A 56,429-nucleotide genomic window follows, 5' to 3' on the forward strand; every position below is an offset into this window, starting at 1 on the left:
CCACGCCCTCGCCCGCGGGCCGGCCCTGCGGCCCGACGTGGCCGTGCTGGACGTGCGGCTGCCCGACGGCGACGGCATCACGGTCTGCCGTGAGCTGCGCTCGCGGATGCCCTCCCTGGCCTGTCTGATGCTCACCTCCTTCGATGACGACGACGCCCTCCTCGACGCGATCATGGCCGGGGCGGCGGGCTACGTCCTGAAGCAGATCAAGGGGTCGGATCTGGTCGCCGCCATCCGCACGGTCGCCTCCGGCCAGTCGATGCTCGACCCGGCCACCACCACCCGCCTGATGAACAGCCTGCGCGGCGAGAGCACGGAGGAGTCGGCCCCCGCCGGGCCGGAGGACGAGCGGCTGGCCACCCTCTCGCCGCGCGAACACGACGTGCTGGCCCTCATCGGCGAAGGCCTCACCAACCGTCAGATCGCCCAGCGGCTCTTCCTGTCCGAGAAGACGGTCAAGAACCACATCTCGCGCATGCTCGCCAAGCTCGGCGTGGAGCGCCGCATCCAGGCGGCCGTCCTCGCCTCGAACGTCGCCCCGAAGCCGGCGGGCTGATTTCTCACCACAACCCGTCTGACGTGCACGGATTGCCCGCCTGTGGGCAATCGAATGGTTACCCTCTGACACGTGGCGACCAGCTCTGCAGACGACGGACATCCTCCCCGCCCCGGCCTTCCGAGCCGGCGGCTCTCCCTGGACGGCGACCTCGACCGGATCGGCGAGCAACTGGCCGAGGTGGCCCACGCCCAGCGGCGGATGCGGTCGCTGCTGGGCGCCATCCTCGACGTCAGCGGGGAGCTCGAACTGCCCGTGGTGCTGCGGCGCATCGTCACCACCGCCATGGAACTGGTCGGGGCCCGCTACGGCGCCCTGGGGGTGCTGGACGACGAGGGCACCCACCTCGCGGAGTTCATTCCGGTGGGCCTGGACGAGAAGGAGCACGCGCGGCTGGCGGGGGTGGCCCTCCCGCGCGGCCGGGGCCTGCTGGGGCTGCTGATCAGCGACCCCGAGCCGCTGCGCGTCGACTGCATCGCCGCTCACCCCCAGGCCGCGGGACTGCCGCCGGGGCATCCGCCGATGCGCACCCTGCTCGGGGTGGCCATCACCGTGCGGAACCGGGTCTACGGCAACCTCTATCTGACGGACCGCCGGGACGGCAAGCCGTTCGACGCCGACGACGAGGCCGTGGTGGTGGCCCTGGCCGGTGCCGCGGGCATCGCCATCGAGAACGCCCGGCTGTACGAGCAGGTGCGCGCGGGCGCCGAACAGTTCCAGCGGCTGCTGCTGCCGAAACTGCCCGACCTGGCGCCGTTCGACTCCTGGTCGCTGTACCAGCCTGCCACCGAACCGGCCCTGCTCGGCGGCGACTGGTACGACGCGCTGGCGCTGCCCGGCGGCGTCCGGGCGATGATCGTGGGCGATGTCGTCGGGCACGACGTGCGGGCCGCCGCCGGCATGGCGCAGATCCGCAACATGCTGCGCGCCCTGGCCTACGACGCCGCCGTGCCGCCCAGCGAGTTGCTCGGCCGCCTCGACCGCGCCCAGGCCGCCGCCGCGGAGCCCACCATGGCGACGGTGTGCCTGGCCCGCATTGAGCCCGACGGCGAGGGATGGTCGCTGCTGTGGAGCAGCGCCGGCCATCCTCCGCCGCTGGTGGTGACGGCGAACGGGACGGCGCGCTTCCTCCAGGGCGAGCCGGATCTGCCGATGGGGGTCGACACGGGCCTCGCCCGCCGGGACCACCGGGCGGCGCTGCCGCCGGGGGCGACGGTGCTGATGTTCACCGACGGTCTGGTCGAGCACCCGCGCCGCGACCTCGCCGAGACGCTGGCGGTGGTCGCCGGCGCGGCGGCGGCGCACGCCGCCGAGCCGCTGGAGCGGCTGGGCCGGGCGGTGGCCGAGGCCCGGCCCAGTGACGGTCACGACGACATGGCGATACTCGCCCTGCGGGCGCCGATCGGGGGCCGCTGACGGGCGGTCGGGCGCCCCCCGGCGCGTCGTCGTCGGCATCGCCGTCCGGCGGCGTGCGGCGCGTCGGACGGCGGCTTGCGGCGGCGTGCGGTGGCGCCCTGGGGCTGCGGCGGCGTCCTGGGGTGTACCGCTACCGGGCGGCCGCCGCCAGTGGTATCCGCCACGTCAGCGTCGTACCGCCCGTCCGGGGCCTGGTCAGCCGCAGCCGGCCGCCGTGTCTCTCCGCGCGTTCGGCGAGGTTGCGCAGGCCGCTGCGGCGGCCCGCGGGGCCGTCGGGCATGCCGACGCCGTTGTCGGTGACGGTCAGCAGCAGGTTCCGGCCGTCGTTGACCACGGCGACGTCGGCGGACTTGGCGTGGGCGTGGCGGGCCACATTGGCCAGGGCCTCGCCGAGGACGGCGACCACGTCGTCGACGGCCGCGCGGGGGACCTGGGTGTCCAGCAGGCCCTCCATGCGCAGGCTCGGGGCGAAGCCGAGGAGCGTGCCGGCCTCTCCGACGGCCCGGACGACGCGGGTGCGCAGGCCGTGCCGGTCCGCGGTCTCGCGGGACCGCAGGCCGAAGATCGTCGACCTGATGATCTTTATGGTCTCGTCGAGGTCGTCGACGGCGCGCTGGACGCGCTCGGCGGCCTCGGGGTGGTCGATGAAGCGGTCGGCGCTCTGCAGCGTCATGCCGGTGGCGAAGAGCCGCTGGATGGCCAGGTCGTGCAGGTCGCGGGCGATGCGGTCGCGGTCCTCCAGCAGGGCGATCTGCTCGGCGTCCGCGCGGCGTTCGGCCAGTTCCATGGCCAGCGCGGCCTGTCCGGCGAAGGCGACCAGGTGTTCGGTCTCCTCCCGGGAGAACTCCGCCTGTCCCGTCGCGCGGGCCAGCAGCAGCACGCCGCGCACGGCCTCGCCCGACTTCACCGGCACGGCCACCGCGGGTCCCGGCAGCTCGGGCAGGGCCGGCGGCCCCGCCGCCTCCGGCTGCCGGGCGCTGCGGGCGTGGACCGGGCCGCCCGTGGCGTAGGCGGCGCCGGCCAGCGAGCCGTCCACCGGCAGCACCCTGCCGCGCACCTCCTCGGCCCGTTCGCCGACGGCGACCTCCACCGACAGGGCGGTGGCCTCGGCGACCGGCAGCGACACCGTGGCGAGCCCGGCCCGGGTGATCTCCTGGGCGAGTTCGGCGATCAGGCCGATCACCTCGGCGGGCGGGCTGCCGGACATCAGCCGGTTGGTGACGTCGGCGCTGGCCCGCAGCCAGCGTTCGCGGCGCGTGGCCTCCTCGTACAGCCGGGCGTTGTCGATGGCGACACCGGCGGCGACGGCGAGCGTGGACAGGACGGCCTCGTCCTCGTCCTCGAAGCCGGCGCCGCCGCGCTTCTCGGTCAGGTACAGGTTGCCGAACACCTGGTCGCGCACCCGGATCGGTACGCCGACGAAGCTGTGCATCGGCGGGTGGTCCGCCGGGAAGCCGTACGAGGCGGCGTGCCCGGAGATCCTGGACAGCCGCAGGGGGGCGGGGTGGCGGATCAGCTCCCCGAGGATGCCGTGGCCGGAGGGGTACGGTCCGATGGCGGCGATGCGCTCGTCGCTCAGCCCGACGGTGAGGAACTGCGACAGCGTCCGCCCGTCGGTCCCGATCACCCCCAGCGCCCCGTACTCGGCGTCCACCAGCACCACCGCCGCCTCGACGATGCGGCGCAGCACATGTTCCAGATCCAGCTCGCGGCCCACGGACAGCACTGCTTCCAGCAGGCTGTGCACCCGGTCGCGGGTGCCGCGGGCCGCGTCCAGCCGGGACTGGAGCTGCTCCAGCAGCTCGTCGAGTCTCAGGTGCGGTAAGCGCACCGCTCCGTCCCCGGTGTTCTCCACAGTTCCTCTCCTCAGCAGACGCCGGGTCCGAATCTATCTTGATCATCCGGCTCGCGGCGTCCGCCCTCAGGTGCCGGGTTTGCGCCCGTGGACGTGGACGTCGTCGCCGTTCCTCAGCAGCGACCAGTACGCCTTGGCGTCGCCCCGGCGCATGTTGACGCAGCCGTGCGAGCCCGGCGGCGACCAGACGCTGCCGTCGATGGCGTGGAAGGCCTGTCCGCCGTCGAAGAACTGGCTGTAGGGCATGCGGACGTTGTAGAGGGTGGACCAGTGGTCGATGCTGCGCCAGTAGACCTTCTTGAGGCCGGTGCGGGTCTCGTAGCCGTCGCGGCCGGAGCGGATGGGGACCGGGCCGAATTTCAGCTTCCGGCCGTCCTGGATCCAGCTGAGCTGGCGGGTCAGGTCGACGCAGGCGATGCGGCCCTTGTCCACCGGGCACTTCCCGGCGGCGTTCGGGTTGGTCCCGGCGGCCTTCTGGCGGGTGACGAGGTCCATGACGCCCCAGGTCACGGCGCCCGCGTAGCCGATGGCCGGGGTGATGCCGTGGGCGCGCTGGAAGTCGCGTATCGCCCGGCAGTCGGCGGCGGACTGGCGACCGTCGGGGGTTCTTCCGAGGAATCGTTCCGCCTTGGCCTGGTAGGGGCCCGTCCCGGCGGTGCACGCGGGGGTCGCGGCGTGCGCGGTGCCGGATCCCACGGCGACGGTCAGGGGCACGGTGAGTGCAGCCGCGCCGATCAGCACGCCAAGTCGGCGTCGGATGGTCCTACTTGGTGAACTTGTCATGAACGATATGACAGCTCGGCCCGCCGATTGGTTGCGCGGGCCGGCGGGGGCCCCGGCGCCCCCGGATGCCGGCCATCGGGTGCGGCGGGGCGGGCCGCCGCCCCGGCCCCGTCCCGCCCCACCGCGAAACGGGAGGTTTCGTCTCGGCGTCCGGGGGTTACCCGTTGCGTCTGAGCCCACCGAGCGCCCGGCCCGGGGCGGCCCAGGAGGATCCGACGGCGATGACCGAGTACGGCTACTTCCTCTCCTGTGAGGAGCACTCCCCCAAGGACCTGGTCGAGCAGGCCCGGATGGCGGAACAGGCGGGGTTCACCTCGCTGTGGATCTCCGACCACTTCCACCCGTGGACGGGCGAGCAGGGGCAGAGCCCGCTGGTGTGGTCGGTGATCGGGGCGGTCTCGCAGGTCACCTCGCTGCCGGTGGAGACCGCGGTCACCTGCCCGACCATGCGGCTCAACCCGGTGATCACCGCGCAGGCGGCGGCCACCAGCGCGGTGCTGCTGGAGGGCCGGTTCCGGCTCGGGGTGGGCAGCGGGGAGGCCCTCAACGAGCACATCCTGGGCGACGCGTGGCCCCAGGCGTCGGTACGGCTGGAGATGCTGGAAGAGGCCGTTCAGGTGATGCGGCTGCTCTTCGGGGGCGGCCAGGTCAGCCATCACGGCAAGCACTACACCGTCGAGAACGCCCGTCTGTACACGCTGCCGGACGAGCCGGTGGCCATCGACGTGTCGGCGTTCGGCCCAGCGGCGACCGAGGTGGCCGGGCGGATCGGCGACGGGCTGGTGACGATGACGCCCGACGCGGACGCGGTGGCCCGCTTCCGGCGCAGCGGCGGCGGCCAGAAGCCGGTGCAGGGCGGGGTGAAGGTGTGCTGGGGTCCGGACCGCGAGGAGGCGCTGGAGACCGCGCACCGGCTGTGGGCGGTGGAGCAGCTGCCCGGCGAGCTGAACCAGGTGCTGCCCACGCCCGCCCACTTCGAGCAGGCCACCGAGCTGGTGACGCGCGAGCGGGTGGCCGGGGCGGTGACGTGCGGGGACGACGTGGACGCCCACGTGGGCGCGTTGCGCGCGTACGCGGAGGCCGGCTTCGACCGGGTGCACGTCAGTCAGATCGGCCCCCTGCAGCAGGGCTTTTTCGATTTCTATCGCACGCGGGTGCTGCCGGAGCTGGCCGGGTGACCGGTGGGTGCGGCCGCCCGCGGCGTCGAGCGGCAGGTGGAGAGGAACAGCATGGGTGAGCAGGTTTCCGACTACATCCTGGCGCGACTGCGCGAGTGGGGTGTGGAGCGGGTCTTCGGCTATCCGGGTGACGGGATCAACGGGCTGCTGGCGGCCTGGGAGCGGGCCGGGGACCAGCCGCGGTTCATCCAGTCGCGGCACGAGGAGATGTCGGCGTTCGAGGCGGTGGGCTACGCCAAGTTCAGCGGGCGGCTGGGGGTGTGCGCGGCGACGTCGGGGCCGGGGGCGATCCATCTGCTCAACGGGCTCTACGACGCCAAGCTCGACCATGTGCCGGTGCTGGCGATCGTCGGCCAGACGGCGCGCACGGCGATGGGCGGCTCGTACCAGCAGGAGGTGGACCTGCACACCCTCTTCAAGGACGTGGCGTCGGAGTTCGTGGAGACGGTGACGGTTCCCGAGCAGTTGCCGAACGTCCTGGACCGGGCGGTGCGCACGGCCTACGCACGCCGGGCGCCGACGGCGGTCATCGTCCACGCGGACGTGCAGGAGCTGGACTACTCGCCGCCGACGCACGACTTCAAGATGGTGCCCTCCAGCCTGGACCGCAGCGGCTGGCAGGCGGTGCCCTCGCAGGACTCCCTCGAGCGCGCGGCGGAGATCCTCAACTCCGGGCGGAAGGTGGCGATCCTGGCTGGCCAGGGCGCGGCCGGGGCGCGGGTCGAGGTCGAGCAGGTCGCCGAGATCCTGGGGGCGGGGGTGGCGAAGGCGCTGCTGGGCCTGGACGTGCTCAGCGACGAGCTGCCGTACGTCACCGGCTCGATCGGGCTGCTGGGCACCCGGCCCTCGTACGAGCTGATGCGGGACTGCGACACGCTGCTGACGGTCGGCTCCAACTTCCCCTATTCGCAGTTCCTGCCGGAGTTCGGCAAGGCGCGGGCCGTGCAGATCGAGATCGATCCGCATCTGGCGGGGCTGCGCTATCCGTACGAGGTCAATCTGATCGGTGACGCGCGGGCGACGCTGCTGCGGCTGATCCCGCTGCTGGAGCGGCACGACCAGCGCGGCTGGCAGAGCCAGGTGATCTCCAACGTGCAGCGCTGGAAGCAGGTGATGGCGCGGCGGGCGGCGGTGAGCGCGGAGCCGGTGAACCCCGAGCACGTGGCACGGGCGCTGTCGCCGCTGCTGCCGGAGAACACGATCCTGACCTCGGACTCGGGTTCGGTGGCCAACTGGTACGCCCGGCACATCACCATGCGGGGCACGATGCGGGGCTCGTTGTCGGGGACGCTGGCGACGATGGGCTGCGGTGTGCCGTACGCGATCGGGGCGAAGTTCGCGCATCCCAACCGGCCGGTGGTGGCGCTGGTCGGGGACGGGGCGATGCAGATGAACGGCATGGCCGAGCTGATCACGGTGGCGAAGTACCAGCACCAGTGGGAGGACCCCCGGCTGGTGGTGGGGGTGTGGAACAACCGGGACCTCAACCAGGTGACGTGGGAGCTGCGGGCGATGGGCGGCTCGCCGCAGTTCCTGCCCTCGCAGGAACTGCCCGACGTCTCCTACGCGAAGTTCGCCGAGCTGCTGGGGCTGACCGGGATCCGGGTGGAGAAGCCGGGCGAGGTGGAGGACGCCTGGCGGGCGGCCCTGGACGCGAAGGGGCCGGCGGTGGTGGAGTTCGTGACCGACCCGGCGGTGCCGCCGATCCCGCCGCACGCGGAGTGGGGGCAGATCGAGGCGACGGCGGCGGCGATCCTCAAGGGCGACACGGACCGCAAGGGCATGCTGCGGCAGGGCATCAAGGCCAAGATCCAGGAGTTCCTGCCGGGCGGCCACGGAAAGGGCGGGTCCGGCTCCGGGTCGGAGTCCGGGTCCAGGTCCGGCTCCGGTTCCGCCTCCGGTTCCGGGTCGGCCGGGGAGAAGGGGTCGTGATCCCCCGGCGCGCCCGGCGGACCCGGCTGCGCGCGGAGTACGACGTGCGGCACGGGCGGCTGCAGCGGTCGCTGTCGCTGCTGATGGCCGCCGGGTCGGCGGTGACGGCCGCGGAGATCTTCCTCGAGCACGACCGGGCCGGCTTCGGCAACCGCGTGATGTGGTGGCCGGTGCTGCTGGGCCCGGTGGGACTGGCGGCGGGGGTGGCCGGTTACGCGCGCGAGGAGGCGGCGCGCACCGCGTTGCCGCTCGCGTCGGCCGCGATCGTCGCCAACGGCCTGCAGGGCACGTACCTGCACGTGCGCGGGATCGCCCAGAAGCCCGGCGGCTGGCGCATGGCCCGCTACAACGTCGAGCTGGGCCCTCCGCTGTTCGCCCCGCTCCTGCTGAGCATGGTGGGCGGCATGGGGCTGCTGGCGAGCATCCTGCGCAGGGAACGGTAGGGGATGGTCGGGAAGGATGAGGCGGTTGCGGAGGGCGGAGCGATGACGGGCGTACGGCTCGGCGACGGCTCCGGCGCGGTGGGCCGGGCGGGGACCTGGGACGCGGTCACGGCCGGTGTGGTGCTGGCCCGCATCGCGCCGGGGCCGCAGCCGCCGCTGCGCTTCTTCACCCCGGCCGAGGAGGCCGTGGCCGAGGCACTGCTGGACCATCTCCTGGCCCGTTCCGCGCAGGACTCGGACGTTCCGGTGCTGACCGTCATCGACGCCCGGCTCGCCACCGGTGAGGGCGACGGCTGGCGGTACGCGGATCTGCCCGAGGACGCCGAGACGTGGCGGCGCTCGCTGGCCGCCCTCGACGAGGACGCGCGGGTCCGCTGCGGCGGGCGGGGGTTCGCCGAGGCCGGGTACGGCGACCGCGACCGGCTGCTGCACCACGTCGTGCAGTTGGGCGGCCGCGACTGGCACGGCATGCCCGCCGCGCATGTGTGGTCGCTGTGGACGCGCTACGCCTGCGAGGCCTACTACGCCCATCCCCGTGCCTGGGACGAGACCGGCTTCGGCGGTCCGGCCTACCCGCGCGGCTACCTGCGGCTGGGGCGGGGGCTGCGGGAGCCGTGGGAGGAGCCGCGATGAGCGTCGCACGCGCGGCCGCCGGGCCGCGGACGACGGCGAAGCCCGCACCGCTGCGCCGCGCGGGCGGAGAAGCGACAAAGGAGACACCGTGAGCGGCCACGCCTGGTGGCGGACCCTGTGGGAGTCCGCCCGGCCGCAGGGGGACGTGCGGCGCCGCAACGCCTCCGCGTGGCTGCCGCATGTCACCGAGCTGAAGGGGACGATGCGGCGCTTCGACGACAACGACGAGGTCGACATGGCCGTGGTGGGCTGCGGGGCGGGCGGCGCCACGTTCACCCAGCGCCTCGCGCACGCCGGGTGGCGTGTGGTGTGCCTGGAGGCGGGCCCGTTCTGGGATCCGCGGAAGGACTGGGTCAGCGACGAGTGGGGCTCGCACCACCTGTACTGGAACGAGCCCAGGGTCGTCGGCGGCAGCCACCCGGTCCCGCTGGGCTCGAACAACTCCGGGCGCGGCGTGGGCGGCTCCATGGTGCACTTCGCGGGGTTCGCGCCCCGGCTGCACCCCTCCGACTTCCGTACGTACTCGCTCGACGGCGTGGGCGTCGACTGGCCCCTGTCGTACGAGCAGCTGCGGCCGTTCTACGAGCGGCTGGAGCGCGAGCTGCCGGTGGCCGGGCAGTTCTGGCCCTGGGGCGACCCCCACCCCCACCCGCACCCCCCGCACCCGGTGGGCGGCAACGGCCAGGTGATGCTCGAGGGCTGCGCGGCGCTCGGCATCGAGGCGCGGGTGGGGCCCGTCGCCATCACCAACGGGCGCTTCGGCAACCGCCCGCACTGCATCTACCGGGGCTTCTGCCTGCAGGGCTGCAAGGTCGACGCCAAGGCCTCCCCGCTGATCACCCATGTGCCCGACGCCATCGCGCACGGCGCCGAGATCCGGGCCGACGCGATGGTCACGCGGGTGGAGACCGACCGCGAGGGGCGGCGGGTGACGGGGGTGCGGTACGTAAGCGGCGGCCGTGAGCGCCTCCAGCGGGCCGCGGCGGTCGCCGTGGCGGGCTACTCCCTGGAGACGCCCAGGCTGCTGCTGAACTCGGCGACCTCCCGCTTCCCGCGGGGGCTGTGCAACGACCACGACCTGGTGGGCCGTCATGTCATGGTGCAGGGCGCGCCGCAGACCGCCGGCCGCTTCCCCGACGAGATCCGCATGTACAAGGGGCCGCCGCCCGAGGTGAGCTGCGAGGAGTTCTACGAGACCGATCCGGCCCGGCCCTACCGGCGCGGCTTCTCGGTGCAGACCGTCTCCCCGCTGCCCATCACCTGGGCCGAGCACGTGACCGCGCAGGGGCACTGGGGCGCCGATCTGCGGCGGCGGATGGCGGACTATGTGCACTGGGCGACGCTGGGCGCCCTGTGCGAGTTCCTGCCGCAGGCCCGCAACCGGGTCACGCTGGCGGAGGCGACCGACCGGCACGGGCTGCCCGTCGCCCGCTTCGACCACAGCCGCTGCGCCAACGACGACCTGCTGATGGAGGCGGCGCGCGAGGTGATGGAGCGGATCCTGAGGGCGGCGGGCGCGACCGAGCTGATGACGGTGGAGCGTTACGCGCACCTGGTGGGCGGCTGCCGGATGGGACATACGCCCGAGGAGGGCGTGGTGGACGCCGACCTGCGGTCGTTCGCGATCCCCAACCTCTTCGTCACCGACGGCAGCGTGCTGCCGACCCAGGGCAGCGCCAACCCGGCGCTGACCATCATGGCCCTCGCCGACCGGGCCGCCACACGACTGATCGAAGGGCGCGCACGATGAGCAGCGGCGGGCGGATCGAGGCGCTGGACGTCTCGGCGTACACCTTTCCCACCGAGGGGCCGGAGGCCGACGGCACCCTCGCCTGGGACTCCACGACCGTCGTGGTGGTCGAGGCGCGCTGCGGCGGTGAGACCGGCCTCGGCTGGACGTACGCGCCCGCCGGCGCGGCGGACGCCGCCGGCGGTCTGCTCGCGGGGCTGGTCACCGGGCGCGACGCGATGGACGTGGCGGGCGCCAACGAGGCGATGGTCCGAGCCGTGCGCAACGCGGGCCGCCCGGGGCTGGTGGGGTGCGCGGTGTCGGCGGTGGACATCGCGCTGTGGGACCTCAAGGCCCGGCTGCTGCGGGTGCCGCTGCCGCGCCTGATCGGCGCGGTCACGGACGCCGTCCCGGTGTACGGCTCCGGCGGGTTCACCACGTACCACGACACGCATCTGGCGGCGCAGCTGAACAACTGGGTGCGCGGGCACGGCATCGACCGCGTCAAGATCAAGATCGGTGAGTCCTGGGGCCGGGCCGTCGAGCGCGACCTGGACCGGGTGCGGCACGCCCGCGAGACCATCGGGCCGGAGGCCGCCCTGTACGTGGACGCCAACGGGGCGTACACCCGCAAGCAGGCGGTGCGGGTGGGGCGGGCGCTGGACGGGCTGGGGGTGGTCTGGTTCGAGGAGCCCGTCTCCTCCGACGACCTCGAGGGGCTGCGGGTGGTGCGCGATCTGTGCGCGTGCGACGTGACGGCCGGCGAATACGGCTACGACCTGTCCTACTTCGCCCGGCTGGCACCCGTCGTCGACTGCCTGCAGGCCGACGCCACCCGCTGCGGGGGCCTGACGGGCTGGCTGCGGGCCGCGGCCGTGGCCCAGGCGCACGGCCTGGAGATCTCGGCGCACTGCGCGCCGCACGTGCACGCCCACGTGGCGGCGTGCGTGCCCAACCTGCGGCACGTGGAGTGGTTCCACGACCACGCGCGGATCGAGTCGGCCTTCTTCACCGGCGCCCTCGACCCGACAGGCGGGGTGCTGCGGCCGGGCGCGAACGGCGAGGCCGGCCACGGGATGGGCTTCCGGCACGAGGAGGCGAGCGCCTGCCGCGTCCGCTGACCGCCCCGTCCGCCTGATCCCGAGGAGCACAGACCGCATGCCCGACGTCGAGGCCGCCACCACCCGCTACCTGATGTACGGACTCCTGCCCGGCTGGTTCGTGCCCGGCGTCGCCGACTGGGTCATGCACCGGCGCACCCGCATCGAGGACACCTCCGGCACCCGGGAGTCGGCCATCCACGCCCTGATGATGACCGAGGTGGGCATCCCCATCGCGCTCACGCTGCTGTACGAGGTCAACCCGCTGCTGCTGACCGTGCAGCTGGGCGCGACGGCCGCGCACGAGGCCACCGCGCTGTGGGACGTGCGGACGGCCCTGCGCGGCGACCGCGAGGTCAAGCCGCTCGAACAGCACATCCACAGTTTTCTGGAGACCCTGCCGTTCGCCGCCCTGGGCTCGCTGATGTGTCTGCATCCCGAGCAGGTGCGCGCCCTGCTGCGCGGCGGCCGGGGCCGGCGGCGGGCCTGGCGGCTGGTGCCGCGCCGCCGGCCGCTGCCGCGCGGGTATCTCGCCGGGATCGGGCTGGGGATCGGCGTGTTCGTCGTGCTGCCGTACGCCGAAGAGCTCACGCGCTGCCTGCGCGCCGCCAAGCACCGGGACCGGAAGGACCGGAAGGACCGGAAGGACCGGCAATCGGATGAAGGGAAGTCACCATGAAGGTCGCGTTCCTCGTGGCGCCGCAGGGCGTCGAACAGGTCGAGCTCACCACCCCCTGGAAGGCCGTCGAGGAGGCGGGCGGCACGCCACAGCTGGTGTCGACCAAGCCGGGGACGGTCCAGGCGTTCCACCACCTCGACAAGGCCGACACGTTCCCCGTCGACCGGACAGTGGCCGAGGTGGGCGTCGCCGAGTACGACGGCCTGGTGCTGCCGGGCGGGGTGGCCAACCCGGACTTCCTGCGCATGGACGAGCGGGCGGTGGCGTTCGTCCGGGACTTCTTCGGGGCGGGCAAGCCGGTGGCGGCGATCTGTCACGCCCCGTGGACGCTCGTGGAGGCCGATGTGCTGCGCGGGCGCACGCTGACCTCGTGGCCGAGCCTGCGCACCGACATCGGCAACGCGGGCGGCTCATGGGTCGACGAGCAGGTCAAGGTGTGCACGCACGGCCCCAATACGCTCATCACCAGCCGTAAGCCCGACGACCTCGAGGCGTTCTGCCGGACGTTCACCGCCGAGTTCCGCGCGGCGCGGGGCGACGGCTAGGGCTGCCGGCCGAGCCGGGCGAGGAGCCGCTGCCAGGAGTCGGCGCCGGGCGGCGGCTGGACGGGGGCCGCGAACAGGCCCGAGGCGGAGAGGTCGTCGGCGTACGGTTCGACCTCGTGGCGGGTGAAGTCGACGAGCGCCTTCGAGGGGTGCTCGTCGGCGCCGATCGCGCGGGAGAGGTCCCAGGCGTGCACCACCAGGTCGGAGATCATCTGGGCGCAGTAGGAGTGGGCGGTGCTGGGGCCGTAGGACAGGTTGACGGTCCGGTCCAGGGCGCCGCGGGCGTGGAAGGCCTCGCGGGCGGCGTCGGCCGCCCGGTCCCAGGTGTCGACGGGGTCGTCGCCGAGCCGGTCGCCCTCGAAGCCGTCGCCCACCTCCTCGATGGTCGCGCCCTCGAGCATGGGCGGCACCCACAGCTGCTCCACGGCCAGGTGGTTGACCAGGTCGCGCACGGTCCATTCGGTGCAGGGCGTGGGGTCGTCCCACTGCCCGGGGCGGATGGCGTGCACCCGGTCGGTGAACAGGTCGAGCGCCTCGCCGTGCCGGGCGAGCAGCGTGCGCCGCCGGGAGTCGGTCAGGTTCTTGTCACCGGTCATGGTGCCCATGGTCCGCCCGCATCCGGGCCGCGGCGAGTGCGGCCGCGGCGAACGCCGCGCCGCCGGCCAGGGCGCCGCGGTGCTCGCTCAGCCACAGCTGGGGACCGTGCACCCGGGCCCCCATGCCGAAGTCGCCGTGCGCGCCGTAGTCGTGGCCGCCGTCGCCGTCAACGGGATGCCACAGGTTCACCGGCGGCATCTCCTGCGCGCTCTCGGTGCGCTGCTGTGCCGCATAGGCCGTGCGGGCGAGGTAGCGGTCGAGAAGGCCGGGGGCGACGGCGTTGGCGAGGAGGGTGGCGACGGTGCTGGCGCCGACCCAGTACTCGCGGCGGCGGGGGTGGGCGGCGGCGTGCACGATGGCGCGGGCGGCGAGTTCGGGCTCGTAGACGGGCGCCACGGGCCTGGGGCGGCGCGGCAGGCGCGAGAGCACCCAGCCGAACTGCGGCGTGTTCAGGGCCGGCAGCTGGACCATGGTCGTGCGGACCTTGCTGCCCTGGTGGAGCAGTTCGCAGCGCAGGGACTCGTTCCAGCCCTGGATGGCGTGCTTGGCCCCGCAGTACGCGGACTGCAGGGGCAGACCGCGGTAGGCGAGGGCGGAGCCGACCTGGACGATGGTGCCGTGGTCGCGCGGGAGCATGCGGGAGAGGGCGGCGCGGGTGCCGTAGACGTAGCCGAGGTAGGTGACTTCGGTGACGCGCCGGAACTCGTCGGGTTCGATCTCGACGAAGGGCGCGAAGACGCCGGTGAAGGCGTTGTTGACCCACACGTCGACCGGGCCGAACACCTCTTCGACGCGGTTCGCCGCGTCGGTGACCTCGTGGTGGTCGGCCACGTCCACGGGCACCACCAGCGCCTGGCCACCGCGCCCGCGCACCTCGGCGGCCGCGGCCTCCAGCCCCTTGCGCCCCCGGGCCAGCAGCGCGACGCTGGCGCCCCGCTCGGCGAAGGCACGGGCCGTGGCCCGGCCCACGCCGCCGCTGGCACCGGTCACGACCACGACGGAGCTCTTCGTTCTCTTCATCATCGGCGCCGGGTACCCGGGGCGGCGACCGTCAAACAGGGAGGGCCGGTACGCCCGCAGATCCCCCGTCCGGGTGATGGAACGCGCCGGGCATGCCGGATTCGACACAACACTGCTTGACTTATCACACGATCACCCGAATCAAGTGCGGGAGGCACCCCATGCTCACCGGTGACGCCTTCAACAGCAGCACCTTCGCCATCGAACTCGGCAGGTTCCAGGTGGAAACGGTCCAGGAGGTGTCGGGGCTGACCCTGGAACAGGACGTCGTCGAGGTCCGGCAAGTGTCCCCGACCGGCGAGCTGATCGTGCGCAAACAGCCGGGTTCGCGAAGGGCCGGCGAGATCACGATCACCCGGGGCATGGACAAGAGCACCGCGTTCACCGACTGGATCAAGTCCACACTGGTCAACGCCGACCTCGACAGCGCCCGGCAGAACATCACCATCGCCGTCAAGGACGCGCACGAACAGACGGTCCGGCGCATCCACCTGACCAACGCCTGGGCCTCCCGATGGGAAGGCCCGCAGCTGGGCGCCACCGGTTCCGACGGCGCCACGGAACAGGTCACGATCACCTACGAGGACATCACCGTCGAATAGCCGGGCCCGATCCCCGTTCACCCGTTCCAGCGATTGCGGGAGCAAGCGGGCATTGCCGACCCTGGAGAACGGGGATGAGCGCGGTCCCCGGCCCCCGTGCCACCGGCATCCGCAGAACTCGAGGGAGAACGTCCATGACGACCGCCGCTGCCACCACCGGCCCGCTCCCGGCCGTCATGGACCGCTCCCCCGGCGAGGACGCCGACGGCCCCGCGCGGGCCGCGTGGATTCCGCCCGACTTCACCGACGTCGAGCTCGGGGCCGAGGTCACCGCGTACGCCGGCCGGTGGTGACGGCGGCCGGCCCGGAGGCGGAATCCGGGCAGACGGACGCCGGGCACAACGGGTCTCTCACCCGTTCGGCCTTCACCACCGCGCTGCACGCGCACGCCGACCAGTACTGGTCCCGGCACCCGCTCCATCTGCGGCTCCACCAGGGCGGCCTGAGCCGGGAGGAGTTGCGCCGGTGGATCGCCAACCGGTGGTACTACCAGAAGCTGCTGCCCCAGAAGGACGCGGCCATCATCGCCAACTGCCCCGTCCCCGAGGTGCGCAGGCGCTGGACGCAGCGGATCACCTATCAGGACGGCACCGCCGAGGGCCGGGGCGGCAACGCCCAGTGGCTGGCCCTCGCCGAGGCCGCCGGCCTCACCCGTGCCGAGATGCTGGACGAGCGGCACGTCCTGCCCGGAGTCCGCTTCGCCGCGGACGCCTATGTGACCTTCGCCCGTACCCGGCCCTGGATCGAGGCCGTCGCCGCCTGCCTCACCGAGCTGTTCTCACCGGGCCTGCTGCGCGACCGGCTCACCGCCCTGCGCACGCACTACCCCTGGGTCGACGCCTCCGGCCACGACTACTTCACCACCCGCCCGGCCGCCGCCACCGACGACGCCCGCCACGCCCTGGACCTGGTCGTCTCCCACTGCACCACCCGACAGCAGCAGGACGCCGCGCTCGCCGCGCTGACCTTCAAGTGCGACGTGCTGTGGAGCATGCTCGACGCCCTCGAGCACGCGAGCCGGACGGGCTGACGCCGTGCCCGGCGCGGACGGGATCCGGTGGCGGCTGTGCCGCGGCGCACGGCTGGCCCACGACCCGGTGCGCGGCGCCGAGGTGCTGCTCCACCCCGAGGGCGTGCTCCTGCTCAACGGGACCGGCGCGGCCGTCCTCGCCCTCTGCGACGGCGAGCGGGACGTGACCGCCATCCTCGGTGCCCTCTCCGGGACGTACGAGCCGGTGGTGGCGCAGGACGTGCGCTCCTTCCTGACCCGCCTGGCCCGACGGCGGCTGATCGAACCCTCCGGCGTGCCCCGGGAGCGGCCCGGTGGATAGGCCGCTGGGCATGCTCGCCGAGCTGACGTACCGCTGCCCGCTGCGCTGCGCGTACTGCTCCAACCCGCTGGACCTCGCCGCGTACGACGCGGAGCTCACCCTCGCCGAATGGTGCCGGGTCCTGGACGAGGCCCGCGCACTCGGGGTGCTGCAGGCGCACCTGTCCGGAGGGGAGCCGCTGCTGCGCCGGGACCTGCCCCGCATCGTCGCCCACGCGCATGGCCTCGGGCTGTACACGAGCCTCGTCACCGGCGGGCAGGCCCTGTCCGTCGGGCGGCTGGCCGCGCTGACGGCGGCGGGCCTGGACCATGTGCAGATCAGCCTGCAGGACGCCGAGGCGGCCGGGGCGGACGCGCTCGCGGGCGCCCCGGCGCACCGGCGCAAACTCGCGGCCGCCGGGCGGGTGAAGGAGGCCGGTCTGCCGCTGACGCTCAACGTCGTGCTGCACCGCGCCAACATCGGGCGCACCGGGGCGCTCGTCGATCTCGCCGTGGCTCTGGGGGCCGACCGGCTGGAGCTGGCCAACACCCAGTACTACGGCTGGGCGCTGCTCAACCGCCGGGCGCTGCTGCCCACGCGGGAGCAGCTCGAGGCCGCCGAGGCGGTGGTGCGCCGGGAGCGCGAGCGCCTGGCGGGCCGGCTGGAGATCGTCTATGTGACCTCCGATCACCACGAGGGGGTCCCGAAGCCGTGCATGCACGGCTGGGGCAGCCGCCAGCTGACCGTCGCGCCGAACGGTGACGTCCTGCCGTGCCCGGCGGCCGCGAGCATCCCGGACCTGGACGTGCCGAACGTCCGGGCGGCCGCGCTGGCCGACATCTGGTTCCGCTCCCCGGCGTTCAACCGGTTCCGTGGCACGGACTGGATGCGGGAGCCGTGCCGGAGCTGCCCGCGCAAGGAGATCGATCACGGCGGCTGCCGCTGCCAGGCGTTCCAGCTCACCGGTGACGCCGCCGCGACGGATCCGGTGTGCCGGCTCTCGCCGCATCACGGCCTGGTGGCCGCGATCGTCCGGGACGCCCGGGGCGCGCCCGCCGTGCCTCAGGCCCGGGGCTCGGTGCCGGACGGCTGAACACCGCCGGCGGTCCCGACGGGCCCGGCGGACGCCTTGGGCAGTACGCCCGCACCTGCTCCGGCGGCCTGGCGCAGGGCGCCGGCCAGCAGCAGGAACCACAGGCCCACCAGCACCAGATGGGCCCGTTGGGGGACGCCGTGCCAGCCCGGCCGTCCGACCAGCGGCCCCACCGTGGCCAGCGCGGTCAGCAGGGCGCTGCCCAGCACCCACGGTCCCCGGGTCCGGATCGACGGGCGGGGGAAGGAGTCGGTGCCCGACGCCATGACCAGCAGGGCCATCGAGGCGAACAGCGCGGTGTGGACCAGCGCGCTGGTCGTGGTGTGCCAGGGGTTGACGGCCTCGCAGGCGCTCTCCACCGACGGCGCGCAGCGCATCGGCACGACCACATCGGCCACGGAGAACACGCCGAAGGCCACCAGCGACCACCAGCCGGCCGCCGACCACCGGTTGCCCTCCGGTCCGCGGGCCAGGTACGCGCCCGTCACCACCAGGACGGCGGCCGTCACTTCGACGAGGCCGAAGAGCGTATGGAAGCGCTGGTCGGCGGCGTAGAGCTCGCTGACGTAGGAGTGCCGGGGGTCGAGACCGGTGGGCAGGAAGAGCTCCAGCAGCCAGTCGTTGTAGACGACGGCGGCCGTGGCCAGCAGCAGCGGCGCCCACCCGTGACGCGGGCCCGCCGCCGACCGCCCCCCACGGGGCCGGCCGGCGGCGGCTCCGCGGAGGGCGGCGGACGCATCACGCTTCAAAGGGGTCTCAGTTCCCGCTCAGCGGCGGCGGCCGGTAGGCCGGCGGGGGCGTCGGCGGCGAGTCCACGGGCGGGGGCGGGGGCGGCGACATCGGAGTAGTGTACGTCCGCGTCGGTGCCGGCGGCGTGGTTCTCTGGGGTGTCGGCGCCGGGGCCGGACGGGTCGGGGTGGCGGGCACGCCGCCCTTGGGCGCGCCCACCGCGCGGTCGTCCTCGCCGTCGGTGCCGACCGGGCGTTCGAACCATTCCTTGGTGGCGGGGTCGTAGACGACGAAGCTCTCCATGACGGCGTCGGCCGGCTGGACCACCACCACGTCCGAGGAGCGGTAGTCCGGCCAGGTGTCGCCCTTGGCCTTGGGGTTGCCCTTGACGGCGACCGGTGGCTTCAGCGGGTTGCCGCAGGCGCACCGCACCCTGGGCACGCCCCGGTCGTCGACCAGGACGGCCGTGCCGGTCTGCAGCACGGACTGGAAGCTGCTGACCTCCCCGTCCTTGAAGCCGTGGTTGGTGACGCGGGTGTCGTAGCGCAGGTTCAGGGAGGTCAGGCCCCGCAGGTAGGAGGCCAGTTGACCGGTCTCGACGCCGGCCGTGGCCGCGAAGGCGCGGGCCTTGGCCTGGTCCTGGTTCAGCAGGCCGATCTGGCGCTCCACGTCGCAGCTGGCCTTGTTGCGGGTACCGGCGTAGAGGCCGGGCTTGGAGCCCGGGATGCTGCGGTTGGCGCTGCTGCCGCCCTCGACGGGGGCGGGAGTCGTGGATCCGCCGCCCTTGGCCGACGACTGGGTGAAGGGATCCCTTCCGTCGGCCGCCGCCGACTGCAGGACGACCTCGCCGTTCCCGCCGTTGCCCTGCCGGAAGAAGACGATCGCGAGCACGGCGACGACCACCACGGCCGCGGCCGCGATCGCGGCCTTCGACCGCCACCAGGGCGGGCGGCCGCCGGGCCGCTCGCCGGGGGTTCCGCGTTCGCCCGAGGGCGGGGCGGGCGGGCCGGGGGGCTGCTGCGGCCCGGACGGGCCGGACGGCTGCGCCGTCCAGTCCTGCCGGGTGGCCTCCTGCTCCTCGGACGGGCGGCCGGGCGGCTGGGAACCGCGACCGGACAGCGGGCCCGACGGGGGGCCGGAGGGGCGATTTCCTGACGGCGGTTCGGACGACACGGGCCCTACTCCTACGCTGGAGGTTCTCTGGTTCCTGCTCACCGCCCCCGCGCACATTGTGTGTCGCAAACCGGGGCGAGCCGCAAGCGGGCATGCGGGGCGTGTATGCCGGGCGGGCCCGTGATTCCCCCGGGCGCCCGCGCGGACGGGTGGCAGGACGGCGACTGGCTTACGTTGGGCACCGTGAGCAGGCCGACGACATCCCCGCCCCCCGGTGGGGCATCCCGCCAACTGCGTGCCTGGTGGGACGCGCTGGCGGCGGTTGCCGCCGGGGTCGCCGCCATGTTCGCCGTCGCCGCCCTGGGGTTGTGGGCCGCGGGAGCGGCCGGGCTGCCCGGCGGCGCGTTCGCCGCGGTCCTCGCGGCCACGGTCGTCACCGCGGTCGGCGGCACGGTCGAGATGTCGGGCGGCGCGGGCTTCCTGGGCCGTACGGGTGGCGATCTGGCGCTGGTGCCGCTGTCGGTGACGCTGGCCGGTGCGCTGGTGATCGCGGTGCTCTTCCTGCTGCCGCTGCGGCACCACGCGGTGGCGAGCGGCGGCGAACTCCTCGCCCGGGTCGCCCGGACGGCCGTCCTGTGGCTGCTGGCCCTGCTGCTGATCGCGCTCGCGGCCCGGCACACGTTCCGCATCCAGGTGGGCGAGGACTTCATCGACGAGCTCGGCGAGGCGCTGGGCGCCACGCCCACCGTGGGCTTCCGCGCGGCCGTCGGCCCCACGCTGGGCTTCGGCCTGCTGTGGCTGCTGGTGCTGCTGGCCGTGGCCATGGCCGTCTCCCGCAAGACGCCGCTGCCCTCGCGGGCGCTGCGCTTCCAGGACTCGGTGCGCCCGGCCGCCTTCGCGATGCTGGTGGTGCTGCTGACCTATGTGGTGCTGGGGGCGCTGACCGGCGTCGTGGCGGCCTTCACCCGCGAGAACACCGCGCAGACCTTCGCCGTCATGCTGCTGGGCCTGCCCAACCTGGTGTGGATGGCGTTCGGCATCGGTCTGGGCGGGGCCTGGGAGGGGCGGGTACCGGGTGACATCGGGCTCCCGGTGCCCAGACCGCTGGCGGCGGTGCTCCGCGAGACCGACGGCGGCACCGCGACGGTCGACCTCGCCTCGCTCGCCGAGTACGACGGCCGTGCCTGGCTGCTGGTGCCGCTGGCGGCGCTGGCCCTGCTCGCGGCCGGCTTCGTCCTGGCCGTCCGCTCGCCCGCCGGCACCCGCCCCTGGCAGCACGCGGTGCGGCTCGCGCTGGCGGTGGCCGTGACGCTGCTGGTCGTCGGGCTACTCACCCGGGTCTCGGCCCGGTTCGGCCTGTCGCTGCTGGGCCTGGGCGACCTCGAGGACTTCGGCGGCGAGGTCTCCCTGCACGCACGGCTGCTGCGGCTGCTGGGATTCGGGCTGCTGTGGGGCCTGGTGGCGGGGTTCGTGGGCGGCCTGGCGGCGGGGCGGGTGCACCGCCGCGGCGAGGTGGAGCCGCCGGACGCGCCGGGGGGGGGCGGCTGGTGACCGACGGGTCTCGTGACGAACGGCCGCCGAGAACAGGAGACCGAAAGCCGCCGCTGTAACTCCGGCCAATGGCACGTCGTTTCACTCGATATGCATTGGCGTTGGATAGTGACCTGGGCACTGTGTGCCGTGGTCTTGTGCGGGCTGTTGTCGCTGTGGCCACTGCGGGGTCCTGATCAGCTCTCCGCCGTCACCGCGATATTGAGTACTGTCATCGCCCTGTTCGGAGTACTGTCCATGTGGGCCTGGCGTTCCGGCAGTGGCCGTCGTCCGCATTCCAGCAGCGGACAGGTCGCGGATGCCGCAGAGGTACTGGCCCTTACGGTCCGCCGGCAGTGGGAGGAAGAGGCGGCTCTCCGGCAACTCTACGACCCGGCGCCCCTGCCGGTGGTCTGGTCGGACTGTTCCCACCCAGGCGTGTCCGACCACCGTCAGCTGGTGGGCACCGCGGTGGTCTGCCAGGTCGGTGACCCGCGGGAACTGACCGCCGCCTTCAGGTCCCTCGCGCGTCGGCGCCTTGTGGTGCTGGGGCCGGGAGGCTCGGGGAAGACGACCTTCACCATCCTGCTGCTGCTCGCCCTGCTGCGCACGCGCGCCACCGGTGACCCGGTGCCGGTGCTCTTCTCACTGTCCTCCTTCGATCCCGCGCGCGAGAGTGCCGGCCACTGGCTGCGCCGCCGCATCGCCGCCGACTACCCGGCGATAGCCGACACCGAGACCTACGGTGCCGGTGCCATCGAGGACCTCCTCACCGAACACCGCCTGATACCGATACTCGACGGTCTCGACGAGCTTCCCGAACGAAGCCGGGCAGCAGCCCTGGCCTCTCTCAACGACACCCTGCCGTCCGACACCCCTCTCGTCCTCACCTGCCGCACCGCCCCCTACCTGCGAGCGGTGGCAAGAAGCGGCGTCCTGACCGGAGCAGCGGTCCTCGAGCCCTCGCCGGTACGCACCGACGACGCCCTCGCCCTCCTGAGGCTGGCCACACCACCGGGATCCCGTCAACACGGCTGGGACGCCCTGGCCGAACACCTCGATCACCGGCCGCACTCCCCTGCCGCCCAGGCCCTGACGAGCCCTCTGATGGTGGCCTTGGCCCGGTCCCTCTACGCCGACGAAGGCAACGACCCCGCCGAACTCACCGACGCACGGCGCTTCCCCACATCCACCGACATCGAGCACCACCTCCTCGACGCGCTGGTCCCCACTCTCTACCACCGCGCCCGGCGACAGCACCCCGACCGAAGCTGGGATCCCCGGCAGGCCCAGCGCTACCTCACCTATCTTGCGGCGGGGATGCAGGCCCAGGGCACCTACGACCTGATGTGGTGGCAGCTGTACCGGTGGACTCCGGCCCTCGCCAGGCCATGGCGGCGCGCGTGGACGTGGGCCCTGCTCACCTGCGTCACGCTTTTGCTGACCACGTCGGTCCTGGTGGTTGTGCTGGATGTGCCTTCGTGGCCGGAGGCCCTGCGGTGGTATCCCCTGTCGGCGCTCGAGGCCCTGATCAACGTCCCTCTGCTGGGCCTCAGCGGTCTGGTCATCATGCGGGAACGCAGCCTGACTCGTTCGTCCGCCCTGGCTGCTGTGATTGCTTTGTCCGGGGGTCTCGCGGCTCTGCCGGCGGCGCTGTACTACTACCACGGCGTTTTCGGGCCGGTGCTCGTGGCCGCCATCGGCTTCGGCTGCTTCAGCCTGTGGCTGTGCCTGCTGGGCGTCGGCGGCCTGCCGTCCCCTCCCCACATGCCCAGCCGAAGCCGGCCCGCTCGACGCAACCGGCGCAGGAAGCTGGCCCGCGCGCTCATACTCGTCTCCGGCGTCGCCGTCATCAGCGAGACCGTCTTCGCCGGTTACACGTTTGTCGGGTACGAAACCGTCCTGCCGTCCGGGACCGTGCCATGGGGCCTGGTGATCGGCACCGTGGTGGGCATCAGCCTGGCCGCACTGGACTGGGTCCGGGGCCCGTCCGGTGCCGACGAGGTCGCGACGGCCACATCCTCCATTCAGGCCGATCGCCTGATTTCGCTGATCAGCGGGGCAGCCTGCGGGGTGATCTTCGACATTCCCGACGGTGTCATGCGGGCCGTCGTGTCCTGGTCCCCCTACCACCCGCTGCGCACCACCGTGTTCGCGGCCGTCATCGGCCTCTTCCACGGCGGCATCCTCGGCGCCGGCGTCGCCCTGCCCGCCCACTCCTGGCCCCACTACTCCATCGCCCGCCTGCTCCTCGCCGCACGCGGCCGGCTCCCCTGGCGGCTGCAGACGTTCCTCACCGACGCGCACCGGCTCGGCGTCCTGCGCCGGATCGGCCCCGTCTACCAGTTCCGCCACGCCCGCCTCCAGCAGCACCTCGGGCACTGCCCAGGTCGTCAGCGGCCCCCGGGGACGAGTCCGTCGGCCACCAGGCCGGCGAACACCGCCTCGCCCAGGGCCTGAACGGCCGACTGCGGGCGGACCATCACGGTGAACTCCTTGATGCGGCCCGCCTCGTCGAACTGCAGCAGGTCGATGCCGTGGATCTGTTTGCCGTTCGCGACGGCGCGGAAGAGCAGGATCTCCGACGCTGCCCGGTCACCGTCGGTGCCGGTCTCGGCCGTGCCTTCCAGGTGGCCGATGTAGCGGAAGTCCTCGAAGGTGCGCAGCAGCACCTTGAGGAGGCCCAGCACCATGGGTTTGCCCTCGAAGGGGGTGAACTTCACCGGGCTGTAGAAGCGGACGTCGTCGGTGAACAGGGCGTCGAACGCGGACAGATCGCGCGATTCGACGGCGGCGCGGAAACGGGCGGCGGCGGTCTCCAATGGACCCTCCTCGATATCTCGATACGCTCGATACTCAAGAATATGAGTAGTCAGTTTCTTGAGTATGCTGCACGGGAGGACACGAAAAGGGAAGGGGGCGGCTGCGATGGCCCTGCGACACGCGGTACTCGCGGCGCTGCTGGACGGCGAGTACAGCGGTTACCAGCTGGCCAAGGCGTTCGACGTCGGCGTCGCGAACTTCTGGCACGCGCTGCCCCAGCAGCTGTACGCCGAACTGACCGGGCTGGAGAGGGAAGGGCTGGTCGAGGGCCGGCAGGTGGTGCAGGAGAGCCGGCCCAACAAGCGCCTGTTCCGGGTGACCGACGCCGGTCTCGCCGAGCTCGAGCGGTTCACGGCCACCGTCTCGAAGCCCTCGTTCATCCGCGACGACCTGCTGGTCAAGGTCCAGGCCGCCGATCGTGTGGACACGGGGCCGCTGATCGAGCAGCTGGAGGAGCGTGCGGCCGCGGCCGCCGCCAAGGTCCGGCTCTTCGAGGAGCTGCTGCGGCGGATGCGCGGCGAGGTGGACGAGGAGGAGTTCCTGCGCGACGGCGAGCGGATCGGCCCGTACCTGACCTGCCTGCGCGGACTGACCTTCGAGCAGGACAACCGGGACTGGTGCCTGCGCATCGCGGCCGTCCTGCGGCAGCGGCAGGCGGCCCGCGCCGGGCGGTGACGCGGCCCCGGGGCCGTACGGCCCCGGGGCTCCGGCGGGCGGCTACTTCTCGTACGCGCCCATCGGCTGCCAGGTCTCGTCATTGCTTCCCGGCTTGTCGGGGTGATGGGCCGGGATCTTCCACGCCGCCGAGTACAGCTGGCCGTCGACGGTGACGTAGTCCCCCGTGTCGTAGCCGACCGAGCCGTTCCAGGGCCTGGCGCCCTCGGGGAGCTTGACGTGGATGGGCATCATGCACGCCTTGAGCTTCCGCCAGGGGAACTGGCCGTCGCCGTTGGCGGTGCCGGGGGCCGTGCCCTTGCTCCAGAACGTGCCCTGCCACAGCTCGCCCTTGTACGTGACCCTGTTCTTGCTGGTGTAGACGTACTTCTTGTTCCACTCGGGGGCGTCGCAGGCGTTCTTGGGCAGCGGGGGCCTGGTGGGAGGCTGCTCGCCCTTCAGGCCGGCCTGGATGTGGCGGGTGAGGGTTCCGCTCACCTGGTCGTCGCCGTCGAGCGAGTAGGCCATGGCCCCCGCCAGGCCCTTGTCCTTGGCGAACTTCGCCTTCAGGTAGACCGCCATGGGGTCGTCGAAGGTCCAGAAGATCTTGTCCGACGGGCTGTACAGCCAGGCGACGCCGTTGGTGTCGTCGCGGTGGACCGTGTAGCCCGCCTTGGCGAGCCCGGCGAGGTCCCGGTACTCGTTGACGCCCGGCTCGTACTTGGCCTTGGGCTTGGCGACCGGATCGGGTGCCTTCTGGAACAGCCCGCCGTTGGTGTCGCTCTCCACGCCCTGCCAGCCCCGCCCGTAGAACGGGATGCCCAGCACGAGCTTGCTCGCGGGCGCCCCGGCCTTGACCCAGGCGTCGACGGCCGTCTCCACGGAGAGCTTCCTGGGGTGCGGATCGTCCTTGGGCACGTGCAGCGCGGACTGGTGGTTGGTCACCTTGTCGTCCGGGCGGCCGAACGGGCCGCGCAGGTCGTAGCCCTGCAGATTGCCGTAGTCGAGGTACTTCATCACCTCCTTCACGTCCCAGCCCGCCTCGATGACCTTGGGGTCCGCCGGCAGGAACGCGGTGAGCAGGTACTTGCCGCCGCCGGGCCGGGCCGGCAGCGCGTCGAGCTGCTCGCGGAACTCCTTCAGCAGCAGCGGGAGGTTCTTCTTGTCGTCGGGGCTGTGGATATTGCCCGGCAGACCGTCGTCGCACCCCGGCCATTCCCAGTCGATGTCGATGCCGTCGAAGATCCCGGCGGCCGTCCCCGGGCCTCCGTAGGTCTTCACCCTCTGCTTGGGGTAGCGCTCGGTGTCCGTCCAGACCTCGACGGGCAGGTCGCCCTTGATGTAGAGGTCGATGAAGGACTTCACGAACGCCTTGCGGTTCTCGGGCTTGGCCGCTTCCGAGAAGTTCCGGGAGTACGTCCAGCCGCCGATCGAGATCAGCACCTTCAGCTTCTTGTGCCTGGCCTTGAGCTTCCGCAGCTGGTTGAAGTTGCCCTTGAGGTACTTGGCATCGCCCCAGAACCCCGGGTCGGCCTTGCCGTCCACCGACTGCTCGGCCGTGAACGGCCGTCCCCAGTCGGCCTCGGCGTCACCGACGTCCTTGCCGCCGTCCGCGTGACCGGGGTTCTTGTTCGGCGCGGTCGCAGCGAACGCCTTGTAGCCGGGGTGGATCCCGGTGTTGGAGGAGATGTTCGCGAAGGCGTAGTTGAGGATGGTCAGCCGCTCGGCAGTGCCGTTGGCGTCGAGATCCTTCAGAAAGAATTTCCGGTCGTAGATCGCCCACTGCGGGTAGTAGCCGTGGTACCGAACCGTGCTCACTGGTGACCCTCCGGTCGCTCGCCCCCCAGGTGGCGCCGACGGTCGCACCGGCGCCTTGGCCAACGCATCACTACCCACTGCGACGGGCCGCCGAGGTCCTCCGTTCGGGTGAGCGACGGCACGGCGGGGCCGGGCACCCGAGCGAGGGATCGTTCACTCCCTCACGTACGGGTGACGCCGGGCATGCCGGACACGGGCGGGGGATGCACTCCCCCGCCCCCAAAGCCCCGACAAGCAAAGGAACTTCATGCGCCGCATCGCCGCCGTAGCCATCGGCACCCTCGCGTTCTTCGGCATGCTCGCCGCACCGGCAGGCGCCGTGCCGGACCCGGTCGCGATCACGGGGAGGTCAAGTACGGGCGGCGGTCGGCGGGCGGCGGCTTCAGGGTGCGCCCTGGGGTCCGCCCAGTTCCGGGAAGACCGGGGCCGCCCACGGCGGCGGCAGGGGTGGCGGGGCCGCCTCCACCCGGGTGCCGGGGTGCTCGCCCGCCGGTTCGGGAGCGGTCGGGGCCTGCGGCCGTTCGCGGCCCGCCCGCCGCAGGGCCGTCACGAACGACAGGCAGCTGTCGTAGCGGTCGTCCGGTGCCTTGGCCAGCGCGGTGGTCATCACCTCGTCCACCCGGCCGGGCAGGCCCCGCACGCGCTCGGACAGCAGCGGCGGCGGATCGTTCTGGTGGGCCCACAGCAGGGACATGTCGTTGTCGCGCTGGAAGGGCGGCGCCCCCGTCAGGATCTCGAACACCACGCAGGCCAGGCTGTAGACGTCGCAGCGGCCGTCCACCGGCTTGCCGGAGATCTGTTCCGGAGCCACGTAGTCCAGTGTTCCGACGAACTGGCCGACGCGCGTGTACCCGGTCAGGGACAGCGACTTCTTCGTCAGGCCGAAGTCGGTGAGGTAGACGTGCTCGGGGTGGTCGCTGTCGGTGCCCTCCGCGACGAGGATGTTGCCGGGCTTGACGTCCCGGTGCACCAGGTCGTGCGCGTGGGCGGCGTCCAGGGCGGAGGCGACCTGCCCGGCGATGCGGACGGCGGTGGGCAGCGGCAGCGGGCCCTCCCGGTCCAGCAGGGCCCGCAGGTCCTGGCCGGCCACGTAGCGCATGGCGATGTAGAGGACGCCCTCGACCTCGCCGGCCTCGAAGACCGGCACGATGTGCGGGTGGTCGATGGCCGCGGCCACCCGGGACTCGTGCGCGAAGCGGTCGCGGAAGGTGTCGTTGCGGGCCAGTTCGGGCGCGAGGAGCTTGAGGGCGACGGTACGGCCGAGCCGCAGGTCGGTGGCGCGGTAGACGACCGCCATGCCGCCGCGCCCGATCTCGCTCTCCACGCGGTAGCCGGCGATCCGGCGGCCGATCAGGCCGGACGGCCCGGGGGCCAGGGTGTCGTCCGGGCGGGCCCGGCGGTGCTCGTCGGACGCCATCAGCTGTCACCGAGCCGGGTGGGCGGAGGGGCCGGGGCCGGGCTGGGCGGAGGGCCCGAGGCGGGGCTGTCGAGGCGGGTGGCCTCGGGCGGGACGGACTGGGGTGCGGGTTCGCGGGCGGCGATGGTCGTCATGGCGGTGCCGTCGCAGTAGCACCAGCGGTCGTGCTCGGAGTCGTAGAGCCACAGCGCGTCGCCGTGCACCACGGCGCCGATCCGCAGCCCGTGGGTGTCCCGGTGGAAGGTCTCGCCGTCCGTGCGGCCGGCCGCCAGTTCCTCCACCGCCCGCCGGTAGCGGGCCAGGGCCTCCTCGACCTTGGCCAGCAGCCTGCGGGCGTCGGCGGTACGCACCAGCGGCGCGCCCGCCGGGGGCGGGCTCTGCGGGAGCGCCACCAGCAGCCGTGCGTCGACCCAGGCCGCCCAGCCGTTGTCGCACAGCACCTGCCCCCAGTCGCCGCGCCGGGTCAGCAACTGGACGGGCAGCAGCGGGTCCAGGGGCTCGGTCGGCACGGACGCGTCGGGGGCGGCCCAGGTGGACAGCCCGTCCTTGGGCACCACATGGGTCGGCTCGAAGCCGGGGACGCCGGGGGCGGAGTCGTAGGCGTAGGGGACGGCGTTCATGCCCCGTCCTCACTTCCGCATGACAGCCGGCTCGTGGCGGCGCAGCAGGCGCACGACCAGGAGGCCGAGGACGACGGAGAGCACCACCATCATGCTCATGTTCAGCATCCAGGTGCCGACGGCGTGTTCGAAGAGCGGGTCGGTGCCCTGGGCGCCGGGCGGCGGGGCGGGGGTGCCGGGCTCGGGCGGGATGCGGGTGACGTCGATGGTGCCGCTCATGGCCGCCAGCGCCCAGCGCGAGGGGACCAGCCAGGCGAGTTGCTCCAGGACCAGCCGGTTGTGGAGCTCGATCATCCCTCCGCAGAAGACGACCTGGACGAGGGTGATGATCACCAGCAGCGGCATGGTGACCTCCTCGCGGCGGACCAGTGCCGACACCACCAGGCCCATCATCATGGAGGTGAACGCCAGCAGGGCCTCGGCCAGCGTCATCTCCACCAGGGGCGGCATGAGCACGCCCTGCCCGCCGGGGGCGCGGGTGTCCACTCCGGCGAGCGCCACCAGGGAGAGCACGACCGCCTGGACGACCGTGATCACGCCCAGTACGAGGATCTTCGACATCACGTAGGCGGATCTGGACAGGCCGACGGCGCGTTCCCGCCGGTAGATGACGCGTTCCTTGACCAGCTCGCGCACGGCGTTGGCGGCGCCCGTCAGCACACCGCCGACGCACAGGATGAGCATGACGGTGTTGGCCTTGTCCGCCGAGGCGAAGCGGGTGCCCGCGGACAGCCTCGCCATGCCGCCGGTCAGGAACGGCAGCGCGATCATGATGGCGAGGAAGGTCCGGTCGGCGCTCAGCGCCATCACGTACCGGCGCATCAGCGTCCACAGCTGGCTGCCCCAGCTCTGCGCCTTCGGCGGCCCCTCGGCGGCGGGCGCGGGGGCCACGGCCCCGAGCCGCGGCTGATCGGTGGCCGCGGCGATGTACTTGCGGTGCTCGGGCGAGATCCGGTAGCGCCCGGCCCAGTCCCGGTCCCGCTCGTTCTCGAACGCCTCGAAGGCCTCGGGCCACTGGGCGTAGCCGAAGAAGCCGAGCGACTCCGCGGGCGGCCCGTAGTAGGCGATGCGCCCGCCGGGGGCGAGGACCAGCAGCCGGTCGCACACGTCGAGGCTGAGCACGCTGTGGGTGACGACGATGACGGTCCGGCCGTCGTCGGCGAGGCCGCGCAGCATGGTCATCACGGAGCGGTCCATGCCCGGGTCGAGGCCGGAGGTGGGCTCGTCGAGGAAGAGCAGGGACGGTTTGGTCAGCAGCTCGAGCGCCACGCTGACGCGCTTGCGCTGGCCGCCGGAGAGGCTGTGGATGGGCTGGTCGGCGCGCTGTCCGAGACCGAGTTCGGCGATGACCTCGTCGACGCGGGCGTCCCGCTCGGCCTTGGCCGTGTCGCCGGGGAAGCGCAGTTCGGCGGCGTAGCGCAGGGCGCGCCGCACGGTGAGCTGGGCGTGCAGGATGTCGTCCTGCGGTACGAGCCCGATGCGGGCGCGCAGCTCGGCGTAGTCGCGGTAGAGGTCGCGCCCGTCGTAGAGCACGGTGCCGCGGTCGGCCGGGCGCAGCCCGGTGAGGGCGTTGAGCAGGGTGGACTTGCCGGCGCCGCTGGGCCCGACGACGGCGAGCAGGCTCCGGGCCCCGACGGGGAAGGAGACGTCGTCCAGCAGGGTCTTGCGGCCCTCGTCGACGTGGACGGACAGGTCCTGGACGTCGAGGGAGACCTCGCCGGTGTCGACGAATTCCTGGAGCTGGTCGCCGACCAGGCAGAACGCGGAGTGCCCGATGCCGACGATGTCGCCGGGGCCGAGGGGGCCGCGGACGATGCGGGCGCCGTTGAGGTAGGTGCCGTTGTGGCTGCCGAGGTCGACGATCTCGTGGCCGCCGCCGGGCAGGGCGCGCAGTTCGGCGTGGTGCCGGGAGACGACGAGGTCGTCGACGATCAGGTCGTTGTCGGCGGCGCGGCCGATGCGCACGCTGCGGGCAGGCAGCTGCCGCACGGTGGTGGGTTGCCGGAAGGTGCCGGTGGCCGAGGGGTGGGAGACGGACGAGGGGCGGTCCGCCGGGCGCCGGTGGACGCCGGTGACGACGGCGGCGGGGCCGTCGGAGGGGTTGCCGAAGCGGACGACGGTGCCGGGGCCCACGTCCAGGGTCTGGATGCGGTGGCCCTCGGTGTAGGTGCCGTTGGTGCTGCCGGTGTCCTCGAGGGTCCAGTGGTCCTCGACCGGGCGCAGCACCGCGTGGTGCCACGAGACGCGCGCGTCCTGTAGCACGATGTCGCTCGACGGGTCGCGCCCCACGTGGTAGATCCGGCTCGGACTCATCACCTGCGAGCCGCCATCGGCTTCGACGACGAGTTCGGGGGCGGAGGGGGCGGAGGGCACGACCGACCGCTCTCCCATATCCCTCATGGTACGGCCGGGGGCACAGGGGCGCCTTTCGGCGGCGGTGGCGGAGAGGGGATCGCGGTGGAGGGCGGTAGCGCCGGGCGGCTGCCCGTGTTCGTCTACGGGACGCTGCGGCCGGGGCGGCGCAATCACGACCGTTTCCTGGCCGGCCGGACGGTGGCCGAGACGCCGGCGCGGTTGCGGGGCGCGGTGCTGTACGAGGGGCCGGGGTTCCCGTACGCGGTCGCCGACCCGGCGGGCGAGGTGCGGGGCGAGCTGATCACGGTGGCGGCGGGCGCGTACGACGCGGTGCTGGCCGCGCTCGACGTGCTGGAGGACCACCGGCCGGGCGATCCGCGCAACGTCTACGAGCGCGTGATGCGCGAGGTGTCGGTGGAGGACGGCGGCACGGTGCGGGCGTGGGTGTATCTCGCGTCGGACGCGGTGGCGCGGCGGCTGCGGGCGGTGGGGACGCCGGTGCCGGGCGGCGACTGGGCGGGGTGAGCCGCGTGGTCGTGGAGTGAGCCGGGCCACACCTCTCCCGTCGTGGTCTCACATGGTGAGCAGTGGGGCAACGACGACAACCCCGGGGGCAGTTGCACCGTCTTCACCTGCGAGTTGACGGGGTGTCACGCAAGCGTCGCCGAGTGTCGATCTTTTGTTAACAAATGGTCAATTGTTCGACTCTCGCACGATTTCTGCTTTTCATGCGCATGCCAATACATGCAAAGTCATCCACGGACCACAGGTCCCCGTGGTGCGGCTGGTGAACGCACCGCGTGCGAGCGAGCGGCCGGGCACGCCCGGACCGCCCTGATGACAAAAGGCGCTGAGAAGTGCGTACTTCCCCCACATCCTCCATATCCGCCTCGCCCCGCAGACGACTGCTGACCGTCGCCGTGGCGGTGGCCGCCGCCGCGACCATGGCCGGCACGGCCGTCGCCGTCCCCTCGGGCTCCTCCCAGGGCTCCGGCACCGCCGCGAACTCCGCCCGGAACGCGGCCTCGGCCGCAAAGCAGGGAGAGATCGTCAAGGCCGCCCGGACGGCGGCGGCGGCCAACGCCAAGGCGACCGGCGTCGGCACGGACGACACCCTGAAGGCCAAGGACACCCTCGTCGACCCGGAGGGCAAGCGGCACGTCCGCTTCGAGCGGGTCCACCGCGGCGTCACCGTCATCGGCGCCGACATGGTCGTCCACCTGGACGCCAAGAACCAGTACCTGGGCGTGACCCGGGCCAACGGCCGCAAGGTCTCCCTGCCGAGCGTCACCCCGAAGCTCGCCGCCCGCGAGGCGGCGGCCAAGGCCGCCAAGGCCGCCGGCGGCACGGCCGGCCGGACCGAACTGGTCGTGGACGCCCGTGGCGGCGGATCGGTCCTCGCCTACCAGGTGACCGTCAGGAGCGACGACGCCGCGACCGGCGTCACCAAGTCCGTCGTCGTCGACGCCGCCTCCGGCAAGGTCATCAGCAACACCCCGCTCAGCGACGGCTTCATCTCCCCCCGGCTGAAGTCCACCCTGCGCGACAAGGGCCGGCAGGCGACCCCGCGCGTCGCCGCCAAGCCCTCCGCGCCGAGCGCCGCCAAGCCTGCGGCCGGGGCCTTCCCCGCCCCGGCGAACGGCACCGGCGCCTCGATCTTCGCCGGCGGCGTGCCGCTGCTCACCACGCAGACCGCGAAGAACTCCTTCACTCTCAAGGACCCCAGCCGCGGCGACGGCGAGACGCGCGACGCGGGCGGCAAGGAGCCGGAGTCCTTCTCGGCCGGCAAGGCCCTCACCGACGCGGACAACAAGTGGGGCAACGGCACGGCCGGTGATCGCATGAGCGCCGCGGTCGACGCCCAGTACGGCATCACCAGCACCTTCGACTACTTCAAGAAGTCCTTCGGCCGCAACGGCATCAAGAACGACGGCGCCGGCCCGCGCGCCCTCGTCCACTTCGGCGACAAGGTGGGCAACGCCTTCTGGTCGCCCGACTGCGGCTGCATGCTCTACGGAGACGGCGACGGAGAAACGTTCAAGCAGCCGCTGGTGGCCCTGGACGTCACCGGCCATGAGCTCAGCCACGGCGTCATCGAGGCGACGGCCGACTTCCAGCCCACGCGCGTGGACCAGGCCGGCAACCAGTTCGGCGAGGCCGGGGCGCTCAACGAGTCGCTCGCGGACATCTTCGGCGCCGGGATGGAGTTCCGGACGAACAACGCCGCCAACAAGCCGAACTACCTGCTCGGCGAGAAGCTCGGCCTGGAGCAGACGTTCCTGCGCCGCCTGGACAAGCCCTCCCTCGACACGCTCGAGGGCACCGTCGACTACTGGGACGAGGGCTCCTACGACCGCGAGGTCCACGCCGGCTCCGGCGTCTCCTCGCACGCCTTCTACCTGCTGGCCGAGGGCAGCGGCAAGAAGACCATCGGCGGCGTCGACTACGACTCCCCCACCGTCGACGGCTCACAGGTGACCGGCATCGGCCGCGAGAAGGCCGAGCAGATCTTCTACCGGGCCCTGACCCGCTACATGGTCTCCACGACCGACTTCCACGAGGCCCGCGTCGCCACCCTGCAGGCCGCCGCCGACATGCACGGCAAGGACAGCACGGAGTACCGGACGGTGGACAGGGCGTGGGCCGCGGTGAACGTCACCGAGGCGAACACGCCCAAGTCCGGGCCCGCCGCCAAGCGCTGACGCCAAGAGCCCCTTGGGTGTGGCGGCTGCCACGCCCAAGGGGCTCTTTCGGTCCGGCCTCAGTTCCCCCAACCTGCCGGGCGGATGGTGAAGGGCAGGTCCTTGGAGAAGAACGACATGTCCCCGTTGGCGACCGTCACCCCCGCGTCGGCGGCAGTGACGTCGCGGGGGGCGGAGGCCGCGACGCCGACCTTCAGCCGGTAGACCGCACTCGCGCCGGGCGCGAGCGGGCCCTTGGCGGCCGGGTGCAGCTTGGCGCTCATGCCCGGGTCGCAGCCGCCCGCGACCAGCGGCACGCGCACCCAGCCCTGGCCCTGCCGGTACTGCTGCAGCACCAGGTCCTTGGGGGCCAGGGCGTGGTTCCTGCCCGCCCCGTAGGCGAAGTAGGAGGCGGTGAGGGCGGGGTAGGCGCGGTTGGTGGTGTTCTTCACCGTGACCGTCACCGAGCGGGGCGCGCCGCCGCGCTCCAGGACGGTCCCGCGCTGCCAGCCGCTGACGCCGACCTCGGGGCGGGTGGCGGTGGCCGTGCGGGCGGGGGCGCGGTAGGTGTGACCGCGGCCGTCGTCGACGGAGGCGTTGACGGTCAGGGTGCCGGGGCGGTCCAGGTCCTGCAGCCGCAGGGCCACGGTGTGCGGGTGCTTGGCGCTCGCGTCCTTCGCCGTCACGGGGAAGGTGAAGACGCCGCGGGTGGGCCAGCTGCCGCCGCCCGGGGAGGTGTCCAGGTCGAGCCAGCGCTTGGTGCGCGTGTCGAAGCGCTGCACCACCAGGGAGTCGGTGCTGAAGCCCTTGCTGCTGACGTCGAGGCGGACCTTGCCCTTGTTGACAGGGGTGCGCAGCGTGACGCGGGAGGACGACCACAGGCCGATGGGCAGCTGGGAGGCCAGGCTGTAGGAGAGCTTCTGGGTGACGTTCCCGGTGGCGGCGGGCGACGGGGCCTCGGCGGACTCCGTGGCCGCCGTGCGCGCGGCCGCGGCGCTGCTCGCGCCGGGGATGTCGCAGCCGACCCGCGCCTGCGCGGCGCCGGTGCCGGCCGTGTGGCCCGTGCCGGCCGCTCCCATGACCAGCGCCAGCCCGGCCGCCAGCGTCGCCGCGGTTCTCACGGCGGCCTTCCGAGCCACCGACGACCGCTGCTGTCCGACATTTCGCGTCATTTACCGCCCCCGCATGTGGGTTGTCCCGTACATCCGTACGCCTCTGGCCTCAGAGAGCGCCTTCCACAGCTGATGGTTCCCCACAGGGAACGGAAATCCCAAGAATTTCGTCGGCCCCCTCGGACCGGTGACGGCCCGTCACCCGCCCGCGCGGCGAACGGGCATGACGACGCGGCACCACGGGAGGGGACCGACCCCCGTGGCGCCGCGCCGGACGTGGTGTCTCAGCCCGTGGTGGCCCCGCGCTTCCCGCGCAGGTAGACCGCCCAGGTGACCGCCAGACACAGCACGTAGTAGGCGAGGAAGGCCGCGTAGGCGGCCTCGCCCGTGCCGCTCTCCTGGAAGGCCTGACGGTAGGCCACGTTGATCAGGACGCCGCCGAGGGCGCCGACCGCGCCCGCGATGCCCATCAGCGCGTTGGCCCGCTGGTGGGAGCGGTCCTCGGCGACGAGCGGGTCCAGCCCCCCGGCGATCCAGCGGCGGGCGGCGGCGCGGTGGATCGCGGGGATCATCTTGTACGTCGAGCCGTTGCCGACGCCGCTGAGGAGGAACAGCAGCACGAAGCCCGTCAGGAACAGGGGCAGCGAGCCCTGGTGGGACGCCAGCAGGACGACGCCGGTGCTCAGGGCCATGGCGATGAAGGTCCAGAAGGTGACGCGGGCGCCGTTCCACCGGTCGGCCAGCATCCCGCCCACGGGCCGCACCAGCGACCCCAGCAGCGGCCCGAGGAACGTCAGGTACGCGGCCCGCACCGGCGTCGGGAAGTCGCCGGGGAACTGCACCAGCAGGACCTGCCCGAACGCGAAGCCGAAGCCGATGAACGAGCCGAACGTGCCGATGTAGAGCAGGGAGATCACCCAGGTGTGGCGGTCGCGGCTCACCTCGCGCAGCGGGCGGCCGGCGGGGTGGGCGCCGCGGGGCAGGTTGTCCATGCGCAGCACCGCGGCGAGGGCCGCCAGCACGATCAGCGGGATGTACACCAGCGGTACGAGCCGGGGGTGGCCGGCGCCGGCGGTGGCCAGGACCAGCAGGCCGAGCAGCTGCACGGCCGGCACGCCCAGGTTGCCGCCGCCCGCGTTGACGCCCAGGGCGCGGCCCTTGAGGTGCTGCGGGTAGAAGGCGTTGATGTTGGCCATCGAGGAGGCGAAGTTGCCGCCGCCGAGCCCGGCGGCGGCGGCCACGGCGAGCAGCGTCGTATAGGACACGCCGGGCTCGAGGACGTAGGCGATGAGGGCGGTGGGGATCAGCAGGGCGAGGGCGCTGACGACGGTCCAGGTGCGGCCGCCGAAGACGCTCACGGCGACGGTGTAGGGCAGCCGCAGCGCGGCGCCGACCAGGGTCGGCACCGCGGTGAGCAGGAACTTGCCGGCCGGGTCGATGCCGTACTCCGGGCCGAGGAAGAGCACGAGCACGGACCACAGGCTCCACACGGAGAAGCCGATGTGCTCGCACAGGACGGAGTACACGAGGTTGCGGCGGGCGGTGCGGGCGCCGGTGGTCTCCCAGAAGACCGGGTCCTCCGGCCGCCAGTCGTCGATGTGGTGGGGCCGCGCCGCCGTGGCCGGCGGCGGGGTCCCGAGGGCGGGGAGAGCGGGGTTCGTGGTCACGGTCGCCAAGCTAGGGACGGGCGGTTTCCGGCCGGTGTGCGTTCCCGGTCGGCGGTGCTACATCTCCCGCACACGGCCCGGCCGGGGGTGTGAGGCGTACGGGCCACACCGGCAGCGTCCCCGGCTCGTCCAGGCAGTCGCCCGAGCGCAGGTCGAAGGCCTGCTTGTACATGGGCGAGAACACCACCGGCACCCCGCCCCGGCTGCCGAGGAGGCCGCGCGAGATGACGTGGGCGCCGCTGAACGGATCGCGGTTGCCCACCGCGTACACCGCTCCCCCGCGGTCGCGGAACAGCGCGATCTGGTGGCCGTCGACGAGCACAGCCGTGCCGCGTCCGGGCTGCAGGTCGTGGTAGGCGCACACGGCCGTCCAGCCGGCCGGCCCCGTCCCGATCTCGACGAGTGGTCCGTTCGGGGTGGTGAGGGGTCCGTTCACGGCGCCGCCACCGCCTCGTGCTCGCGGGCCGGGCGGATCTGGCCGCGTTCGGGCAGGAAGCGCACGGTGGGGTCGGGGACGCCGGGGGCGTTGGCGAAGGAGACGAAGCGGCGCAGCCGTTCGGGGTCCTCGAGGGTGGCCCGCCACTCGTCCTTGTAGGTGGCGGTGTGCCGGGCCATCAGCTGGTCGAGGTCGTCGCAGATGCCGAGGGCGTCGTCGACGACGACGGCCCTCAGGTGTTCCAGGCCGCCCTCCATGCGCTCGATCCAGGGGGCGGTGCGCTCGAGGCGGTCGGCGGTGCGGACGTAGAACATCAGGAAGCGGTCGATGGTGCGGATGAGCGTGGCGTGGTCGGCGTCGGCGAGCAGGAGGTCGGCGTGGCGGGGCGTCATGCCGCCGTTGCCACCGACGTAGAGGTTCCAGCCCGCGGAGGTGGCGATGACGCCGAAGTCCTTGCTCTGGGCCTCGGCGCATTCGCGGGCGCAGCCGCTGACCGCGGCCTTGATCTTGTGGGGTGAGCGCAGGCCCCGGTAGCGCAGTTCGAGCTCGATGGCGAGGGCGACGGAGTCCTGGACGCCGTAGCGGCACCAGGTCTGGCCCACGCAGGACTTCACGGTGCGCAGGGCCTTGCCGTAGGCGTGCCCGGACTCGAAGCCGGCGTCGACGAGGCGGCGCCAGATCTGGGGCAGCTGGTCGACGGTGGCGCCGAACATGTCGATGCGCTGACCGCCGGTGATCTTGGTGTAGAGGCCGAAGTCGCGGGCGATCTCGCCGATGGTGATCAGGCCCTCGGGGGTGATCTCGCCGCCGGGGACGCGGGGGACGACGGAGTAGGAGCCGTTGCGCTGGAGGTTGGCGAGGAAGTGGTCGTTGGTGTCCTGCAGAGCGGCCTGTTCGCCGTCGAGGATGTGGACGGAGTTGCCCAGGCGCGGGTTGAGGGTGGCGAGGATGGAGCCGACGGCGGGCTTGCAGATCTCGCAGCCCTCGCCGCCGGTGCCGTGCTCGTCGATGAGGCGGGCGAAGGTGGTGACGTTCTTGACCCGGACGATCTCGAAGAGCTCGGCCCGGGTGTGGGTGAAGTGCTCGCACAGTCCCTTGCTCACCTGGACGCCGCTCGCGGCGAGTTCGTCGTCGACGATCGTGCCGATCATCTTGACGCAGGAGCCACAGCCGGTGCCGGCCTTGGTGCACCGTTTGACGGCCGCCACGTCCGTGCAGCCGCCGTCGGCCACGGCCGCTCGGATGGCGCCCTTGGAGACGTTGTGGCAGGAGCAGACGAGGGCTTCGTCCGGCAGCGTCACGGCTCCGGGCGTACCGCCGGCGGGAGTGGGCAGGACGAGCTGTTCGGGGGGTGTGGTGAGGGGGGTGCCGGTGGCGGCGAGGGGGCGCAGCAGGTCGTAGGAGGCGGCGTCGCCGACGAGGACGCCGCCGGTGAGCCGGCCGTCGGGGGCGACGACCAGCTTCTTGTACACGCCGGCGCGGCTGTTGGCGTAGAGGACCTCCAGGGCGCCGTCGCCGGTGGCGTGGGCGTCGCCGAAGCTGGCGACGTCGACGCCCAGGAGCTTGAGCTTGGTGGCGAGGTCGGCTCCGGTGAAGGAGCCGTGGCCGCCGGTGATCTCCTCGGCCGCCGCCTCGGCCATCGCGTAGGCGGGGGCGACGAGGCCGTAGACGCGGCCGTCGGTGGCCTGGGCGCATTCGCCGACGGCCCAGATGTGGGGGTCGGCGGTGCGGCAGCCGGCGTCGACGACGATGCCGCCGCGCTCGCCCACGGGCAGTCCGCAGGCGCGGGCGAGCTCGTCGCGGGGGCGGACTCCGGCGGAGAACACCACGAGGCCGGGGGTGAGCGTCTCGCCGTTGGACAGGCTCAGGGTGCTGACGGTGCCGTCGTCCCCGGCGGCCACGGCCTGGGCTCCGGCGCCGGTGTGGACGACGACGCCCAGCTCCTCGATCTTGCGGCGCAGGGCGGCGCCGCCGCCGCCGTCGACCTGGACGGCCATCAGCCGGGGCGCGAATTCGACGACGTGGGTCTCCAGCCCCATCTCGCGCAGCGCCCCCGCGGCCTCCAGGCCGAGCAGTCCGCCGCCGATGACCGCCCCGACGCGGGTGTGCGCGGCGCGGTCCCGGATGGCCTCGAGGTCCTCGATGGTGCGGTAGACGAAGCAGCCGGGGGTGTCGTGGCCGGGTACGGGCGGCACGAAGGGGCGGGAGCCGGTGGCCAGGACGAGCGCGTCGTAGCCGACGGTGTGCCCGGAGCGGGTGGTGACGGTGCGGGCGGCGCGGTCGATGGCGGTGGCCGGGTCGCCCAGGCGCAGGTCGATGTCGTGTTCGGTGGCGAAGCCGGCCGGCCACAGCGACAGTTCCTCGGCGGTGGTGCCGGAGAACCACGAGGTGAGCCGGACCCGGTCGTAGGCGGGGCGCGGTTCCTCGGCGAGGACGGTGATCCGCCAGGCGCCCGGGGCGCGTTCGGTGAGCGCGTGGAGGAGGCGCTGGCCGGCCATGCCGTGGCCGATCAGCACCAGACGCCGTCGGGTGTCCCTCACTGGAGGGCTCCTTCCGTGGTGAGCAGGTGCAGGGGGTCGGGCGGCAGGGGCTCGCTCCGCTCGAAGGCGTGGGTGAGGTCACCGACCGTGCCGAGGTCGCCGACGAGGACCGCGCCGACGAGCCCGTCGCCGCGCAGGACGAGCTTCTTGTACGAGCCGCGGGTGGCGTCGGTGAGGCGGACGGTGTCGGTGCCGGTGTGGGTGTCGCCGCCGGCGCAGTCGCCGAGGGCCGCGATCTCGAGGGAGCCCGCGCTCAGCCGCAGGAAGTGCGGTGTTCCGGCGTGGCGGGCGTCGGGGCGGGCTCCGGAGAGCCGGGCGGCGAGGACGTCGGCCTGTGCCCAGGCGGCCTCGGCGCGGCCGTGGACGGTGCCGCGGTGTTCGGCGCAGTCGCCGATGGCGTACACGCCGGGGGCGGAGGTGGCCAGGGTGTCGTCGACGACGATGCCGGTGCGTACGGTCAGTCCGGCGGCACGGGCGAGGCCGGTGCGGGGGGTGGCCCCGCAGGCGAGGACGGCCAGGTCGGCGGGCAGGCGGTGGCCGTCGTCCAGTTCGAGGCCGGTGAGGCGGTCGCCGCCGAGCAGGGCGGAGACGGTGCGCCCGGTGTGGGTCGTCACGCCCAGGGCCTCCAGGCGGCGGCGGACGGTGGCGGCGGCCCCCTCGTCGAGGTGGCGCTCCATCAGGTGGGATGCCCGGTGGACCAGGTGGACGGCGAGGCCGCGTTCGGCGAGCGCGCGGGCGGTGTCGACGCCCAGGACGCCGCCGCCGACCACGGTGGCGCGGCGGGCGCGCAGGGCGTCCTCGGTCAGTGCCGCGCTGTCGGCGAGGGTGCGCAGGACGTGGACGCCCTTGCCGGGCACGCGGCCGGGCGGGCGTACCGGTTCGGCGCCGGTGGCCAGGACGAGCGCGTCGTAGGGGACGGTCTCGCCGTCGGCCGTCCGCAGGGTGCGGGCCGCCGGGTCCACGGCCGTCACCTCGGTGCGGGTGCGCAGGGCCGCGCCGCCGGTCGGCAGGGTCAGCGCGGCGGGGGCGTAGCCGCCGGCGAGGGTGCCGGTCAGCAGCGTCCGGTTGTAGGGGGCGTGCGGCTCGCGGCCGAAGAGCGTGACGCGGAGCTCCCCGGGCGGGGCGAGCGAGAGCGCCTGGTGGGCGAAGCGCGCGGCGGCCATGCCGGCGCCGACGACGGCGATGTGGCGAGGACTCACGCCGGTTCTCCGATCGTGTCCGTGGCGGCACCGTCCCGTGCCCGTTCCACCCGGACCGCGCACACCTTGAACTCGGGCATGCGGGAGACGGGGTCGAGGGCGGGGTTGGTGAGGTTGTTGGCCCGGCCGGGTCCGGACCAGTGAAAGGGCATGAAGACCGTGTCGGGCCGGATCGTGGTGGTGACGCGCGCCGCCGCCGTGGCCTGCCCGCGCCGGCTGGTGACGGTGACCGGGTCGCCCTCGGCGATGCCGAGCCGGTCGGCCAGGTGGGGGTGGAGTTCGACGAACGGGGCGGGGGCTGCGCGGTTGAGGGCAGGGGTGCGGCGGGTCTGGGCGCCGCTCTGGTACTGGGCGAGCACGCGGCCGGTGGTCATGCGCAGCGGATAGCTCTCGTCCGGTTCCTCGGCGGCGGGCCGGTGGGAGACGGCGGCGAAGCGGGCGCGGCCGTCGGGGGTGGCGAAGCGGTCCAGGAACAGCCGGGGTGTCCCGGGGTGCCGGGGCTCGTCCTCGCCGGTGGCTGGGCAGGGCCAGAAGACGCCGTCCTCGGCCGCGATGCGCTCGTAGGTGATGCCGGAGTAGTCGGCCTGGCCGCCCGCAGAGGCCCGGCGGAGCTCGGCGAACGCCTCCTCGGCGGCGGCCGGGAAGCCGGTGCCGGTGCCGAGGCGTCCGGCGAGGCCGTGCAGGATGGCGAGGTCGGTGCGGACGCCCTCGGGCGGGGCGAGGGCGGCGCGGCGCAGGATCACCCGGCCCTCGAGGTTGGTCATGGTGCCGTCCTCCTCGGCCCACTGGGCGGAGGGCAGGACGACGTCGGCGAGTTCGGCGGTCTCGGAGAGCACCACGTCGCACACCACGAGGTGGTCCAGGGCCCGCAGCCGCTCGGTGACATGGCCGGCGCGCGGTGCGGAGACGACCGGGTTGGAGCCCATGACCAGCAGCGCCCGGACCCCGTCGGCGGTGCCGAGGGTGTCCAGGAGCTCGTAGGCCGAGCGGCCGGCGCCGGGCAGGTCGGTGGGGTCCACGCCCCAGACGCGGGCGACGTGGGCGCGGGCGGCGGGGTCGTCGATGGAGCGGTAGCCGGGCAGCTGGTCGGCCTTCTGGCCGTGTTCGCGGCCGCCCTGGCCGTTGCCCTGCCCGGTCAGGCAGCCGTAGCCGCTGTACGGGCGGCCGGCCCGGCCGGTGGCCAGGCACAGGTCGATCCACGCGCCGACGGTGTCGACGCCCTTGCTGTGCTGTTCGCCGCCGCGTGCGGTGAGCACCATGCCCGAGGGGGCTGCGCAGAACAGTTCGACGGCGCGGCGCAGTTGTGCCACGGGCACGCCGGTGATGCGTTCGACGCGCTCGGGCCAGTGCGCCATGGCGGCGGCGCGGGCCCGTTCGTAGCCGCTGGTGCGGGCCGCCACGAACGCCTCGTCGACGTGGCCTTCGGCGATGACGAGGTGGAGCAGGCCGAGGGCGAGGGCGAGGTCGGTGCCGGGCACGGGGCGCAGGTGCAGGTCGGCGAGTTCGGCGGTGCGGGTGCGCCGGGGGTCGACGACGATCAGCCGGCCGCCGGCCTCCTTCTGTTCGCGCAGGTAGCGGACGGCCGGGGGCATGGTGTCGGCGGGGTTGCCGCCGACGAGCACCAGGCAGCCGGTGCGGGAGATGTCGGCCAGCGGGAAGGGCAGTCCGCGGTCGAGGCCGAACGCCCTGCGCTGGGCGGCGGCCGCCGACGACATGCAGAAGCGGCCGTTGTAGTCGATGTTGGCGGTGCGCAGCACCACGCGCGCGAACTTGCCGAGCAGGTAGGCCTTCTCGTTGGTCAGCCCGCCGCCGCCGAACACGCCGACCGCGTCGCGCCCGTGGCGGCGCGCGGCCTCGGCGAGCCCCCGGGCGGCGCGGTCGAGCGCTTCCGGCCAGCTCGCCTCGCGCAGCGTCCCGGTGCGGTGGTCGCGGACCAGCGGCGCGCGCAGGCGGGCCGCCGGGGACAGGACGTGGGCGGCGTTGTTCCCCTTGCCGCACAGCGCGCCCCGGTTGACGGGGAAGGCGGGGCGTTCCTCGACCGCGACGGCGGGCTCGCCCGGCGCGGGCCGTTCGACGGGGCGCAGACGCATGCCGCACTGCAGGGAGCAGTACGGGCAGTGGGTGTCGGTGGGCGGTGCGGCTGCGGTCATGCCAGGAAGCGTCGCCTCCGCGCGTTACGCCGGTGCGACGGCCGTATTGCGGGGGCCGCACATGCCCCGCACCCCCGTGACCTGGCGATGTGCGGAGCCCGACACATGACCGTACGGAAAGGGGAGGTGCGGTGACTCCGCCGTCATGCCCGTGCAACGGGTCCTTAACGACCGTGGGCCACCCTCGGCGCATGAGGACAGCAATACCCGGCGGACCCCGGCCGCCCGAAGGGCCGCTGGTCGGTTTCACCGTGGGCGTCACCGCCGACCGGCGGCGCGAGGAGCTCACCGCGCTGCTCGACCGGCGTGGAGCCACGGTCGTCGCCGCGCCCGCCATGCGCATCGTTCCCCTTTCCGACGACACCCTGCTGTACAAGGCGACCGAGGCGTGCCTGGCCGGCCCGCTGGACTACGTGGTGGCCACGACCGGGGTCGGCTGGCGCGGCTGGATGAGCGCGGCCGAGGGGTGGGGCACGGGCGCCCGGCTGGTGCGCGTCTGCCAGGACGCGGTGCTGGTCAGCCGGGGTCCTAAGGCGGCGGGCGCGCTGCGCGCCTGCGGGCTGCGCGAGGCGTACGCGCCGGAGTCGGAGGCCCTGCACGACGTGCTGTCCTGGCTGCTGGAGCGCGACCTGCGCGGGCGGCGGATCGCGGTGCAGGAACACGGCGCCGCGTTGCCGGAGTTCAGTGCCGCCCTGCGCGAGCGCGGTGCGGACGTGGTGACGGTACCGGTCTACCGCTGGGGGCCGCCCGAGGACCCGGAGGCGGTGCGCCGGCTGGTCGAGCAGACGGTACGACGGGAGGTCCACGCGCTGCCGTTCACCAGCGCGCCGGCCATCGAGGCGTTCCTGGCCGTCGCCGGCTCGGCCGGCCGCCGGGCCGACGTGCTGGACGCGCTGCGCCATGACGTGCTGCCGGTGTGCATCGGCCCGATCTGCGCGCGCCCGCTGCTGAACGCGGGGGTCCCGTGCGTGTGGCCGGAGCGGGGCCGGCTCGGCGGGCTCGTCCGTACGCTCGTACGGGAGCTGACCGTTCACCGCCGACGCGAGATCGCCACGGCGGCCGGGCCGCTGGTGCTGCAGGGCACGGCGGTCCTGGCGGGCGGCACGACGCTGTGGCTGCCGCCGCTGCCGGCGGCGGTGCTGCGGGCCCTGGCCGAGCGGCCGGGCGCGGTGCTCAGCCGCGCCGAGCTACTGCGCAAGGTGTGGTCGGGGTCCTCGGGGCGGCAGCCGGACGAGCACGCGGTCGAGGCGGCCGTCGCGCGGCTGCGCACCGCCCTGGGCCCGTACGGGCAGGTGGTCGGGACCGTGACCAAGCGCGGCTACCGGCTGGCGGCCGCGCAGTGAGCGCCGTGGCACCGGTGCCGCCGCTGCTGGCCGTGGCGCACGGCACGCGGGACGCGGCCGGCATGGCCGCGATCGGTGCCCTGCTGGCGCGGGTGCGCGCGCTGCGGCCGTGGCTGCCGGTGCACCTGGGGTGCGTCGACGTGGCGCGGCCCTCCCTGGAGGAGGCGCTGGCGGCGCTGAGCGGTGAGGTGGTGCTCGTCCCCCTGCTGCTCGGCGAGGGCCACCATGTGCGGGTCGACATCCCGCGCGCGCTGGCCACGGCTCCGCGGGTGCGGGCCCTGCCGTGCCCGGCGCTGGGCCCCGATCCGCTGCTGGCCGAGGCGCTGGCCGGGCGGCTGGCCGAGGCGGAGGGACGCGGCGCGGGCGACGGCCCCGTCGTGCTGGCCGCGGCGGGCTCGACGCGCCCGGCGGCGAACGCCGCGACGGCGGCCATGGCCGGCCTGCTGTCCGCGCGCCTGGGCCGCCCGGCGGTCGCCGCCTATCTGTGCGGCGGCTCGCCCACCCCGGCCGAGGCGGTCGCCCGCCTGCGCGACGCCGGCCACCCCTCGGTGACGGTGGCCCCCTACCTCCTCGGTCCGGGCTTCTTCGCGCGGCAGGCGGCGGGGGCGGGCGGCTCGGTCACCTCGGAACCGCTGGGCGCGCACGAGGCGGTGGCCCGGCTGGTGCTGCGGCGCTACGACGGGGCGGTGGGCCTGCGCTCAGTGGCCGCGTAGCTGTTCCATCTCGCGCCGCTCGCGCTTGGTGGGACGTCCCGCTCCGCGGTCGCGCACCCCGGCCGGGGCGACGGCCTCGCGCGGCGGGGGCGGCGGGGAGTTGTCGACGAAGCACTCGACCGCCACCGGCGGCCCGACGCGCTTGCGGACCAGGCGCTTGACGACCACGATCCGCTCCCGCCCCGCGTGCCGCAGCCGCACCTCGTCCCCCGCCTTGACCAGCTGGGCGGGCTTGGCGCGCTCGCCGTTGAGGCGGACGTGGCCGGCCTTGCAGGCCGCGGCGGCCAGCGAGCGGGTCTTGGTGAGCCGTACGGACCAGATCCAGGCGTCGATCCGTACCGGCGTCCCCTCGTCGGTATCCATGACCCGAACTCTATGCCAGGCCCGTACGGCACCCCCGGGAATTTTCCCGGGCGCCGGAGCCGGGCGCTCGGGCAGACTGCCCAGCATGCCCATGCCACCGGCCTCCGAGGTCGCCACGCTCCTGTCCCGCCTGCACGCGCTGCCCGCCGCCGGACAGGTGCCCGAGATCGCCCGGTGGGCGAGGCGGCTGTCCGCGAGCGGCGGCCTGGGCCGTGTGCTGGACGAGCTGTGGGCGGGCGGAGACGAGGAGCGGTCCCTCGCCGTCGACCTGGCCCGGACGGCCCACCACGTTCCGCTGCTGGAACGGGCGCTGACCGACGGCGGCACCGCGCTGCGCCGCCGCGTCCTGGGCTCACGCGAGCTGCCGCGGCTCGACGTGGCACTCGTCGTACGGGCCGTCCGCGACACCCCGGCCGACGACCGCGTCGCGCTGTACCGCAGGATCCGGCGGCGCGACCACCGCGCTCTGGCCGAGGCGCTGCGCGAGCCCGTGCGGGCGGCCTTCGGCACCGGCGAGGAGGCACTGCTGCTGCCGGCCTGCGAGGCGCACACCGTGCGGGACCGCCTCCCGGAGCTCTGGGACGAGGTACGGCACTGGCGTCCGCTCACGCTGCGGCACCCGGACGAGGTGCTGGCCGAGCTGCACCGCCGTGCCTCCCCCGGGCTGCGGGGCGGCCCGTCGGTGGGCGACCTCGCGCGGCGGCGGCCGGCGGCGGCGCTGGAGGTGGCCGAGCGGCGCGGCATCCGCTCGCTGCGCGGCCGTGACTTCCTGGCCCTGGCACAGGCGGACGCCACCCGGGCGGTGCGGCTGCTGTGCGGCGCACTGGACGGCTTCGTCTTCCCCGGCACCTACACCCGCAGGGCCGTGCGCGCCGTGTTCGACGCGGAACCCGAGGCGGTGAGGGAGCTGGTACGCGCCGTCCGCGCCGATGTCGTCGGCGGTACCGAAGGCCTGTACGCGCTGCTGCGGGCCGCACCGGCCTCCTGCCGCGGCGAGTTGTACGAGGTGGCGCACGCCGAGCGGCCGTTCACCCACTCCGAGGCCGGCTACCGGCTGGTCCGCCTGCTGCGGCAGCTGCCGCGCGAGCACCGGGAGCGGGAGGCCCGGCGGATACGGGCCCGGACGCCCCCGAATGCCTCCGGACTCCCCGCCCTTTCGCTCTCCACACTCCTGCCCCTGGCCGACGTACGGGACGAGCTGTCCGGGGCGGCGGCCGACGGGCGGACGGGGCTCGACCTGCTGGTCGAGTGCGCGGCGCACGACGCGGCCGGGAACGCGCTGGACGGCGTACTCGCGATGCTGGCCGAACGGCTGCCCGGCGAGCACGTCGGCGTCCGGGCCGAGGTGCTGACGGCCCTCGCCGGTGACCGCGTGCCGGAACGGTGCTTCCGCGGCGCGTCGGTCCCCGCGCTCGAACGGCTCGTGGCGGGCGTCCTGGATGCGCCCGACGCCGACGGCGAAAGCGCCGAGAGCGTCTCACGGCTCGCGGGAGCGCTCCTGGGGCACCGGGATCCCGCGGTGGCCGCTTTCGCCGTAAGGACGCTGCGCGCCTGCTGGTTGCGGCCGGAGCGGGCCGGGCACCGGCTGTCCTGGTACCGGACGCGGCGCCTGCGGGAGGCGTATGCGGAGCTGGAGCCCGCGATGACCGCCGCCGCGCGGAAGGGGCACTTCACTCCCGCCATGGACCTGGCGTGGCGCCTCGGTCCGCGGGCCGAGTGGACCGCCGCGCGTGTGGCGGCGCTGCACTCGGCCGTACGGGACGGCACCGGTGCAGAAGCGCGGAGGGCCACCCATCTGCTGCTCGCCGGCCGCCGGACGCGCGGTGCGCGCTTCCAGCAGGTGCTGGACCTCGACCCGGACCGGCTGGCCGACGCGCGCATGCGGCGGTGGGCGGAGTTCCGGCGGCCCGAGCTCCTGGACGGGCTGTGGGAGGCGCACGGCGTCGGGCCCGCCGGATTCAGGTACGAGCGGGACACCGGGACGCGTGCCGGGACGGGTGAGCCGTACCGGCGCTGGGCTCCGGCGCAGCGCGAGCGGTACGCGGCCCTGCTCGCCCGGAACCTCGCGACCGCGAAGCCCGGCCCCCTGGCGCACGAGGCCGCTCGCGAGCTGGGCCGGTTGTTCAGGGCGGACCCCGGGCTGCTCGGTCCTTACCTCGATTCGCCGCACGCGCTCGTGGCACGGGCCGCCGTCGGTGCGCTGCCGTTCGCCGACAGGCCCGAGGAGTCGCTGCGACGGCTGGTGCTGGGGACGTTCCCGAAGGACGGCGGGACGTCCTCGGAGCGGGGCGCGACGACCGCGCGGGTGATGACGTCGATCAGGCGCTGCCTGCGGAGGATCCCGCCGAGCCGGCGGGACGTGGCCGCGGGCGAGGCCCTGCGCGCGCTGCTGACGTCGTGGGACGAGGTGGCCGACCCTCGATGGAAGGGTCTGTTCCTGGGCCCGTTCGCCCCCGCGAGGTCGGCGGAGGTCGTGGTGGAGGTCTGGGCGGCACAGGGGCACCGTTCCGAGGTGTCGGCGGCGTGCGCGTGGCTGGCCCGGCACCTCCTCCACGAGCCCCGGATCTGGTCGTGCCTGCGGGAGGCGGTCCGCACCATGGGGCACCGCGTGGTGCACGAGCTCGCCTGCTCCTCCCCGGACGTCCGCGCGGAGCACCGGCACGCCTACGCCGGGTTGCTGATCGAGATCGCCACCGGCCCTGACGCCCGTTCGCGGCGCTGTGCGCTGACCACGCTCGGCTCGTGGGGTGACTGTCACCCGGGCGTGCTGCCGGTGCTGGCCGCGGCGGCCGTCGGCGCCGGGGAACGCGCGGAGTGGCAGGCGGCGCTGGGCAGCCTCGCCGCCTGCGCGTACCGGGACGAGGGCGAGGACCAACTGGCCGACGTCCTCGACACCTTGGCCACCGCCGCTACCGAGCAGGGCCGCACCGCGGCCCCGGACGGGCCACGGCACCGGCTCGCCTTCGCCGTCGACGCCCTCGACCGGCGGCTCGCGTCGATGGGCCGCCGCGCATGGAGCCGGCCGGTGCTGCTGCGGCTGGCCGAACGTCTGCGCCGCCACCCCGGATTCGCCCTCGAGGCGCTGCTCGTCCGCACCTCGACCGTACACGGCCTGTGGCGGGCGGAGACGTCCGTCCTGGTCGAGGACGTGGACGCGCTCATCGAGTTGGCCGGCGAACTGGAGCGGGCGCTGGGGGCGTCCGGCTCGTAGGGCGGATACCCATAGCAGGGACGTGTGTTGACTTCTTCGGCCCCGCATGCAACTGATGACGTGTTCACCTCAAACCCCCACCTCTTCGCCTCCGGACGGCGGGCCCACAAGGCCCCCGCCCGGACGGAAGGGAGCATGACGATGAACACCTCTACCGGCCGCCCGGACACCCCGAAGCGACGCAGGCGGGCGACGGCGGCCGCCCTCGTCGCCGCGCTGGCGAGCGCCGGCATCGGCCTGGGCGCCCCGCCGGCCGCGGCGGACGGCCCCGTGTCCGTCGACTACACCTGCACCGGCCCCGGCGCACCGGATGGCGTCCAGTCCCTGCGGGTCACCATGACCGCCCCGGCGAGCGTCCCGCAGGGCGGCACCGCCGAGCTCTCGCTGGAGGTCACCACGCAGCTGACGGTGCCGCTGACCGTCCCCGCGCGCAGCGTGACGGGCGAGATGACCGTCGAGCTCGGCGGCGTGGCGTCCGGCAGCGTGACGGCCACCGGGTTCACCAACCCGTCCTCGATCCCCAGCGGTTCCACGGTGACGCTCACCGGCGGGTCGGCCTCCGCCCGGCTCGAGAACGCGGGCACCACGACCTTCACCGCCGGTGACGCCGCCGTTCACGTCTTCGGCGTGACGGTCGACTGCAAGGTCTCCGGCACCGCTCCCGTCGCGGCGACGACGGAGGTCACGACCGAGTGAGCGCCGCGGCCCCGAAGGAGACGTCGAAGCGGTCGCACCAGATGCTCACGCTGCCGTAACGGTTGAGGTCGACGTCGGCGGGCAGGGCGTAGTTCTGATCGCCCTTGTTGCCCTTGAGCTTGCCGAGGCTGACATGGGCGCCGTCGTCGAACACGTGCCAGCCGGCCCGGCCCTCCTTGACCGGGGCGTCGGTGATCAGGACGCGCAGGTCCGGGCCGTTGCTGGTGTCGAGGTTCTCCAGGCGCAGGGTGCGCGTGCCGTCGGGCAACTGGAGGATGCGTACCTTGCCGGTGGTGGTGTGCTCGTGACTGATCAGCTCACCCGTCGCCAGAGTCCGCGCCCCCGCGCCCGGCCCGCCGTCGGAGGTGGGCGCGGTTTCCCGCACCGTCTCGTCCACCCACAGCTTCCATGGCTGGAACCAGTACACCCCCAGCCCGACCGCCAAGGTGAGGACCGCCAGTAGCCCGATGACGATGGGCCTGGTCAGCAGCCGTCGTACACGTCCCATTTCCGCCTCCCGCAACCTGAGTGCTCTCCACCGTTAAGAACACCGGAACGGCGGAAAAGGATCCACGATCCGCGAATCTCCATGGATCCGATGACAAATGTCTTACGGCAGGGTGAGGATGCGGGGCCCGTCCTCGGTGACGGCGACGGTGTGCTCGATGTGGGCGGCCCGGCTGCCGTCGGCGGTGCGCAGGGTCCAGCCGTCGGGGGCGGTGCGGTAGGCGTCGCGGCCGCCCGCCATCAGCATGGGCTCGATGGCCAGGACGAGGCCGTGGCGCAGGGGGAAGCCCCGGCCGGGCCGCCCGCGGTTGGGCACGTGCGGGTCCTCGTGCATCCGGCGCCCGATGCCGTGGCCGCCGAGGTCGGCCGGCATGCCGTAGCGGGCGGCGCGGGCGACCTGGCCGATGGCGTGGGAGATGTCGCCGACGCGGTTGCCGGTGACGGCCGCGGCTATGCCGGCGTCGAGGGCCCGCCGCGTCGTCTCGATGAGGGTGAGGTCGGCGGGGTCGGCGGCGCCGACGGTGAAGCTGATGGCGGCGTCGCCGGTCCAGCCGTCGAGCACGGCGCCGCAGTCGACGCTGACCAGGTCGCCGTCGCGCAGCCGGTAGCCGTCCGGGACCCCGTGGACGACGGCGTCGTTGACGGAGGCGCAGATGACCGCGGGGAAGGGGGCCGGCGCGAAGGAGGGGTGGTAGCCGAGGAAGGGCGAGCGGGCCCCGGCCTTGTCGAGGACGTCACGGGCCACACCGTCCAGTTCCCGCAGGCCGACCCCCACGGCGGCCGCCTCCTGCACGGCGGCGAGCGCGTGCGCCACCACGCGCCCGGCCTCCCGCATGGCCTCCAGCGCCGCGTCCGTCTTGATCTCCACCATGCGCATGACTCCCCACCCGTGCCGCGACCACGGCACACCAATTCTTATACCGGTATTGGTATCACGGTATTAGTATCACGGCCATGGTGAGAACTCCTCTGACCCCCTGGGAGCGGCAGCGCGGCGAGCGGCTGGGCGCCCTTCTGCGGGAGGCCCGCGGCAGGCGCAGCATGGTGGAGGTGGCCGCCGTGGCGGGCCTGTCCGCCGAGACGCTCCGCAAGATCGAGACGGGCAGGGCGCCGACCCCGGCCTTCTTCACGATCACGGCACTGGCGAGCACGCTGGGTCTGTCCCTGGACGTGCTGGCGGACGCCTGTGTCCAGGGCCTGGACGAGGGGGAGGAACCGATGTCGGCCTGACGGCCGGGCGGGGCGGGCGGCCCGGCCGTCACCGGTCGCCATTTCCTCATTTCCTCCGATTGACCGAGGCAGGCGGTCCGTCGGCGTGCCTACCGTGGCGGGCATGTACCAGTACCGAGCACGCGAGAGCAGCGACCAGCACCCCCTGTACGCGTACGCCCCGGACTGCAACGACGTGCGGGCGTCCGCCATGAACTGGGCCGACAGGCTGGCCTCCCACAGCGGCATGAGCGTCGGCCTGGCCGTCCCGCACCCGGAGGGCGCGCAGCTCATCCACCACGTCTTCCGCCCCGACAACTCCCCTCAGCACCTGATGACCGGCGAGATCCGCCCGTTCGGCGACGCCCTGGCCCAGGCTCTGGCCGCACCGCACGACCGGCGGTGCGTGTACACGGACGGCGCCGGCGCGGACGGCCGCCCCCTGCCGGACAGCGGCTGCATGGCGGTCGCGTTCCCCTGCCCGGGTCCGGACCCGGGCGCGGCGGCGATCGGCGTGACGGGGCCGCGCCACCACCTCGATCCGGCGGGTCCGGAGGCCGGGCGCTACGAGGCGCTGCTGCGGGAGACGGCCGACGCCATCTCGGCAACGCTGTGACGGCCGGCAGCCGCGCGGCCGCCGGCCCGGCTCACCGGACCAGGCGGGAGGCCACGCTCGCCCCGGGGCTGCTCGCGACGAGCGCGTCCGTCAGGGCCTCGCCGGCGGCGGCCAGTTCCGCGTCGCCCATCGGGCCGAGGGCGTCGAGGATGAAGACCGCGCGCGTGGTGGCGAGCGTCAGGCGGGTGCGGACGCACTGGCGCCAGTTCCAGCGGCGGCAGGTGACGCCGGCGTCGTCGCTCCAGACCACCTCGCCGGGCGGGCAGTGCTCGATGACGGTCCCGCCGCCCGCCGTGGTCTCGAAGGGCTCGTCGCCCGTCGCGCGGATCAGCCGCGCGGGGCCCCGGTAGTGGTCGAGGTCCTCGCCGCCCAGCGGCAGGACGTGGGCGACGGAGATCGCGTTGTAGATGTCGGTCAGCCGGTCCACGCGGGGCAGTCCGGCCGGTGCGCGGCGCAGCAGCGCCTCCGCGCTGGGGCGGGTGCGCTGGGGCTTGGCGCCGAAGGCCCGGAAGGCCTCGCGCCAGGCGGCCAGGTGCGGGTGGTCCTCGGGCGCGGTGTCCGCGAGCAGGGCGCGGACGCGCTCCTCGGCCGAGGCGAGCAGCCTCTCGCTCGCCTCGTCGCTCGGACCGGGGAGCAGCCCCTCGGCGACGACGACCAGGGCGCGGTAGTCGGGCCGCAGCTCGCGCACGGCGGGGGCGACGGTCACGGTGTCGAGCCAGGCCTTGATGTCGGCGGTGTCGGCTGCCATGCCACTCCTCAGGTCAGTAAGATGAACCGGAAAGTTCTTTTTACTGTACCAACCGTCGCGGATGCACCTCCTGTCGCCCTGGTCACAGGGGCTCACCCCCGGCGGAACCGGTCGCGGTAGGCGGCCGGCGACACTCCCGTCTCGCGGACGAACGCACGTCGCATCGTCTCCACGGTGCCGAAGCCGCACCGCCCGGCGATCGCGTCGACCCCGTCGGCCGAGCCCTCCAGCAGGGCACGCGCCGCGGCGACCCGCGCCCGTTCGACGTACGCGCCGGGACTGGTGCCCACCTGCTGGGTGAACAGCCTGCTGAAATGCCGCCGGCTCATCCCCATGAGCGCGGCCAGCGCGGGGACCGAACGGTCGCCGGAAGGGTCGGAGTCGATGTCGTCGACGAGCTCGCTCAGGGCGCCGCGCAGCGGTTCGCGGCGGGTCCAGGTGCTGAACTGGGACTGGCCGCCGGGCCGCTGCATGAACACGACGAGGAACTTGGCCACGGCACGGGCCAGTTCCGGCCCGAAGTCGTCCTCCAGCAGGGCGAGGGTGAGGTCGATGCCGGCGGTCACCCCGGCCGAGGTCACGACGGTGCCGTCGCGCACGAAGATGGAGTCGGGCTCCACCCGGACGGCCGGGTAGGTGGCGGCCAGTTCGGAGCAGAACGCCCAGTGCGTCGTGGCGCGCCGGCCGTCCAGCAGGCCGGCCTCGGCGAGGACGAACGCCCCTGTGCACACCGAGCCCGTCCGCCGGGCCCCGGCCGACAGCCGCCGCACGTGGCGGACCAGGTCGCGGTCGGCCGCGGCGGCCGCGTACCCCCAGCCTCCGGCCACCATGAGGGTGTCCGGCGGTTTGCGGATCCTGGCGAGGTCCGCCGAGACCCCCAACTGTGCTTCGGCGGAGGTGGATACGGACCGGCCGCCCAGGGAGGCCAGGCGCACCCGGTACCCGGCGTCGCCCTCGCACGCGGCCCGGTCGAAAACGTCCAAGGGCCCCGCGACGTCCAGCAATTGCACTCCGTCGTACACGACGATCAGCACGTCGTGCGTCACCACCTTGCCGTTCACAGTGGCCATCATCGGCGACCGGTCACGGCGGCACCGCCGAAGGGAGCAGCGATCACCTTTATGGAGTAATGTCCTTTTTTCTGGGCATAGCACCGTTTATGCCGCGCCAGGCTCGGCGAAAATCCTACGAGTTGCGGCAGGCCACCCCGTATCTAGGGTGGAGACAGTCATGAAGCGAGACCCAGGTCGCGACGGGCCGCACGAGGTGCCCCCGCTCCCGCGCACGGCACGCTCCCTCGTCGTGGCCGCCTACGCGCTGCTGGGCGTCGCCATCGCGATCGACCTCGCGACCAATCCCACCCTGACCTTCTCGCCGGTACTTGCCACGGCCCCCGTCCTGGCCAGCATCGGCACCCGGCGCGCCCGCGTGCCCCTGATGGCGGGCCTGCTGGCGCTCATGATCGTCGCCCCGCTCGCCCTGGCCGACCGCGACGTGGACTTCTCCGTCCACCTGACCGCCGCGGCCACCGTCCTCGCCATCACCTTCGTCAGCACCGCCAACGTCGTCCTGGTCGCGACCCGGGAGCGCGAACTGCTGCAGTCCCGCTCGGTGGCGGAGGCCGCCCAGCGCACCCTGCTGCGCCCGCTGCCGGACCGCATCGGCGGGCTGCGGGTGGCGGTGCGCTACCTGGCGGCCGCCGCCGAGGCCCGGGTGGGCGGCGATCTGTACGAGGTGCTGACCACCCCGTACGGGATCAGGCTGATCGTGGGCGATGTGCGGGGCAAGGGGCTGTCGGCCATCGAGACGGCTGCCGACGTCCTGGGCACCTTCCGGGAGGCGGCCCAGGTCGAGCCCGCGCTGGGCACCGTCGCCCGCCGTCTGGACGCGGCGGTGGGCCGGCGTCAGGCGGGCGAGGAGTTCGTCACGGCCGTCCTGCTCGGGGTGCCGGCCCACGGCGGCCCGGCGGAGCTCGTCAACTGCGGCCACCTGCCGCCGCTGCTGTGGCGGGGCGGGCGGGTCACCGAGGTGCGGGTGCCGGTCCCCGATCCCCCGCTGGCGCTGCGAAGCCTGGTCGAGGGCCCCTACTGCCGCGACCACTTCGCCTTCCTGCCGGGCGATGTGCTGGTGCTGTACACGGACGGCGTGACGGAGGCCCGTGACGCGACCGGCCGCTTCTACCCGCTGGCCGAGCGGCTGGCCGCCCTGCCCGAACTGGCGCCCGAGCCGCTGCTGGACCGCATCGTCGCCGACCTGCGCGCCCACACGGGCGGTGCGCTGTCCGACGACGCCGCGCTGCTGGTCGTCCGCCGGGAGCGGTGACCGCCGGGACGCATCCGGCGGGCGTCAGGCGGGGCAGCGCGTGTCCGGCGGTGGCAGCGTCCCCGCGAGGAGGAAGCCCTCGACGGCCCGGTCGGTGCACTCCGAACCGCTCGCGTAGGCGGCGTGCCCGGTGCCCTCGCGGACGACCAGGGAGGCCGTGCCCAGGTTCTTCCGCACGGTGTGGGCGTTGGTCAGCGGAGTCGCCGGGTCGACGGCGTAGGAGACCAGGAGCATGGGCGGGGCGCCGGGGGCCGTCAGCGGTTCGGCGCGGCCGGTGGGGGCGAGCGGCCAGGCCGCGCAGCGGAACATGGCGGCGGCGACCGTGGCCCCGAACAGCGGCGAGGCCTTGTCGAACTCCCCCATGCGGGTGAGGAGTTCCGCGGCGGTCCGCGGCCCCGGCTTGTCCAGGCACTCCACGGCGTTGCGGGCCATGGTCGGGTCCACGTCGCTCTCGTCCGGGTCCGTGCGCGCGCCCTGGGTCCGCACCCGTTCCACGGCGAGGCCGATGAGCGCGCCCGGCCGGCCGCCCATCGCGTCCAGCAGCGCCCGCGTCAGGTCGGGCCACCGCTCGGCCTGGTAGAGGGGTTCCCTGATGCCCTGGGCGGCCAGGCCGGTGGTGAGCCTGATGCCGTCCGGGCCGGGCAGGGGGTGGTCGTCCAGGCTGCGGACGAACTCCGTGGTGGTGCTGACGATCTCCTCGGGCGTCCGGCCCAGGGCGCACCGGTGCTCCACGCAGGCGCGCGCGTAGCTGGCGAAGCTGTCGCTGAGGGAGGTGACGTCGCCGCGCGCGGTCCGCGTCTGGTCGGTGCCGGGGTCCACGACCCCGTCGAGGACGAAGCGGCCCACGTGGCCCGGGAAGAGGCGGGCGTAGTGCTGGCCGATGTAGGTGCCGTAGGAGATGCCGAGGTAGGTCAGTGCGCGCTCGTCGAGGGCGGAGCGCAGCAGGTCCAGGTCGCGGGCGACGCTCACGGTGTCCATGTGGGCCAGCAGCGGACCGGTGGCCCTGCGGCACTTCTCGCCCTGTTCGGCGGCCGCGTGCAGTTCGGCCTCCGCCATCGCGCGCGTGCGCGGGATCAGATCGCCGCCCGCGCCCTGGGGGCAGCGCAGCGGCTGGGAGCGTCCGGTGCCACGCGGGTCGAAGCCGACCAGGTCGTAGCGGTCCATGACCCTCGCCGTCGCCTCGAACGCCCCGGACGCGACCATGCCGGCGCCCGCTTCGCCAGGGCCGCCGGGGTTGAGGACGAGCGAGCCGAGGCGACGGGCCCGGTCGCCGGCCCGTACGCGCGCCACCCGGACCCTGATGGCGGAGCCGGCCGGTTCGGCGTAGTCCACCGGCACGGTGAGCCAGGCGCAGTCGGCGTCCGGGCGCAGGGTGGACGCGGCCGGCCCGGCGTCGTCGGCGTCGCAGGCCTCCCAGGCCAGGCGCTGGTGGGCGATGTCCTCGGGGATGCCGGGCAGGGGACGCTGCGGCGGCTGCCGCGTCGCGGCCGGGGAAGCGGAGGTGCGGGCGGCCGGCGGCGCCGCCCGGCCCCGGTCGCCGCCTCCCGCGTCGCACCCGGTGGCGACGAGCGCCACCGCGGCGAGCGCCGCCACGACTGTGCCGGGCCGCTCACGCATCGCCTCACCCCTTCCGGGATCCCCGGACCCAGTCCACTCGCGGCGGGCGGCGGGCGCAGCCGGGGAGGTCCATCGGAATGACGGCGCGGCGGGACAGCGGGGCGGGATGTCAGCCGCGGACCCGCACCCCGTAGCGGGTGCGCAGCACGTGCAGTTCCCACCAGGAGACGGCGGTGACGGACAGCGGGCCGCCGAGGAACGCGGCGATCTGCACGGCCACCGGGCCGTTCGGCAGGCCGTCGCCGAGCTGGACGAGGTTCAGCACCCACACCAGGACGGCCGTCAGGACGGCCGGCAGCGCGGCGTGCACGTCGGCGGTGTTGAAGGCGTAGCGGGCGGCGGGGGCCGAGGAATAGAAGACGAAGGCCACCGCCCAGACCACGAACGGGATGCCGACGACGAGGGCGACGAGGAAGACCACCATCTGCGCGACCGTGTACTGCTCGAGAAGCCTGGCCACCATGAGCAGCCCCAGGAATCCGCCCACGGCCCCCAGCGGCACGCCCAGGTACCAGCCGATGGCCTTGAGCGGGATGCGCAGCCGGGAGCGCAGCAGCGGGCGGTGCCGCGGGGGCGCGTACCAGATGAAGGCGGCGATGACGAGGGGGCCGACGAGTATCAGCACCAGCGGCGCCACGAGGAGCTTGGCCAGGCCGTCCGTGAACACCTCGCTCCAGCCGCCGTCCACGCCGTAGACCGAGACCAGGCCGAACGTCGAGAGCGCCCCCAGGACGGCGCGCGTCCGCTGGACGCGTCCTATGGCCGGGTC

Annotated in this window: 51 protein-coding genes (2 of these 51 running past the window's edge); 27 read left to right on the plus strand and 24 right to left on the minus strand. The window is 73.7% G+C overall.

Annotation, left to right across the window (positions count from 1 at the left end):
* Together ACIG36_RS11975 and ACIG36_RS11980 are read left to right on the plus strand one after the other, a co-directional pair.
* Positions 1-556 carry the 3' portion of a response regulator gene (locus ACIG36_RS11975; protein ID WP_399925727.1) on the plus strand. It extends 143 nt beyond the left edge of the window, so only the last 556 of its 699 coding nucleotides appear in the window; its start codon lies off the left edge, out of view; its stop codon occupies positions 554-556.
* Between the two features lie 72 nt (positions 557-628).
* A complete protein-coding gene (locus ACIG36_RS11980; protein ID WP_399925728.1) occupies positions 629-1,972 on the plus strand; it encodes a PP2C family protein-serine/threonine phosphatase in 1,344 nt (447 codons plus the stop codon).
* Positions 1,973-2,102: 130 nt separating this feature from the next.
* Here the strand turns inward: ACIG36_RS11980 and ACIG36_RS11985 are convergent, their stop codons facing one another.
* Together ACIG36_RS11985 and ACIG36_RS11990 are read right to left on the minus strand one after the other, a co-directional pair.
* Complete coding sequence (locus tag ACIG36_RS11985) at positions 2,103-3,827, minus strand: GAF domain-containing protein (protein WP_399925730.1); 1,725 nt, start codon at positions 3,825-3,827, stop codon at positions 2,103-2,105.
* Positions 3,828-3,893: 66 nt separating this feature from the next.
* Complete coding sequence (locus ACIG36_RS11990) at positions 3,894-4,610, minus strand: L,D-transpeptidase family protein (protein WP_399925732.1); 717 nt, start codon at positions 4,608-4,610, stop codon at positions 3,894-3,896.
* 221 nt (positions 4,611-4,831) lie between these two features.
* On the opposite strand from ACIG36_RS11990, the gene ACIG36_RS11995 reads away from it, so the two are divergent.
* The 8 genes from ACIG36_RS11995 (at position 4,832) to ACIG36_RS12030 (ending at position 12,849) form a co-directional block, all read left to right on the plus strand.
* On the plus strand, positions 4,832-5,788 hold the full coding sequence (locus tag ACIG36_RS11995; protein WP_399925734.1) for an LLM class F420-dependent oxidoreductase: 957 nt from the start codon (positions 4,832-4,834) through the stop codon (positions 5,786-5,788).
* Positions 5,789-5,839: 51 nt separating this feature from the next.
* Entirely contained in the window at positions 5,840-7,720 is a 1,881-nt protein-coding gene (locus tag ACIG36_RS12000; RefSeq protein ID WP_399925736.1) for a thiamine pyrophosphate-requiring protein, read from the plus strand.
* Positions 7,717-8,163: a hypothetical protein gene (locus ACIG36_RS12005; RefSeq protein WP_399925738.1), complete on the plus strand. Its 447-nt coding sequence runs from the start codon at positions 7,717-7,719 to the stop codon at positions 8,161-8,163. The genes ACIG36_RS12000 and ACIG36_RS12005 overlap by 4 nt, the downstream gene beginning before the upstream one ends.
* Before the next feature lie 3 nt (positions 8,164-8,166).
* The gene (locus ACIG36_RS12010) at positions 8,167-8,796 is read left to right on the plus strand and encodes a gluconate 2-dehydrogenase subunit 3 family protein (RefSeq protein ID WP_399925740.1); all 630 of its coding nucleotides are present in this window, start codon (positions 8,167-8,169) and stop codon (positions 8,794-8,796) included.
* Between the two features lie 88 nt (positions 8,797-8,884).
* Positions 8,885-10,546, plus strand: coding sequence for a GMC family oxidoreductase (locus ACIG36_RS12015; RefSeq protein WP_399925742.1), 1,662 nt, complete (start codon positions 8,885-8,887; stop codon positions 10,544-10,546).
* Positions 10,543-11,646, plus strand: coding sequence for an enolase C-terminal domain-like protein (locus ACIG36_RS12020; protein ID WP_399925744.1), 1,104 nt, complete (start codon positions 10,543-10,545; stop codon positions 11,644-11,646). The genes ACIG36_RS12015 and ACIG36_RS12020 overlap by 4 nt, the downstream gene beginning before the upstream one ends.
* Before the next feature lie 37 nt (positions 11,647-11,683).
* Positions 11,684-12,304 carry a diguanylate cyclase gene (locus ACIG36_RS12025; protein ID WP_399925746.1) on the plus strand — a complete coding sequence of 207 codons (621 nt, stop codon included), beginning with the start codon at positions 11,684-11,686 and terminating at the stop codon, positions 12,302-12,304.
* On the plus strand, positions 12,301-12,849 hold the full coding sequence (locus tag ACIG36_RS12030) for a type 1 glutamine amidotransferase domain-containing protein (protein WP_399925748.1): 549 nt from the start codon (positions 12,301-12,303) through the stop codon (positions 12,847-12,849). Before ACIG36_RS12025 ends, ACIG36_RS12030 begins: the two co-directional genes overlap by 4 nt.
* Here ACIG36_RS12030 and ACIG36_RS12035 read toward each other — a convergent pair.
* Positions 12,846-13,445 (minus strand): TIGR03086 family metal-binding protein, encoded by a 600-nt coding sequence (locus ACIG36_RS12035; protein WP_399925750.1) that lies wholly within the window; start codon positions 13,443-13,445, stop codon positions 12,846-12,848. The two genes, ACIG36_RS12030 and ACIG36_RS12035, sit on opposite strands and share 4 nt — an antisense overlap.
* On the minus strand, positions 13,435-14,466 hold the full coding sequence (locus ACIG36_RS12040) for an SDR family oxidoreductase (RefSeq protein ID WP_399926439.1): 1,032 nt from the start codon (positions 14,464-14,466) through the stop codon (positions 13,435-13,437). The genes ACIG36_RS12035 and ACIG36_RS12040 overlap by 11 nt, the downstream gene beginning before the upstream one ends.
* A gap of 161 nt (positions 14,467-14,627) precedes the next feature.
* Between ACIG36_RS12040 and ACIG36_RS12045 the strand changes: the two genes are divergently transcribed.
* The 5 genes from ACIG36_RS12045 (at position 14,628) to pqqE (ending at position 17,471) form a co-directional block, all read left to right on the plus strand.
* Positions 14,628-15,068, plus strand: coding sequence for a phage tail protein (locus ACIG36_RS12045; protein ID WP_399925752.1), 441 nt, complete (start codon positions 14,628-14,630; stop codon positions 15,066-15,068).
* Between the two features lie 134 nt (positions 15,069-15,202).
* The gene (pqqA, locus tag ACIG36_RS12050; protein ID WP_399925754.1) at positions 15,203-15,361 is read left to right on the plus strand and encodes a pyrroloquinoline quinone precursor peptide PqqA; all 159 of its coding nucleotides are present in this window, start codon (positions 15,203-15,205) and stop codon (positions 15,359-15,361) included.
* Positions 15,358-16,098 carry a pyrroloquinoline-quinone synthase PqqC gene (gene pqqC / locus ACIG36_RS12055; protein WP_399925756.1) on the plus strand — a complete coding sequence of 247 codons (741 nt, stop codon included), beginning with the start codon at positions 15,358-15,360 and terminating at the stop codon, positions 16,096-16,098. The genes pqqA and pqqC overlap by 4 nt, the downstream gene beginning before the upstream one ends.
* Positions 16,099-16,102: 4 nt before the next feature.
* A complete protein-coding gene (gene pqqD / locus ACIG36_RS12060) occupies positions 16,103-16,399 on the plus strand; it encodes a pyrroloquinoline quinone biosynthesis peptide chaperone PqqD (protein ID WP_399925758.1) in 297 nt (98 codons plus the stop codon).
* Positions 16,392-17,471 (plus strand): pyrroloquinoline quinone biosynthesis protein PqqE, encoded by a 1,080-nt coding sequence (gene pqqE, locus ACIG36_RS12065; RefSeq protein WP_399925760.1) that lies wholly within the window; start codon positions 16,392-16,394, stop codon positions 17,469-17,471. The genes pqqD and pqqE overlap by 8 nt, the downstream gene beginning before the upstream one ends.
* Here pqqE and ACIG36_RS12070 read toward each other — a convergent pair.
* Together ACIG36_RS12070 and ACIG36_RS12075 are read right to left on the minus strand one after the other, a co-directional pair.
* Entirely contained in the window at positions 17,441-18,220 is a 780-nt protein-coding gene (locus tag ACIG36_RS12070) for a DUF998 domain-containing protein (protein WP_399925762.1), read from the minus strand. The genes pqqE and ACIG36_RS12070 overlap by 31 nt on opposite strands.
* Positions 18,221-18,227: 7 nt before the next feature.
* Positions 18,228-19,373, minus strand: a complete 1,146-nt coding sequence (locus ACIG36_RS12075) for a DUF6777 domain-containing protein (RefSeq protein WP_399925764.1) — start codon at positions 19,371-19,373, stop codon at positions 18,228-18,230.
* A gap of 183 nt (positions 19,374-19,556) precedes the next feature.
* On the opposite strand from ACIG36_RS12075, the gene ACIG36_RS12080 reads away from it, so the two are divergent.
* A complete protein-coding gene (locus ACIG36_RS12080) occupies positions 19,557-20,864 on the plus strand; it encodes a streptophobe family protein (protein WP_399925766.1) in 1,308 nt (435 codons plus the stop codon).
* Positions 20,865-21,281: 417 nt separating this feature from the next.
* Positions 21,282-23,303, plus strand: a complete 2,022-nt coding sequence (locus tag ACIG36_RS12085; protein WP_399925768.1) for an NACHT domain-containing protein — start codon at positions 21,282-21,284, stop codon at positions 23,301-23,303.
* Here ACIG36_RS12085 and ACIG36_RS12090 read toward each other — a convergent pair.
* Complete coding sequence (locus tag ACIG36_RS12090; protein ID WP_399925770.1) at positions 23,237-23,665, minus strand: nuclear transport factor 2 family protein; 429 nt, start codon at positions 23,663-23,665, stop codon at positions 23,237-23,239. The genes ACIG36_RS12085 and ACIG36_RS12090 overlap by 67 nt on opposite strands.
* Positions 23,666-23,771: 106 nt before the next feature.
* Between ACIG36_RS12090 and ACIG36_RS12095 the strand changes: the two genes are divergently transcribed.
* A complete protein-coding gene (locus tag ACIG36_RS12095; RefSeq protein ID WP_399925772.1) occupies positions 23,772-24,341 on the plus strand; it encodes a PadR family transcriptional regulator in 570 nt (189 codons plus the stop codon).
* Positions 24,342-24,383: 42 nt separating this feature from the next.
* Here the strand turns inward: ACIG36_RS12095 and ACIG36_RS12100 are convergent, their stop codons facing one another.
* The 4 genes from ACIG36_RS12100 to ACIG36_RS12115 form a co-directional block, all read right to left on the minus strand.
* Positions 24,384-26,138, minus strand: coding sequence for a glycosyl hydrolase family 18 protein (locus tag ACIG36_RS12100; RefSeq protein WP_399925774.1), 1,755 nt, complete (start codon positions 26,136-26,138; stop codon positions 24,384-24,386).
* A gap of 382 nt (positions 26,139-26,520) precedes the next feature.
* Positions 26,521-27,555: a serine/threonine-protein kinase gene (locus ACIG36_RS12105; protein ID WP_399925776.1), complete on the minus strand. Its 1,035-nt coding sequence runs from the start codon at positions 27,553-27,555 to the stop codon at positions 26,521-26,523.
* Positions 27,555-28,175, minus strand: coding sequence for a hypothetical protein (locus ACIG36_RS12110; RefSeq protein ID WP_399925778.1), 621 nt, complete (start codon positions 28,173-28,175; stop codon positions 27,555-27,557). The genes ACIG36_RS12105 and ACIG36_RS12110 overlap by 1 nt, the downstream gene beginning before the upstream one ends.
* A 9-nt stretch (positions 28,176-28,184) precedes the next feature.
* Positions 28,185-30,566 carry an FHA domain-containing protein gene (locus tag ACIG36_RS12115; protein ID WP_399925780.1) on the minus strand — a complete coding sequence of 794 codons (2,382 nt, stop codon included), beginning with the start codon at positions 30,564-30,566 and terminating at the stop codon, positions 28,185-28,187.
* 66 nt (positions 30,567-30,632) lie between these two features.
* On the opposite strand from ACIG36_RS12115, the gene ACIG36_RS12120 reads away from it, so the two are divergent.
* A complete protein-coding gene (locus ACIG36_RS12120; protein WP_399925782.1) occupies positions 30,633-31,055 on the plus strand; it encodes a gamma-glutamylcyclotransferase family protein in 423 nt (140 codons plus the stop codon).
* Between the two features lie 419 nt (positions 31,056-31,474).
* Positions 31,475-33,232 (plus strand): M4 family metallopeptidase, encoded by a 1,758-nt coding sequence (locus tag ACIG36_RS12125; protein ID WP_399926441.1) that lies wholly within the window; start codon positions 31,475-31,477, stop codon positions 33,230-33,232.
* Positions 33,233-33,291: 59 nt separating this feature from the next.
* Here the strand turns inward: ACIG36_RS12125 and ACIG36_RS12130 are convergent, their stop codons facing one another.
* The 6 genes from ACIG36_RS12130 to ACIG36_RS12155 all read right to left on the minus strand — a co-directional run bounded on the left by ACIG36_RS12130 (position 33,292) and on the right by ACIG36_RS12155 (position 42,315).
* Complete coding sequence (locus ACIG36_RS12130; RefSeq protein WP_399925784.1) at positions 33,292-34,332, minus strand: hypothetical protein; 1,041 nt, start codon at positions 34,330-34,332, stop codon at positions 33,292-33,294.
* Between the two features lie 275 nt (positions 34,333-34,607).
* Positions 34,608-35,990, minus strand: a complete 1,383-nt coding sequence (locus tag ACIG36_RS12135) for a nitrate/nitrite transporter (RefSeq protein WP_399925786.1) — start codon at positions 35,988-35,990, stop codon at positions 34,608-34,610.
* Between the two features lie 10 nt (positions 35,991-36,000).
* Positions 36,001-36,426: a nitrite reductase small subunit NirD gene (gene nirD, locus ACIG36_RS12140; protein WP_399925787.1), complete on the minus strand. Its 426-nt coding sequence runs from the start codon at positions 36,424-36,426 to the stop codon at positions 36,001-36,003.
* The gene (gene nirB / locus ACIG36_RS12145; RefSeq protein WP_399926443.1) at positions 36,423-38,924 is read right to left on the minus strand and encodes a nitrite reductase large subunit NirB; all 2,502 of its coding nucleotides are present in this window, start codon (positions 38,922-38,924) and stop codon (positions 36,423-36,425) included. The genes nirD and nirB overlap by 4 nt, the downstream gene beginning before the upstream one ends.
* A gap of 38 nt (positions 38,925-38,962) precedes the next feature.
* Complete coding sequence (locus ACIG36_RS12150) at positions 38,963-40,165, minus strand: NAD(P)/FAD-dependent oxidoreductase (protein ID WP_399925788.1); 1,203 nt, start codon at positions 40,163-40,165, stop codon at positions 38,963-38,965.
* Positions 40,162-42,315, minus strand: a complete 2,154-nt coding sequence (locus ACIG36_RS12155) for a molybdopterin oxidoreductase family protein (RefSeq protein WP_399925790.1) — start codon at positions 42,313-42,315, stop codon at positions 40,162-40,164. Before ACIG36_RS12155 ends, ACIG36_RS12150 begins: the two co-directional genes overlap by 4 nt.
* Positions 42,316-42,506: 191 nt before the next feature.
* Here ACIG36_RS12155 and ACIG36_RS12160 point away from each other — a divergent pair, with 191 nt between their 5' ends.
* Both ACIG36_RS12160 and ACIG36_RS12165 read left to right on the plus strand, forming a co-directional pair.
* A complete protein-coding gene (locus ACIG36_RS12160) occupies positions 42,507-43,658 on the plus strand; it encodes a uroporphyrinogen-III synthase (RefSeq protein WP_399925792.1) in 1,152 nt (383 codons plus the stop codon).
* Entirely contained in the window at positions 43,655-44,371 is a 717-nt protein-coding gene (locus ACIG36_RS12165; RefSeq protein ID WP_399925794.1) for a sirohydrochlorin chelatase, read from the plus strand. The genes ACIG36_RS12160 and ACIG36_RS12165 overlap by 4 nt, the downstream gene beginning before the upstream one ends.
* On the opposite strand, the gene ACIG36_RS12170 is transcribed toward ACIG36_RS12165, so the two are convergent.
* A complete protein-coding gene (locus tag ACIG36_RS12170) occupies positions 44,357-44,827 on the minus strand; it encodes an RNA-binding S4 domain-containing protein (protein ID WP_399925796.1) in 471 nt (156 codons plus the stop codon). The genes ACIG36_RS12165 and ACIG36_RS12170 overlap by 15 nt on opposite strands.
* On the opposite strand from ACIG36_RS12170, the gene ACIG36_RS12175 reads away from it, so the two are divergent.
* A complete protein-coding gene (locus ACIG36_RS12175) occupies positions 44,820-47,945 on the plus strand; it encodes a hypothetical protein (protein ID WP_399925798.1) in 3,126 nt (1,041 codons plus the stop codon). The two genes, ACIG36_RS12170 and ACIG36_RS12175, sit on opposite strands and share 8 nt — an antisense overlap.
* A 141-nt stretch (positions 47,946-48,086) precedes the next feature.
* The gene (locus ACIG36_RS12180; protein ID WP_399925800.1) at positions 48,087-48,641 is read left to right on the plus strand and encodes a hypothetical protein; all 555 of its coding nucleotides are present in this window, start codon (positions 48,087-48,089) and stop codon (positions 48,639-48,641) included.
* On the opposite strand, the gene ACIG36_RS12185 is transcribed toward ACIG36_RS12180, so the two are convergent.
* Entirely contained in the window at positions 48,628-49,149 is a 522-nt protein-coding gene (locus ACIG36_RS12185) for a DM13 domain-containing protein (protein ID WP_399925802.1), read from the minus strand. The two genes, ACIG36_RS12180 and ACIG36_RS12185, sit on opposite strands and share 14 nt — an antisense overlap.
* A 102-nt stretch (positions 49,150-49,251) precedes the next feature.
* The gene (map, locus tag ACIG36_RS12190) at positions 49,252-50,019 is read right to left on the minus strand and encodes a type I methionyl aminopeptidase (protein ID WP_399925804.1); all 768 of its coding nucleotides are present in this window, start codon (positions 50,017-50,019) and stop codon (positions 49,252-49,254) included.
* Positions 50,020-50,102: 83 nt separating this feature from the next.
* Between map and ACIG36_RS12195 the strand changes: the two genes are divergently transcribed.
* The gene (locus tag ACIG36_RS12195; protein WP_399925806.1) at positions 50,103-50,378 is read left to right on the plus strand and encodes a helix-turn-helix domain-containing protein; all 276 of its coding nucleotides are present in this window, start codon (positions 50,103-50,105) and stop codon (positions 50,376-50,378) included.
* 103 nt (positions 50,379-50,481) lie between these two features.
* The gene (locus ACIG36_RS12200) at positions 50,482-50,973 is read left to right on the plus strand and encodes an IclR family transcriptional regulator (protein WP_399925808.1); all 492 of its coding nucleotides are present in this window, start codon (positions 50,482-50,484) and stop codon (positions 50,971-50,973) included.
* Between the two features lie 31 nt (positions 50,974-51,004).
* On the opposite strand, the gene ACIG36_RS12205 is transcribed toward ACIG36_RS12200, so the two are convergent.
* The gene (locus ACIG36_RS12205; RefSeq protein WP_399925810.1) at positions 51,005-51,721 is read right to left on the minus strand and encodes a B3/4 domain-containing protein; all 717 of its coding nucleotides are present in this window, start codon (positions 51,719-51,721) and stop codon (positions 51,005-51,007) included.
* Positions 51,722-51,813: 92 nt separating this feature from the next.
* Positions 51,814-52,782 (minus strand): GlxA family transcriptional regulator, encoded by a 969-nt coding sequence (locus ACIG36_RS12210; RefSeq protein WP_399925812.1) that lies wholly within the window; start codon positions 52,780-52,782, stop codon positions 51,814-51,816.
* Positions 52,783-52,951: 169 nt separating this feature from the next.
* On the opposite strand from ACIG36_RS12210, the gene ACIG36_RS12215 reads away from it, so the two are divergent.
* On the plus strand, positions 52,952-54,043 hold the full coding sequence (locus tag ACIG36_RS12215) for a PP2C family protein-serine/threonine phosphatase (RefSeq protein ID WP_399925814.1): 1,092 nt from the start codon (positions 52,952-52,954) through the stop codon (positions 54,041-54,043).
* 24 nt (positions 54,044-54,067) lie between these two features.
* Here the strand turns inward: ACIG36_RS12215 and ACIG36_RS12220 are convergent, their stop codons facing one another.
* Both ACIG36_RS12220 and ACIG36_RS12225 read right to left on the minus strand, forming a co-directional pair.
* Positions 54,068-55,660 carry an alpha/beta hydrolase gene (locus tag ACIG36_RS12220; RefSeq protein ID WP_399925816.1) on the minus strand — a complete coding sequence of 531 codons (1,593 nt, stop codon included), beginning with the start codon at positions 55,658-55,660 and terminating at the stop codon, positions 54,068-54,070.
* Between the two features lie 109 nt (positions 55,661-55,769).
* Positions 55,770-56,429: the 3' portion of a hypothetical protein gene (locus ACIG36_RS12225; protein WP_399925817.1), read on the minus strand. It continues 117 nt past the right edge of the window; 660 of the gene's 777 nt are visible here — the last part of the coding sequence; its start codon lies off the right edge, out of view; its stop codon occupies positions 55,770-55,772.

Origin of the sequence: Streptomyces sp. NPDC053048, assembly GCF_044547045.1 — a bacterium.
In the GTDB taxonomy this organism is placed as follows: Bacteria; Actinomycetota; Actinomycetes; order Streptomycetales; family Streptomycetaceae; genus Streptomyces.

Coding starts and splice junctions, on each gene's coding strand:
- ACIG36_RS11990 (WP_399925732.1), bottom strand. CDS start 4,610: ATGACAAGTTCACCAAGTAGGACCATCCGACGCCGACTTGGCGTGCTG.
- ACIG36_RS11995 (WP_399925734.1), top strand. CDS start 4,832: ATGACCGAGTACGGCTACTTCCTCTCCTGTGAGGAGCACTCCCCCAAG.
- ACIG36_RS12000 (WP_399925736.1), top strand. CDS start 5,840: ATGGGTGAGCAGGTTTCCGACTACATCCTGGCGCGACTGCGCGAGTGG.
- ACIG36_RS12010 (WP_399925740.1), top strand. CDS start 8,167: ATGGTCGGGAAGGATGAGGCGGTTGCGGAGGGCGGAGCGATGACGGGC.
- ACIG36_RS12020 (WP_399925744.1), top strand. CDS start 10,543: ATGAGCAGCGGCGGGCGGATCGAGGCGCTGGACGTCTCGGCGTACACC.
- ACIG36_RS12025 (WP_399925746.1), top strand. CDS start 11,684: ATGCCCGACGTCGAGGCCGCCACCACCCGCTACCTGATGTACGGACTC.
- ACIG36_RS12030 (WP_399925748.1), top strand. CDS start 12,301: ATGAAGGTCGCGTTCCTCGTGGCGCCGCAGGGCGTCGAACAGGTCGAG.
- ACIG36_RS12035 (WP_399925750.1), bottom strand. CDS start 13,445: ATGACCGGTGACAAGAACCTGACCGACTCCCGGCGGCGCACGCTGCTC.
- ACIG36_RS12040 (WP_399926439.1), bottom strand. CDS start 14,466: ATGAAGAGAACGAAGAGCTCCGTCGTGGTCGTGACCGGTGCCAGCGGC.
- ACIG36_RS12045 (WP_399925752.1), top strand. CDS start 14,628: ATGCTCACCGGTGACGCCTTCAACAGCAGCACCTTCGCCATCGAACTC.
- pqqA (WP_399925754.1), top strand. CDS start 15,203: ATGACGACCGCCGCTGCCACCACCGGCCCGCTCCCGGCCGTCATGGAC.
- ACIG36_RS12095 (WP_399925772.1), top strand. CDS start 23,772: ATGGCCCTGCGACACGCGGTACTCGCGGCGCTGCTGGACGGCGAGTAC.
- ACIG36_RS12105 (WP_399925776.1), bottom strand. CDS start 27,555: ATGGCGTCCGACGAGCACCGCCGGGCCCGCCCGGACGACACCCTGGCC.
- ACIG36_RS12110 (WP_399925778.1), bottom strand. CDS start 28,175: ATGAACGCCGTCCCCTACGCCTACGACTCCGCCCCCGGCGTCCCCGGC.
- ACIG36_RS12115 (WP_399925780.1), bottom strand. CDS start 30,566: ATGGGAGAGCGGTCGGTCGTGCCCTCCGCCCCCTCCGCCCCCGAACTC.
- ACIG36_RS12125 (WP_399926441.1), top strand. CDS start 31,475: ATGGCCGGCACGGCCGTCGCCGTCCCCTCGGGCTCCTCCCAGGGCTCC.
- nirB (WP_399926443.1), bottom strand. CDS start 38,924: ATGGCCGGCCAGCGCCTCCTCCACGCGCTCACCGAACGCGCCCCGGGC.
- ACIG36_RS12155 (WP_399925790.1), bottom strand. CDS start 42,315: ATGACCGCAGCCGCACCGCCCACCGACACCCACTGCCCGTACTGCTCC.
- ACIG36_RS12160 (WP_399925792.1), top strand. CDS start 42,507: ATGAGGACAGCAATACCCGGCGGACCCCGGCCGCCCGAAGGGCCGCTG.
- ACIG36_RS12175 (WP_399925798.1), top strand. CDS start 44,820: ATGCCCATGCCACCGGCCTCCGAGGTCGCCACGCTCCTGTCCCGCCTG.
- ACIG36_RS12170 (WP_399925796.1), bottom strand. CDS start 44,827: ATGGGCATGCTGGGCAGTCTGCCCGAGCGCCCGGCTCCGGCGCCCGGG.
- ACIG36_RS12180 (WP_399925800.1), top strand. CDS start 48,087: ATGAACACCTCTACCGGCCGCCCGGACACCCCGAAGCGACGCAGGCGG.
- ACIG36_RS12185 (WP_399925802.1), bottom strand. CDS start 49,149: ATGGGACGTGTACGACGGCTGCTGACCAGGCCCATCGTCATCGGGCTA.
- map (WP_399925804.1), bottom strand. CDS start 50,019: ATGGTGGAGATCAAGACGGACGCGGCGCTGGAGGCCATGCGGGAGGCC.
- ACIG36_RS12195 (WP_399925806.1), top strand. CDS start 50,103: ATGGTGAGAACTCCTCTGACCCCCTGGGAGCGGCAGCGCGGCGAGCGG.
- ACIG36_RS12200 (WP_399925808.1), top strand. CDS start 50,482: ATGTACCAGTACCGAGCACGCGAGAGCAGCGACCAGCACCCCCTGTAC.
- ACIG36_RS12205 (WP_399925810.1), bottom strand. CDS start 51,721: ATGGCAGCCGACACCGCCGACATCAAGGCCTGGCTCGACACCGTGACC.
- ACIG36_RS12215 (WP_399925814.1), top strand. CDS start 52,952: ATGAAGCGAGACCCAGGTCGCGACGGGCCGCACGAGGTGCCCCCGCTC.
- ACIG36_RS12220 (WP_399925816.1), bottom strand. CDS start 55,660: ATGCGTGAGCGGCCCGGCACAGTCGTGGCGGCGCTCGCCGCGGTGGCG.